At 72.2% G+C, this 56,483-nt stretch carries 51 protein-coding genes and 1 tRNA gene (1 of these 52 only partly in view); 22 read left to right on the forward strand and 30 right to left on the reverse strand.

What is annotated here, in order from left to right; genetic code table 11:
* A protein-coding gene (locus tag AB0L89_RS17000; RefSeq protein ID WP_365141227.1) for a serine hydrolase domain-containing protein crosses the window boundary here: on the reverse strand, window positions 1-284 show its 5' portion. 1,120 nt of this gene lie to the left of the window's left edge; 284 of the gene's 1,404 nt are visible here — the first part of the coding sequence; its start codon is at window positions 282-284; its stop codon lies beyond the left edge, outside the window.
* Between the two features lie 141 nt (window positions 285-425).
* On the opposite strand from AB0L89_RS17000, the gene AB0L89_RS17005 reads away from it, so the two are divergent.
* Both AB0L89_RS17005 and AB0L89_RS17010 read left to right on the forward strand, forming a co-directional pair.
* Entirely contained in the window at window positions 426-1,115 is a 690-nt protein-coding gene (locus tag AB0L89_RS17005; protein WP_365141230.1) for a TetR/AcrR family transcriptional regulator, read from the forward strand.
* A 207-nt stretch (window positions 1,116-1,322) separates the two neighbouring features.
* Complete coding sequence (locus AB0L89_RS17010) at window positions 1,323-1,502, forward strand: hypothetical protein (RefSeq protein ID WP_365141233.1); 180 nt, start codon at window positions 1,323-1,325, stop codon at window positions 1,500-1,502.
* A 178-nt stretch (window positions 1,503-1,680) separates the two neighbouring features.
* On the opposite strand, the gene aspS is transcribed toward AB0L89_RS17010, so the two are convergent.
* Window positions 1,681-3,459: an aspartate--tRNA ligase gene (aspS, locus tag AB0L89_RS17015; protein ID WP_365141236.1), complete on the reverse strand. Its 1,779-nt coding sequence runs from the start codon at window positions 3,457-3,459 to the stop codon at window positions 1,681-1,683.
* Window positions 3,460-3,623: 164 nt separating this feature from the next.
* On the opposite strand from aspS, the gene AB0L89_RS17020 reads away from it, so the two are divergent.
* The gene (locus AB0L89_RS17020; protein WP_365141239.1) at window positions 3,624-5,825 is read left to right on the forward strand and encodes a SpoIIE family protein phosphatase; all 2,202 of its coding nucleotides are present in this window, start codon (window positions 3,624-3,626) and stop codon (window positions 5,823-5,825) included.
* Window positions 5,826-5,926: 101 nt separating this feature from the next.
* Here the strand turns inward: AB0L89_RS17020 and AB0L89_RS17025 are convergent, their stop codons facing one another.
* From AB0L89_RS17025 to AB0L89_RS17035, 3 genes are all read right to left on the reverse strand, one after another.
* Window positions 5,927-6,964, reverse strand: coding sequence for an AI-2E family transporter (locus tag AB0L89_RS17025; protein ID WP_365141242.1), 1,038 nt, complete (start codon window positions 6,962-6,964; stop codon window positions 5,927-5,929).
* Window positions 6,965-7,020: 56 nt separating this feature from the next.
* Window positions 7,021-7,977 carry a pirin family protein gene (locus tag AB0L89_RS17030; RefSeq protein WP_365141245.1) on the reverse strand — a complete coding sequence of 319 codons (957 nt, stop codon included), beginning with the start codon at window positions 7,975-7,977 and terminating at the stop codon, window positions 7,021-7,023.
* A gap of 239 nt (window positions 7,978-8,216) precedes the next feature.
* Window positions 8,217-8,711 carry an SseB family protein gene (locus AB0L89_RS17035; RefSeq protein ID WP_365141248.1) on the reverse strand — a complete coding sequence of 165 codons (495 nt, stop codon included), beginning with the start codon at window positions 8,709-8,711 and terminating at the stop codon, window positions 8,217-8,219.
* Window positions 8,712-8,830: 119 nt separating this feature from the next.
* Here AB0L89_RS17035 and AB0L89_RS17040 point away from each other — a divergent pair, with 119 nt between their 5' ends.
* From AB0L89_RS17040 to AB0L89_RS17065, 6 genes are all read left to right on the forward strand, one after another.
* Window positions 8,831-10,657 carry an acyl-CoA dehydrogenase gene (locus AB0L89_RS17040; RefSeq protein WP_365141251.1) on the forward strand — a complete coding sequence of 609 codons (1,827 nt, stop codon included), beginning with the start codon at window positions 8,831-8,833 and terminating at the stop codon, window positions 10,655-10,657.
* A gap of 233 nt (window positions 10,658-10,890) precedes the next feature.
* Window positions 10,891-12,189, forward strand: coding sequence for a M18 family aminopeptidase (locus AB0L89_RS17045; protein WP_365141254.1), 1,299 nt, complete (start codon window positions 10,891-10,893; stop codon window positions 12,187-12,189).
* An 85-nt stretch (window positions 12,190-12,274) separates the two neighbouring features.
* The gene (locus AB0L89_RS17050; protein ID WP_365141257.1) at window positions 12,275-12,499 is read left to right on the forward strand and encodes a DUF6458 family protein; all 225 of its coding nucleotides are present in this window, start codon (window positions 12,275-12,277) and stop codon (window positions 12,497-12,499) included.
* Between the two features lie 205 nt (window positions 12,500-12,704).
* Window positions 12,705-14,651 (forward strand): BTAD domain-containing putative transcriptional regulator, encoded by a 1,947-nt coding sequence (locus AB0L89_RS17055; RefSeq protein ID WP_365141260.1) that lies wholly within the window; start codon window positions 12,705-12,707, stop codon window positions 14,649-14,651.
* Window positions 14,652-14,739: 88 nt separating this feature from the next.
* On the forward strand, window positions 14,740-15,330 hold the full coding sequence (locus AB0L89_RS17060; protein ID WP_365141263.1) for a DUF4232 domain-containing protein: 591 nt from the start codon (window positions 14,740-14,742) through the stop codon (window positions 15,328-15,330).
* Between the two features lie 122 nt (window positions 15,331-15,452).
* Window positions 15,453-15,947, forward strand: coding sequence for an LURP-one-related family protein (locus AB0L89_RS17065; protein WP_365141266.1), 495 nt, complete (start codon window positions 15,453-15,455; stop codon window positions 15,945-15,947).
* 15 nt (window positions 15,948-15,962) lie between these two features.
* Here the strand turns inward: AB0L89_RS17065 and AB0L89_RS17070 are convergent, their stop codons facing one another.
* Window positions 15,963-16,766 (reverse strand): carbon-nitrogen family hydrolase, encoded by an 804-nt coding sequence (locus AB0L89_RS17070; protein WP_365141269.1) that lies wholly within the window; start codon window positions 16,764-16,766, stop codon window positions 15,963-15,965.
* Between the two features lie 136 nt (window positions 16,767-16,902).
* Here AB0L89_RS17070 and AB0L89_RS17075 point away from each other — a divergent pair, with 136 nt between their 5' ends.
* A complete protein-coding gene (locus AB0L89_RS17075) occupies window positions 16,903-17,727 on the forward strand; it encodes a maleylpyruvate isomerase family mycothiol-dependent enzyme (protein ID WP_365141272.1) in 825 nt (274 codons plus the stop codon).
* Between the two features lie 2 nt (window positions 17,728-17,729).
* Here AB0L89_RS17075 and AB0L89_RS17080 read toward each other — a convergent pair whose 3' ends face one another.
* On the reverse strand, window positions 17,730-19,037 hold the full coding sequence (locus AB0L89_RS17080) for an MFS transporter (protein WP_365141275.1): 1,308 nt from the start codon (window positions 19,035-19,037) through the stop codon (window positions 17,730-17,732).
* Window positions 19,034-19,696 carry a GntR family transcriptional regulator gene (locus AB0L89_RS17085; RefSeq protein WP_365141278.1) on the reverse strand — a complete coding sequence of 221 codons (663 nt, stop codon included), beginning with the start codon at window positions 19,694-19,696 and terminating at the stop codon, window positions 19,034-19,036. Before AB0L89_RS17085 ends, AB0L89_RS17080 begins: the two co-directional genes overlap by 4 nt.
* 158 nt (window positions 19,697-19,854) lie before the next feature.
* Between AB0L89_RS17085 and AB0L89_RS17090 the strand changes: the two genes are divergently transcribed.
* On the forward strand, window positions 19,855-20,748 hold the full coding sequence (locus AB0L89_RS17090; RefSeq protein ID WP_365141281.1) for a D-alanyl-D-alanine carboxypeptidase: 894 nt from the start codon (window positions 19,855-19,857) through the stop codon (window positions 20,746-20,748).
* Between the two features lie 71 nt (window positions 20,749-20,819).
* Here AB0L89_RS17090 and AB0L89_RS17095 read toward each other — a convergent pair whose 3' ends face one another.
* The 3 genes from AB0L89_RS17095 to pdhA (AB0L89_RS17105) are packed head-to-tail and all read right to left on the reverse strand — an operon-like array spanning window position 20,820 to window position 24,456.
* A complete protein-coding gene (locus tag AB0L89_RS17095) occupies window positions 20,820-22,283 on the reverse strand; it encodes a dihydrolipoamide acetyltransferase family protein (RefSeq protein ID WP_365141284.1) in 1,464 nt (487 codons plus the stop codon).
* A gap of 11 nt (window positions 22,284-22,294) precedes the next feature.
* Window positions 22,295-23,275: an alpha-ketoacid dehydrogenase subunit beta gene (locus AB0L89_RS17100; RefSeq protein ID WP_365141287.1), complete on the reverse strand. Its 981-nt coding sequence runs from the start codon at window positions 23,273-23,275 to the stop codon at window positions 22,295-22,297.
* A gap of 2 nt (window positions 23,276-23,277) precedes the next feature.
* Window positions 23,278-24,456 carry a pyruvate dehydrogenase (acetyl-transferring) E1 component subunit alpha gene (pdhA, locus tag AB0L89_RS17105; RefSeq protein WP_365141290.1) on the reverse strand — a complete coding sequence of 393 codons (1,179 nt, stop codon included), beginning with the start codon at window positions 24,454-24,456 and terminating at the stop codon, window positions 23,278-23,280.
* 382 nt (window positions 24,457-24,838) lie between these two features.
* On the opposite strand from pdhA (AB0L89_RS17105), the gene AB0L89_RS17110 reads away from it, so the two are divergent.
* On the forward strand, window positions 24,839-25,501 hold the full coding sequence (locus AB0L89_RS17110) for a response regulator transcription factor (protein ID WP_365141292.1): 663 nt from the start codon (window positions 24,839-24,841) through the stop codon (window positions 25,499-25,501).
* 159 nt (window positions 25,502-25,660) lie between these two features.
* Window positions 25,661-26,083 carry a pyridoxamine 5'-phosphate oxidase family protein gene (locus AB0L89_RS17115; RefSeq protein ID WP_365141295.1) on the forward strand — a complete coding sequence of 141 codons (423 nt, stop codon included), beginning with the start codon at window positions 25,661-25,663 and terminating at the stop codon, window positions 26,081-26,083.
* 94 nt (window positions 26,084-26,177) lie between these two features.
* Here the strand turns inward: AB0L89_RS17115 and AB0L89_RS17120 are convergent, their stop codons facing one another.
* Window positions 26,178-27,743, reverse strand: coding sequence for a protein kinase (locus AB0L89_RS17120; RefSeq protein ID WP_365141298.1), 1,566 nt, complete (start codon window positions 27,741-27,743; stop codon window positions 26,178-26,180).
* A gap of 311 nt (window positions 27,744-28,054) precedes the next feature.
* Here AB0L89_RS17120 and AB0L89_RS17125 point away from each other — a divergent pair, with 311 nt between their 5' ends.
* Window positions 28,055-29,692, forward strand: a complete 1,638-nt coding sequence (locus AB0L89_RS17125; RefSeq protein ID WP_365141301.1) for a protein kinase — start codon at window positions 28,055-28,057, stop codon at window positions 29,690-29,692.
* Window positions 29,693-29,833: 141 nt separating this feature from the next.
* On the opposite strand, the gene AB0L89_RS17130 is transcribed toward AB0L89_RS17125, so the two are convergent.
* The 9 genes from AB0L89_RS17130 to pdhA (AB0L89_RS17170) all read right to left on the reverse strand — a co-directional run bounded on the left by AB0L89_RS17130 (window position 29,834) and on the right by pdhA (AB0L89_RS17170) (window position 39,868).
* A complete protein-coding gene (locus tag AB0L89_RS17130; RefSeq protein ID WP_365141304.1) occupies window positions 29,834-30,373 on the reverse strand; it encodes a bacterial proteasome activator family protein in 540 nt (179 codons plus the stop codon).
* Window positions 30,374-30,438: 65 nt separating this feature from the next.
* The gene (locus AB0L89_RS17135; protein WP_365141307.1) at window positions 30,439-30,870 is read right to left on the reverse strand and encodes a hypothetical protein; all 432 of its coding nucleotides are present in this window, start codon (window positions 30,868-30,870) and stop codon (window positions 30,439-30,441) included.
* A 341-nt stretch (window positions 30,871-31,211) separates the two neighbouring features.
* Window positions 31,212-32,189 (reverse strand): NAD(P)H-quinone oxidoreductase, encoded by a 978-nt coding sequence (locus AB0L89_RS17140; RefSeq protein ID WP_365141310.1) that lies wholly within the window; start codon window positions 32,187-32,189, stop codon window positions 31,212-31,214.
* Window positions 32,190-32,286: 97 nt separating this feature from the next.
* Entirely contained in the window at window positions 32,287-33,393 is a 1,107-nt protein-coding gene (locus tag AB0L89_RS17145; RefSeq protein ID WP_365141313.1) for a potassium channel family protein, read from the reverse strand.
* Complete coding sequence (locus AB0L89_RS17150; RefSeq protein WP_365141316.1) at window positions 33,381-34,931, reverse strand: molybdopterin molybdotransferase MoeA; 1,551 nt, start codon at window positions 34,929-34,931, stop codon at window positions 33,381-33,383. The genes AB0L89_RS17145 and AB0L89_RS17150 overlap by 13 nt, the downstream gene beginning before the upstream one ends.
* A complete protein-coding gene (locus tag AB0L89_RS17155) occupies window positions 34,928-35,965 on the reverse strand; it encodes an NTP transferase domain-containing protein (RefSeq protein WP_365141319.1) in 1,038 nt (345 codons plus the stop codon). Before AB0L89_RS17155 ends, AB0L89_RS17150 begins: the two co-directional genes overlap by 4 nt.
* A gap of 137 nt (window positions 35,966-36,102) precedes the next feature.
* Window positions 36,103-37,713 (reverse strand): dihydrolipoamide acetyltransferase family protein, encoded by a 1,611-nt coding sequence (locus tag AB0L89_RS17160; RefSeq protein ID WP_365141322.1) that lies wholly within the window; start codon window positions 37,711-37,713, stop codon window positions 36,103-36,105.
* Window positions 37,713-38,729: an alpha-ketoacid dehydrogenase subunit beta gene (locus AB0L89_RS17165; protein ID WP_365141325.1), complete on the reverse strand. Its 1,017-nt coding sequence runs from the start codon at window positions 38,727-38,729 to the stop codon at window positions 37,713-37,715. The genes AB0L89_RS17160 and AB0L89_RS17165 overlap by 1 nt, the downstream gene beginning before the upstream one ends.
* Window positions 38,726-39,868: a pyruvate dehydrogenase (acetyl-transferring) E1 component subunit alpha gene (gene pdhA / locus AB0L89_RS17170; protein WP_365141328.1), complete on the reverse strand. Its 1,143-nt coding sequence runs from the start codon at window positions 39,866-39,868 to the stop codon at window positions 38,726-38,728. Before pdhA (AB0L89_RS17170) ends, AB0L89_RS17165 begins: the two co-directional genes overlap by 4 nt.
* Before the next feature lie 190 nt (window positions 39,869-40,058).
* Between pdhA (AB0L89_RS17170) and AB0L89_RS17175 the strand changes: the two genes are divergently transcribed.
* Window positions 40,059-40,637, forward strand: coding sequence for an Lrp/AsnC family transcriptional regulator (locus tag AB0L89_RS17175; protein WP_365141331.1), 579 nt, complete (start codon window positions 40,059-40,061; stop codon window positions 40,635-40,637).
* A gap of 40 nt (window positions 40,638-40,677) precedes the next feature.
* Here AB0L89_RS17175 and AB0L89_RS17180 read toward each other — a convergent pair whose 3' ends face one another.
* Together AB0L89_RS17180 and AB0L89_RS17185 are read right to left on the reverse strand one after the other, a co-directional pair.
* Complete coding sequence (locus AB0L89_RS17180; protein ID WP_365141334.1) at window positions 40,678-41,271, reverse strand: TetR/AcrR family transcriptional regulator; 594 nt, start codon at window positions 41,269-41,271, stop codon at window positions 40,678-40,680.
* Window positions 41,268-42,779, reverse strand: a complete 1,512-nt coding sequence (locus AB0L89_RS17185) for a 3-hydroxyacyl-CoA dehydrogenase (protein ID WP_365141337.1) — start codon at window positions 42,777-42,779, stop codon at window positions 41,268-41,270. Before AB0L89_RS17185 ends, AB0L89_RS17180 begins: the two co-directional genes overlap by 4 nt.
* 195 nt (window positions 42,780-42,974) lie before the next feature.
* Between AB0L89_RS17185 and paaN the strand changes: the two genes are divergently transcribed.
* On the forward strand, window positions 42,975-44,666 hold the full coding sequence (gene paaN, locus AB0L89_RS17190; RefSeq protein WP_365141340.1) for a phenylacetic acid degradation protein PaaN: 1,692 nt from the start codon (window positions 42,975-42,977) through the stop codon (window positions 44,664-44,666).
* Window positions 44,667-44,680: 14 nt separating this feature from the next.
* Here paaN and AB0L89_RS17195 read toward each other — a convergent pair whose 3' ends face one another.
* From AB0L89_RS17195 to AB0L89_RS17205, 3 genes are read right to left on the reverse strand one after another with little or no spacing between them, the layout of a single operon-like run.
* A complete protein-coding gene (locus tag AB0L89_RS17195; RefSeq protein WP_365141343.1) occupies window positions 44,681-45,469 on the reverse strand; it encodes a TrmH family RNA methyltransferase in 789 nt (262 codons plus the stop codon).
* Window positions 45,466-46,821 (reverse strand): HTTM domain-containing protein, encoded by a 1,356-nt coding sequence (locus AB0L89_RS17200; RefSeq protein WP_365141348.1) that lies wholly within the window; start codon window positions 46,819-46,821, stop codon window positions 45,466-45,468. Before AB0L89_RS17200 ends, AB0L89_RS17195 begins: the two co-directional genes overlap by 4 nt.
* On the reverse strand, window positions 46,818-47,732 hold the full coding sequence (locus tag AB0L89_RS17205; protein ID WP_365141351.1) for a DUF5819 family protein: 915 nt from the start codon (window positions 47,730-47,732) through the stop codon (window positions 46,818-46,820). Before AB0L89_RS17205 ends, AB0L89_RS17200 begins: the two co-directional genes overlap by 4 nt.
* Before the next feature lie 196 nt (window positions 47,733-47,928).
* Here AB0L89_RS17205 and paaA point away from each other — a divergent pair, with 196 nt between their 5' ends.
* The 6 genes from paaA (at window position 47,929) to AB0L89_RS17235 (ending at window position 52,828) form a co-directional block, all read left to right on the forward strand.
* On the forward strand, window positions 47,929-48,939 hold the full coding sequence (paaA, locus tag AB0L89_RS17210) for a 1,2-phenylacetyl-CoA epoxidase subunit PaaA (RefSeq protein WP_365141354.1): 1,011 nt from the start codon (window positions 47,929-47,931) through the stop codon (window positions 48,937-48,939).
* Window positions 48,936-49,226: a 1,2-phenylacetyl-CoA epoxidase subunit PaaB gene (paaB, locus tag AB0L89_RS17215; protein ID WP_365141357.1), complete on the forward strand. Its 291-nt coding sequence runs from the start codon at window positions 48,936-48,938 to the stop codon at window positions 49,224-49,226. Before paaA ends, paaB begins: the two co-directional genes overlap by 4 nt.
* Window positions 49,223-49,954 carry a 1,2-phenylacetyl-CoA epoxidase subunit PaaC gene (gene paaC / locus AB0L89_RS17220; protein ID WP_365141360.1) on the forward strand — a complete coding sequence of 244 codons (732 nt, stop codon included), beginning with the start codon at window positions 49,223-49,225 and terminating at the stop codon, window positions 49,952-49,954. Before paaB ends, paaC begins: the two co-directional genes overlap by 4 nt.
* Window positions 49,948-50,448 (forward strand): 1,2-phenylacetyl-CoA epoxidase subunit PaaD, encoded by a 501-nt coding sequence (gene paaD / locus AB0L89_RS17225; RefSeq protein WP_365141363.1) that lies wholly within the window; start codon window positions 49,948-49,950, stop codon window positions 50,446-50,448. Before paaC ends, paaD begins: the two co-directional genes overlap by 7 nt.
* The gene (locus AB0L89_RS17230) at window positions 50,448-51,524 is read left to right on the forward strand and encodes a 2Fe-2S iron-sulfur cluster-binding protein (protein WP_365141366.1); all 1,077 of its coding nucleotides are present in this window, start codon (window positions 50,448-50,450) and stop codon (window positions 51,522-51,524) included. Before paaD ends, AB0L89_RS17230 begins: the two co-directional genes overlap by 1 nt.
* 170 nt (window positions 51,525-51,694) lie before the next feature.
* Complete coding sequence (locus AB0L89_RS17235; RefSeq protein WP_365141369.1) at window positions 51,695-52,828, forward strand: acyl-CoA dehydrogenase family protein; 1,134 nt, start codon at window positions 51,695-51,697, stop codon at window positions 52,826-52,828.
* Window positions 52,829-52,885: 57 nt separating this feature from the next.
* Here the strand turns inward: AB0L89_RS17235 and AB0L89_RS17240 are convergent, their stop codons facing one another.
* The 4 genes from AB0L89_RS17240 to AB0L89_RS17255 form a co-directional block, all read right to left on the reverse strand.
* Entirely contained in the window at window positions 52,886-53,215 is a 330-nt protein-coding gene (locus tag AB0L89_RS17240) for a rhodanese-like domain-containing protein (RefSeq protein ID WP_365142009.1), read from the reverse strand.
* Between the two features lie 40 nt (window positions 53,216-53,255).
* A complete protein-coding gene (locus tag AB0L89_RS17245) occupies window positions 53,256-54,164 on the reverse strand; it encodes a hypothetical protein (RefSeq protein WP_365141372.1) in 909 nt (302 codons plus the stop codon).
* A 48-nt stretch (window positions 54,165-54,212) separates the two neighbouring features.
* Window positions 54,213-55,592 carry a DUF2252 domain-containing protein gene (locus AB0L89_RS17250; RefSeq protein WP_365141375.1) on the reverse strand — a complete coding sequence of 460 codons (1,380 nt, stop codon included), beginning with the start codon at window positions 55,590-55,592 and terminating at the stop codon, window positions 54,213-54,215.
* A gap of 410 nt (window positions 55,593-56,002) precedes the next feature.
* Window positions 56,003-56,089, reverse strand: a tRNA-Leu gene (locus tag AB0L89_RS17255).
* Window positions 56,090-56,483 lie beyond the last annotated feature (394 nt).

The raw sequence follows: 56,483 nt of genomic DNA on the forward strand, positions 1-56,483 counted from the left end.
TTGACCGGGGCGTCCAGGTCCAGGCGGCCCTCGTCGGCCAGGCGCATGACCAGCGTCGACGTGTACACCTTGGCGATCGAACCGGACTGGAACACCGAGTCCGTGGTCACCTCCACGCCGGTCCCGCGGTGCAGCACGCCGCTCGCCAGCTCGTGGATCTCCCCGTCGGCCAGGACCGCGAGCGTGGCGCCGGGGACGTGGTGGGCGGCGCGCAGCGCGTCGAGGCGGGTCTGCCAGTGCGCGAGGTCGAACGCGGGGCGCGGCGCGGTGCTCTTCTGCGACATGGGGATCTCCTTCGAGGCGAGCTGGCGGGTACGTCGTTCTCTCGATGCGCACACTGTACGCACGAGAATCACGCGTACGCAATATGCGTACGTCGTGCGCTACGGTGGAGGGGTCAGCCCGTCCCGTACGAGGAGGCCCGCATGCCCGCCGACCAGAAGCCCGAGATCGCCTCGGTGTGGACCCGCCCCCGCCACCGGCGCGAGCAGCTCAGCCGCGAGCAGATCGTGGCCGAGGCCGTGCGGCTCCTGGACGAGGACGGCATCGAGGCGCTCAGCATGCGCAAGCTCGGCACCCGCCTGGACGCCGGCGCCACCTCGCTCTACCGGCACGTCGCCAACAAGGACGAGCTGATCGAGCTGGTCGTCGACGAGGTCTACGGCGAGCTGGCCGTGCCCGCCGCCACCGGCCCCGCCGACTGGCGCGAGGCCGCCGCGGGCAGCGCCCAGAGCCTGCGGGCGATGATTTTGCGCCACCCCTGGGTCGCCTCCGTGCTCGGCCAGGTCGGCCTGATCCACCTCGGTCCGAACGTGGCGAGCATGTCGGAGCGGATGGCCGCCGTGTACCGGGCGGCCGACTTCCCCCCCGAGGAGGTCGAACTCGCCCTGAACACCGTGATCTCGTACGTCATCGGCATGGCCACGAGCGAGGCCGCGTATCTGTCGCTGATCGCCCGCAGCGGCAGGACCGAGCAGGAGTTCGCGGTGAGCCTCCAGGAGGAGGGGCTGCGGGAGGCGGGGGCGGCGGATCCCGCGCAGACCCGCGAGAAGAGCTTCGACTACGGCCTCCAGCGCATGCTGGACGGACTCGCGGCGCGGCTCGGGGCGGCCTGAACACGACGGTCGCGGGGTCCGCGGCGGAGCGACCGCGGCCGGGCCGTGGAATGATCTTGCATTCGCCGTACGCCCCGGTCACCCGCGTCGTACGCCCCGGTCACCCCCGTCGCGCGCCGTCGCGTCCGGTTCACGGTGAGCTAAGTCATGCGCTGAGGCGGCGTAAATTGACGGCGCCTTCACACGCTCGTACGTAAGCTTCACGACATGGCCACGACTCCCTCTCCCGACCGGCGGCGCACCGCCGACGAGGTCAACGAGGAGATCCGTGCGCTGTGGCTGCGCGCGGGCGGACGTCTCCGCCCCGACGAGCGCCTGGTGTACGAGCGCCTGGTCACGGAGTGGGCGGAGGCCGAGGCCAACTCCTCGGCGACGCCCGCCGCCTGAGCCCCGGCGCCCCTCCCGACCGCCCCGCACCGCTCATCCCCTCAGCGCCCGGCGCCCGCTCATCCGACGTCCGGCAACAGAAGAAGGGCCCGGGATCATGCGATCCCGGGCCCTTCTTCGACGTACGAAGGACGTGCCCCCGCGGACTACTTGTCCACGAAGGACACGTCCTCGCGGACTACTTGTCCTTGTCCTTGTCCGCCACCGGCTTGCGGAGCGCGATGTTCAGCTCGCGCAGACGGGTCTCGTCCAGCTCGGTCGGCGCGCCCATCATCAGGTCCTGCGCGTTGCCGTTCAGCGGGAAGGCGATCGTCTCGCGGATGTTCGGCTCGTCGGCCAGGAGCATCACGATGCGGTCGACGCCCGGGGCGATGCCACCGTGCGGCGGGGCGCCGAGGCGGAACGCGCGCAGCATGCCCGCGAACTCGTGCTCCACGGTCTCCGCGTCGTAGCCCGCGATCTCGAAGGCCTTCAGCATGACGTCCGGCTCGTGGTTCCGGATGGCGCCGGAGGACAGCTCGATGCCGTTGCAGACGATGTCGTACTGCCAGGCGAGGATGTCGAGCGGGTCCTTCTCCTCCAGGTCCTTCATGCCGCCCTGCGGCATCGAGAAGGGGTTGTGGGAGAAGTCGATCTTGCCGGTCTCCTCGTCCTTCTCGTACATCGGGAAGTCGACGATCCAGCAGAAGCGGAAGACGCCCTCCTCGAAGTGGCCCGCGCGCTTGGCGGCCTCGACGCGCACCGCGCCCATGATCTTCGAGACCTCGTCGAAGTCGCCCGCGCCGAAGAACACGGCGTGACCGGCCTCCAGGCCGAGACGCTTGGTCAGCTCCTCGACGTTCGCCTCGGTCAGGAACTTGGCGATCGGGCCGGTGAGCGAACCGTCCTCGGCGACGCGCACCCAGGCGAGGCCCTTGGCGCCCTGCTCGACCGCGTAGTCACCGAGGCCGTCGAAGAACTTGCGGGACTGCGACGCCGTGTCCGGCACGGGCAGCGCGCGCACGTGCTTGCCGGCGAAGGCCTTGAACTCCGAGCCCTCGAAGATGTCGGTGATGTCGACCAGTTCGAGCTGGGCGCGCAGGTCCGGCTTGTCGTTGCCGTACTTCAGCATCGACTCGCGGAACGGGATGCGCGGGAAGGGCGAGGTGACCTCGCGGCCGCCGCCGAACTCCGTGAAGAGCTCGGTCATCAGCTTCTCGATCGGCTGGAAGACGTCCTCCTGCTCGACGAAGCTCATCTCGACGTCGAGCTGGTAGAACTCGCCCGGCGAGCGGTCCGCGCGCGCGTCCTCGTCGCGGAAGCACGGCGCGATCTGGAAGTAGCGGTCGAAGCCCGAGATCATCAGCAGCTGCTTGAACTGCTGCGGGGCCTGCGGCAGCGCGTAGAACTTGCCGGGGTTCAGGCGGGAGGGGACGACGAAGTCGCGGGCGCCCTCGGGGGAGGTCGCGGTGAGGATCGGCGTCGCCATCTCGTTGAAGCCGAGGGCCACCATCTTCGAGCGGATCGCGGCGATCACGGCGCTGCGCAGCATGATGTTGCGGTGCATGCGCTCGCGGCGCAGGTCCAGGAAGCGGTACTCCAGGCGGCGCTCCTCGTTCACGCCGTCCTCGGCGTTGATCGTGAAGGGCAGCGGGGCGGCCGCGCCGAGCACCTCGACGTCGGAGGCCTCGATCTCGACCTCGCCGGTGGGCAGCTCCGGGTTGACGTTCTCCGCGCCGCGCGAGACGACCTTGCCGTCGACGCGGACGACGGTCTCCTTGGACAGCTTGTCCAGGACCTCGGCGGCCTTGGTGCCCGGGCGGGCCACCAGCTGGGTGATGCCGTAGTGATCGCGCAGATCGATGAAGAGAATGCCGCCCAGGTCTCGGCGATTGTGCAGCCAGCCGCTCAGCCGGACGTCGGTGCCGACGTCAGAGGCGCGGAGCTCGCCGCAGGTGTGGGACCTGTACCGATGCATCGTCGTTCATCCAGTCTTCGCGAATAGGGGAGAGAGCAGACCATCCCAAGGCTACCGTCCGGGCGAAGATCGCTTTCCGGATATTCCCCGGGGCCGCCCTCCCGTGCCCCCGCGACCAGGGGGCTCGGTGGCGACTTGGCCGTGGATATTCCTAAAGTGGGTCAATGCGCACTGATGATCCCTTCCGGCAGGTGGGGGACGATCCCCTGCCCCCCGTGGGGGACGTCCTGGCCGCCATCGCGACCGGCCTGTGGCGCTGGGACAACGCCTCCGGGACCGTCACCCTCGACGCCGAGGCCGCCCGGCTGCTCGGCCTGCCCGCCCGCGCCCAGACGCTCACGGAGGCGGGCGTGCGCTCCCGTTTCCACCCCGTCGACTGGAACGAGATCTACGGAACGGTCCAGCTCGCGGTCGCCGAGGGCACTCTCGCCGAGGCCCGGCTGCGGATCATGGACGAGACGGGCCGCCGCGTCCTGCGGACCGTGCGCAGCCGTTCCAAGCCCGTGCTGCACGGCGCCACGGAGGCGTACGAACTGGTCGGCACCCTCCAGGAGGTCTCCGAGCCCGCGCCCGGCACCGCGGCCCGCACGCCCGTCACCGGCGACTGGCGCCGCTCCCGCGAGGCGTTCCTGCTGGACGCGGGGCGCGCGCTGGCGGAGGCCCGGTCCACGGAGGAGGTCCTCAGGGTCGCCGCGGGCCTGTCCATGCCGGGGTTCTCGCCGGACGGGCTCGCCGTCTTCGGGGTGGCGGGCGACCGCCTGACGATCATCGGGCACCACGGCCACCAGCCCGGCGACGACGGGCCCTTCTCCGCGATGCCGGTGGACACCGACTACCCGGCCGCCGAGGTGGTCCGCACCGGCCGTGCCGTGTACCTCTCCACGCCGGAGGACTACCGCAGGCGCTACCCCGCCGCGTGGCCGCTGGCCAGCCGTTTCGAGCGGCAGTCCTGGGCGTTCCTGCCGCTGACCGTCGCGGGCCGCACGATGGGCGCGTGGATGGCGGCCTTCGCCTACCCCGTCTCCTTCACGCCGGACGAGCGCTCGGTCCTGACGACGGTGGCCCGGATGCTGGCGCAGGCCCTGTCGCGGGCCGGGGTCGCGGAGTCCGAGCGGGAGCTGACGGAGGGCCTGCAGCGCTCGATGCTGCCGATGCTCGGCCCGCAGATCCCGGGGATGAGCGTGGCCGCCCGCTATGTGCCGACCGGCGGGGGCCTCCAGGTCGGCGGCGACTGGTACGACATGATCCCGCTGCCCAGCGGCCGTTTCGCCTTCGCCATCGGCGACGTCCAGGGGCACGACGTGCGCGCGGCGGGCCTGATGGGCCAGCTGCGGATCGCGCTGCGCGCGTACGCCTCCGAGGGGCACCGCCCGGACGCGGTGCTCTCGCGCGCCACCCGCTTCCTGTCGGGGATCACGGAGTCCATCACCTACGGGTCGAGCGGCAGCGGCACGGGGGAGGCCACGGACTACGACCCGCGCTTCGCGACCTGTCTGTACGTCGAGGCCGACCCGGCCACCGGCGTCCTGGAGATAGCCCGCGCGGGCCACCCGGAGCCCGCGATCCGCATGAGTGACGGAACGGTTCTCCTGCGCCCCGTCGCGGGCGGACTGCCCCTCGGCGTCGACCCGGACGCCGACTACCCCACCACCCGCCTCGTCCTCGAACCCGGCGAGACGATGCTGACCTGCACCGACGGCCTGATAGAGACCGGCGGGCACGACCTGGACAGCGGCTGGTCCCGGATCAGGGCGATCCTGGAGGAGTTCCCCGGGGAGGGCGACACCGACGGTCTGGAGCGGCTCGCCGACGCGCTCGTGCAGGCCGTGCACGGGCCCTCCTCGCACCACACCACGGGCCCGCTCGCCGACCGCCGCGAGGACGACATCGCGGTGCTGCTGCTGAGCCGGACGGGCCGCCCCGAGCAGCACACGGACGCCCGCCGCACCGTCCTGACCGTCGCCCAGGCCGAACCGGAGCGCATCGCGGGGGCCCGCCGCCACCTGCGGGAGCTGCTGCACGACTGGGCCGACGACGACCAGGTCGACTCGGCGGTCCTGATGGTCTCGGAGATGCTCACGAACGTCCTCGTGCACACCGACGGCGACGCCCTGATGGTCGCCGAGGTCACCGGCGAGCCGGGCGCGCGCCGGCTGCGGGCCGAGGTCGCGGACGGCAGCGACGACCTGCCGCACAAGCGCCACCCCGGCGAACTGGCCTCGTCCGGGCGGGGCCTGGTCCTGATGGAGCTGCTCGCCGGTGCGTGGGGCGTGGACCCGCGCGGCGACGGCAAGAGCATCTGGTTCGAGCTCTACGAGGACGCGGGTGCCTCCGGCGGCAGGACGGAAGACCTCGTACCGGAGTAGGGCAACGGAAGACCTCGTACCGGAGTAGGGCAGGGGACGCGCGGACGGAGCGTGCGGGTCGCCGGTGGCCGGTCGCGCGGTTCCCCGCGCCCCTTCGGGCGCTACGACGCGCCGGAGTACCGGGATCTCAGCTCCGAGACGATGCCGAACGCCGCCGCCGTCAGCGGGACCGCCAGCAGCATGCCGAGGATGCCGGCCACCGACGCGCCCGCCGTGATCGCCAGCATCACCACCGCCGGGTGCATCTGGACGGTGCGGCTCTGGATCATCGGCTGGAGGATGTGGCCCTCCAGGACCTGGACGGCGACGACGACGCCGAGGGCCCACAGCGCGATGACGAAGCCCCGGTCGGCGAGGGCGACCAGGATGGCGACGGCGCCGGACAGGAAAGCCCCCAGATAGGGGATGTAGGCGCCGACGAAGACGAGCGCGCCGAGGCCCCAGGCGCCGGGGACGCCGAGGATCAGCAGCCCGACGGTGATGCAGAGGGCGTCGATGAACGCGATGATCGTCGTCCCGCGCATGAAGCCCTCGATGGCCTCGAAGGCGCGGCGCGCCATGGCCTCGGTGCTGTCGGCGCTGTCGCCGGGGGCGAGCGAGCGCAGCGTGTGCATCGCGCGGTGGGAGTCCCGCAGGAAGAAGAAGACGAGCAGCAGCGCGAGGACGGCCATGGCGATCATCTCGCCGACGGTGCTCAGGCCGCTGATCACGCCGGACGCGGCGGTCCCGCCGAACTTGCCGAGCAGTTCCTTGGCGTTGGACGCCATGTCGTCGAGCGAGGTGCCGGCCGCGCCGAAGTACTTGGCGAGGTCGGTGGCGGCCCGCTTGAGCGAGGAGACGATCTGGTCGCCGCTGTCGATGAGCGCCTTGACCACGATGTACGTGGCGCCGCCGACGACGGCGACGACGGCCGCGCAGGTCAGCCCCGCGGCCAGCGAGCGCTGCACCTTCATCTTCACCAGGCGCCGGTACAGCGGACCGAGGAGCGCGGTCCCGAGCAGCGCCAGCAGGACCGGCGTGACGGCCGTCTTGAAGGTGACGCAGAGCCAGATCCCCACGGCGGCCACGCCGGTGACGAGGAGGAGGACGACGCACCAGGCGGCGGTGCGGCGCGCGGGCTCGGGCAGAAGGGTGCTCACCCTCCTACCCGAGCACGGGCTCAGGCGGTCCGCACGTCAGGTACGGCCGGACGTACTCACATGCCGTGCACGGCCGGGACCGTGCCGAGCAGGCCCTTCTGGAAGTCCTCGAAGGCCTGCTCCAGTTCGGCCCGGGTGTTCATCACGAACGGGCCGTAGTGCGCCATGGGCTCCCGGATCGGCTGCCCGCCGAGCAGCACGACCTCCAGGTCGGGGGCGTGCGCGTCCTGCCGCTCGTCCGCGCGGACGGTCAGCGCGGACCCGGCGCCGAAGACCGCGGTCTGCCCCATGTGCACGGGGCGCCGCTCGGCGCCGACGGTGCCGCGTCCGGCCAGGACGTACGCGAGACCGTTGAAGTCCGCGCGCCAGGGCAGCGTCACCTCGGCGCCCGGCCGCACGGTCGCGTGGATCATCGTGATCGGCGTGTGCGTGATGCCGGGGCCCTCGTGGCCGTCCAGCTCACCGGCGATGACGCGCAGCAGCGCGCCGCCGTCGGGGGTGGTGAGCAGCTGGACCTGACCGCCGCGGATGTCCTGGTAGCGGGGGTCCATCATCTTGTCCTTGGCGGGCAGGTTCACCCACAGCTGGAGGCCGTGGAAGAGCCCGCCGGACTGGACGAGGGACTCCGGCGGCGCCTCGATGTGCAGCAGGCCGGAGCCCGCCGTCATCCACTGGGTGTCGCCGTTCTGGATGGTGCCGCCGCCACCGTTGGAGTCCTGGTGGATGAAGGTGCCGTCGATCAGGTACGTAACGGTCTCGAACCCGCGGTGGGGGTGCCAGGGGGTGCCCTTGGGCTCGCCCGCCTCGTACTCCACCTCGCCCATCTGGTCCATCATGATGAACGGGTCGAGGTGCTTGTAGTTGATCCCCGCGAAGGCCCGGCGGACCGGGAAGCCCTCACCCTCGAAGCCGCTCGGCGCGGTGGTCACGGCGAGCACGGGGCGCGCCACGGCGTCGGCCGGCGCCACCACTCGGGGCAGGGTCAGCGGGTTCTCGACGGTCACTGCAGGCATGGTCGGTACCTCCTTGTGCGCTCACTTTAGTTGAACGTAGAACTTTCTGCCACCTGGAACGACCGAAGCCCGGAGGGAATTCCCTCCGGGCTTCAGGGGTGGCTAGAAGTGATCCACGGACTACGAGACGGGCCCCGTAAGGGGCGCGGGGAACTGCGCGACCGGCCACGACGGCCCCGCGGCGAAAATCAAAGCCAGGGGGCAAGGCCGAAGGCCGAGCACCAGGAACCCGTCAGGCCTCAGCCATACATGCGGCGCATGGCGAAGTCGACCATCTGCTCCACGGCCTTCGCGTCGAAGACCATGCGGTGCTCGCCCTCCATGTCCAGGACGAAGCCGTACCCCGTCGGCAGCAGGTCGATGACCTCCGCGCCGGTGATCACGAAGTACTTGGAGTCCTTGCCCGCGTACCGGCGCAGCTCCTTGAGGGAGGTGAACATCGGGATCACGGGCTGCTGGGTGTTGTGCAGCGCGAGGAAGCCGGGGTTGTCGCCCCGGGGGCAGTAGACCTTGGAGGTCGCGAACGCCTGCTGGAAGTCCTCCGCCGACATCGAGCCGGTGGTGAAGGCGCGCACCGCGTCCGCCAGGGACGGGGGCGAGGGCTCGGGGTAGAGCGGGGGCTGCTGGCCGTACCCGCCGGGCATGCCCTGGGACTGCTGCTGTTGCGGCGGCGGCTGCGCCCCCGGCGGTGCGTACTGCTGCTGGGCGCCGGGGTTCTGGCCGTATCCGTACATGCCCGCAAGAGTACTGAGTCACAGATGACCCATTAGGGGTTGCTTCTTATTACCGACGGGTAGCATCATCGTAGGCGCTTGCTGATACTCATCCCTTTCCTGCTTACGGAGCCTTCGCCATGGGCCACTACAAGTCGAATCTCCGCGACATCGAGTTCAACCTCTTCGAGGTGCTCGGCCGCGACAAGCTGTACGGCACCGGCCCGTTCGCGGAGATGGACGTCGACACCGCCAAGAGCATCCTCGACGAGCTGCGCCGCCTCGCGGAGAACGAGCTGGCCGAGTCCTACGAGGACGCCGACCGCAACCCGCCGGTCTTCGACCCGGCGACCAACACCGCCCCGGTCCCCGCGACGTTCAAGAAGAGCTACCAGGCCTTCATGGACTCCGAGTACTGGCGCCTCGGCCTGCCCGAGGAGATCGGCGGCACCACCTCGCCGCGCTCCCTGATCTGGGGCTACGCGGAGCTGCTGCTCGGCGCCAACCCGGCCGTGTGGATGTACTCCTCCGGCCCGGCCTTCGCCGGCATCCTCTTCGAGGAGGGCAACGAGGCGCAGAAGAAGGTCGCCGCCATCGCCGTCGAGAAGCAGTGGGGCTCGACGATGGTCCTCACCGAGCCCGACGCGGGCTCGGACGTCGGCGCGGGCCGCACCAAGGCCGTGCAGCAGGAGGACGGCTCCTGGCACATCGAGGGCGTGAAGCGCTTCATCACGTCCGGCGAGCACGACATGTCGGAGAACATCCTCCACTATGTCCTCGCCCGCCCCGAGGGCCACGGCCCCGGCACCAAGGGCCTCTCCCTCTTCCTCGTACCGAAGTACGAGTTCGACTGGGAGACCGGCGAGCTGGGCGAGCGCAACGGCGCGTACGCGACGAACGTCGAGCACAAGATGGGCCTCAAGGCCTCCAACACGTGCGAGATGACCTTCGGCGACCAGCACCCCGCCAAGGGCTGGCTGATCGGCGACAAGCACGACGGCATCCGCCAGATGTTCCGCATCATCGAGTTCGCCCGCATGATGGTCGGCACGAAGGCGATCGCGGCGCTCTCCACGGGCTACCTGAACGCCCTGGAGTACGCCAAGGAGCGCGTGCAGGGCCCCGACCTCGCGCAGTTCATGGACAAGACCGCGCCGAAGGTGACGATCACCCACCACCCGGACGTGCGCCGCTCGCTGATGACGCAGAAGGCGTACGCGGAGGGCATGCGCGCGCTCGTGCTGCACACCGCGGCGGTCCAGGACGACATCCAGGTCAAGGAGGCCGCCGGCGAGGACGCGTCCGCGCTGCACGCCCTCAACGACCTGCTCCTGCCCATCGTGAAGGGCTACGGCTCGGAGAAGTCGTACGAGCAGCTGGCGCAGTCGCTCCAGACGTTCGGCGGCTCGGGGTACCTCCAGGAGTACCCGATCGAGCAGTACATCCGGGACGCCAAGATCGACACCCTCTACGAGGGCACCACCGCGATCCAGGGCCAGGACTACTTCTTCCGGAAGATCGTCCGCAACCAGGGCGCCGCGCTCAACGGCCTCGCCGAGGAGATCAAGAAGTTCCTCGCGGTCGGCACGGGCGGCGAGGCCCTCGCCGGCGCCCGCGAGGAGCTGGCCAAGGCCGCGGTCGAGCTGGAGGCCATCGTCGGCGTCATGCTGACCGACCTCGCGGCGACCGAGAAGGACGTGAAGTCCATCTACAAGGTGGGCCTGAACACCACGCGTCTGCTGATGGCCTCGGGCGACGTCGTCGTCGGCTACCTGCTGCTGCGCGGTGCCGCCGTCGCCGCCGAGAAGCTGGAGACCGCCTCCGCCAAGGACAAGGCGTTCTACGAGGGCAAGATCGCCGCGGCCAAGTTCTTCGCCGTGAACGTCCTCCCGGGCGTCGCGAACGAGCGCAGGCTCGCCGAGGCCGTGGACCTGGACCTGATGGAGCTGGACGAGGCCGCGTTCTAGTCCGACGACGGGGCCCACGAGGGCCCCTCCCGCACCACACCACGATGCCGCCACCCGGTCCTGCCGGGTGGCGGCATCGTGGTACTCACGGGGGCCGGTCCTGCGGGGGCCGCCCCACAACACCGCCGTGCTCCCGGCCGTTCCGTGCTGCCCCCGGGCAGGCGTGCGCTGGGGGCGCGCGGAGCGGTGGGAACGCTGGGATGGCCGGACGGCGGCGCCATTAGGCTGACGGCATGCGCACATCCTCCGGCCCCTTCGACCGCGGCCACACCGAAGACCTCATGTCCTTCCTGGCGGCGAGCCCCTCGCCGTACCACGCCGTGGCGAGCGCCGCCGAGCGGCTGGAGAAGGCCGGGTTCCGGCAGGTCGAGGAGACCGACGCCTGGGACGGCACGGCCGGCGGGAAGTACGTCCTGCGGGGCGGCGCCATCGTCGCCTGGTACGTCCCCGAGGGCGCCGCCGCGCACACCCCCTTCCGCATCGTCGGCGCGCACACCGACTCCCCGAACCTGCGCGTGAAGCCGCGGCCCGACGCCGGCGCCCACGGCTGGCGCCAGGTAGCCGTCGAGATCTACGGCGGCCCGCTGCTCAACTCCTGGCTCGACCGGGACCTCGGCCTCGCCGGCCGCCTCACCCTGCGCGACGGCACCTCGCGGCTCGTGAACGTCGACCGGCCGCTGCTGCGCGTCCCCCAGCTCGCCATCCACATGGACCGCTCGGTCCACACCGACGGGCTCAAGCTGGACAAGCAGAAGCACATGCAGCCCATCTGGGGCCTGGGCGACGACGTCCACGAGGGCGACCTCATCCGCTTCCTGGAGGAGGAGAGCGGCCTCGACGAGGGCGACGTCACCGGCTGGGACCTGATGACGTACGCCATCGAGCCGCCCGCCTTCCTCGGCCGCGACCGCGAGCTGGTCGCGGGCCCCCGCATGGACAACCTCCTGTCCGTGCACTCCGCGACCGCCGCCCTCGCCGCCGTCGCCGGCCGGGACGACCTCCCCTACATCCCCGTGCTCGCCGCCTTCGACCACGAGGAGAACGGCTCGCAGTCCGACACCGGCGCCGACGGCCCGCTGCTGGGCGGCGTCCTGGAGCGGTCCGTGTTCGCGCGCGGCGGCTCCTACGAGGACCGGGCCCGCGCCTTCGCCGGGACCGTCTGCCTCTCCTCCGACACCGGCCACGCCGTCCACCCCAACTACGCCGAGCGCCACGACCCGACGCACCACCCGCGCGCCAACGGCGGCCCGATCCTCAAGGTGAACGTCAACAACCGCTACGCCACGGACGGTTCGGGGCGCGCGGTGTTCGCCGCGGCCTGCGAGAAGGCGGGCGTGCCCTTCCAGTCGTTCGTCTCCAACAACGCGATGCCGTGCGGCACGACGATCGGCCCGATCACGGCGGCGCGGCACGGCATCAAGACCGTCGACATCGGCGTCGCGATCCTGTCCATGCACAGCGTCCGCGAGCTGTGCGGCGCGGACGACCCGCACATGCTGGCCAACGCGCTGGTGGCGTTCCTGGAGGGCTGAGGCCCTCCTCATTCCGCCCTGTGTGGCTGCGAGGTGCCCGGGTACTCGGGCACCTCGCAGCCACTACCTCAAGGAGGCGGTCTCCATGGGCCTGGGCGGATGCATCATCCTCATCGCCGTCGGCGCCATCCTGGCCTTCGCCACCGACTGGAAGACGGAAGGCCTCAACGTCACCGTCGCCGGGCTCGTCATGATGGCGGTCGGCATCATCGGGGTCGCCGCATTCACCAGCATCGCGCGGCGCAGGCGGGCGGTCCCGCCGGTCCAGACGACGGTGGTCGAGCCCGACCGCGACCGCCACGACTACTGACCCGCCGGGGCACCACCGGCCCGCCGGCGCACTGCCGACCCCCCGGGGCAGCGGGTCTGCCCCGGGGTCTGCCCTGCCGACGGGTGCCGCGCGAGGGCCGCGGCCCTATCCTCGATCCCTGTCGCATACACGTAGTACGCGCGGACACGTGGTCCGACCCGGGCACGTGGCACGCGCCGACAGGTGACGAAGGGGATGAAGCCGGGTGGAGTTCCGCCTGCTCGGGCCGGTGTCGGTCGCCGGGGGCAGCGGAACGGTTCCCCTGGGCCCCGCCAAACGCCGCAGCCTGCTCGCCGCGCTGCTGCTGCGCGCGGGCACGCCCGTCCCGGTGGACGCGCTCACCGAGGCGCTCTGGGACACCGAACCGCCGCTGCACGCCCGCACCGTCATCCAGGGCCACATATCCCGGCTCCGCGCGCTCCTGGCCGACGCGGGGCTCGACGCGTACGGGGTCGAACTCGCCACGCAGGGCCGGGCGTACGCGCTCCAGATGCCGGAGACGCTCCTCGACGCGCACCGCTTCGAGGACCTCGTCAGACTCGCCGGCCGCCAGCGGGACCCCGCCGACGCGGCACTCATGCTCCGCGAGGCGCTGGCGCTGTGGCACGGGCCCGCGCTGACCGGGACGGTGCCGACGGCGCCGCTGCAGGCCGCCGCGGCGGCGCTGGAGGAGACGCGGCTCGTCTCCGTGGAACAGCTGGCCGAGGCGTACGGGCGCCTCGACGAGCACGGACGTGCCGTGCGGCTGCTGCGGGCGCAGGTCGTCGAACACCCCCTGCGGGAGACGCTGGTGGCCGCGCTGGTCTCCGCCCTCTTCCGCGCGGGCCGCCAGTCCGAGGCGCTCGGCCTCTACCACCGGACCCGCCGCCGCCTCGCCGATGACCTCGGCGTCGACCCCGGCAGCGCGCTGCGCGCGGCGTACGAGTCCGTCCTCGCGAGCAGCGGCACCGACCACCCCGCCGTGCCGCCGGGCGGGCGCGGGCGCGTCCCCGCCGCCGCGGCCGTCCCCGCCGTCCCCGCCGTCCCCGCCGCCCCTGCCGTCAGCGGGCGTTCCGCACGGCGCGTGGGGCAGTCCCCGGTGCCGGGCGGCGAGGGCCGGGGCACCCGGCAGGACGGCCTGCCGAGGATGCCGCGGCTCCTGCCACGCGCCCCGAAGGGATTCCTCGGCCGCGCCGCCGAACTGGCCGACCTCGACCGGGCCACGGCCGACGCGAACGCCCCCCTCGCGGTCCTCACCGGCCCCGCCGGCGTGGGGAAGACCGCGCTCGCCGTCCACTGGGCCCACCACCGCGCCCGCCTCCACCCGGACGGACACCTCTTCGCCGACCTCAGGGGCCACGGCGGAGCCGAGCCCGCCGAACCCCACGCCGTCCTGCGGGAGTTCCTGCTCGTCCTCGGCGTCCCCGCGGCCCACGTCCCCACCTCCCCCGACACCGCCGCCGCCCTCTTCCGCACCCTCGTCGCCGACCGCCGCCTCCTCGTCGTCCTCGACAACGCCCGCGACTCCGCCCAGGTCAGGCCCCTGCTCCCGGGCGGCGTCCACTGCACCACCCTGGTCACGAGCCGCTTCCGCCCGGACGGCCTCGTCGCGTCGGACTGGGCCGTGCCCGTCCCGCTCGACGTGCTGGACGAGCGGGACGCGGTCCGGCTCCTCGTCCAGGGCCTCGGCCCCGGGACCGCGGACCCCGCCGCGGCCCGCCGGGTGGCCCGCCTCTGCGACGGACTGCCGCTCGCCCTGCGCATCGCCGCCGCCCGGCTCAGCGACCGGCGGCACTGGACCATGGCCGGCCTCGCCGCCGAACTCGCCGACGAGCAGCAGCGGCTGGCCCTGCTGTCCGCCGAGGACACCGGCGTCGCCGCCGCGCTGCACGGCTCCGTGGCACGGCTGCGCGAGGACGACGTCCGCCTGCTCGCCGCGCTCGGCCGGGGGCTCGCGCGGGAGACCGACGCGTACGCCGCCGGGGCGCTCGCGGGCATCCCCGTGGCCGCCGCCCGCGCGGGCCTCGACCGGCTCTCGGCCGCCCACCTGGTGCAGGAGGAGTCGCCGGGGCGCTACGCCCTGCACGATCTCGTCCGCCTCTTCGCCCGCGGCCTCGACGGACGCGACGTTAGTCAGGTGTTAGCGGAACGGCAGCGGCGGGCGGCACCCTGAATCCCGCAAGCCGATGACCACACCCGGCCGTGCCCGACCCCGCACGGCCACCGCACGACGGCGCCCGACCGCGCCGGGGGGACCCACGATGCGCACCGCTCTCCGCAGGACCACCGCTCCGGCGCTCGTCGCCGTCGCGGCGCTCTGCCTGTCGCTGGCCGCCTGTGACGGCGACGACGGCGCGGCGGACGGGGACCGGACGAGGGCCGCGTCCGGCGGTCCGGCCGCGCCGACCGCGTCGCAGGGCCCCACCGGCACCCCGGGCGAGGGCGACTGCCGGCTGGGCCGGATGACGGTCACCCTGGAAGAGACCGGCGGCGCGCTGCCCGCCGTGCTGCTCAAGGCCACCAACAGGAGCGGCGAGGCCTGCACCGTGCACGGCGCCCCGTTCGTCGCCGACACCACCGCGGGCACCGACCTGCGGACCATCGGGAGCCCGCCGCGCTCGGTCGTCCGCGTGGCGCCCGGCCGGTCCGCGTACGCGGCGATCGCCCTGGCCACCGGCGAGGGCGCCGAGGACCACCGCACGAAAACCGTCAACATCACGCTCGCCACCGAGGACGGCGAGGGCACCCGCGGCCACGCCGCGGTGCGCTCCCCCGGCCCCGTCGGCCTCGCGCTGAACACCGACTCGTCGGTCACGTACTGGCACACCACCGCGGCACGGGCCCAGCGGTAGGCCCGGCGGTTCCCAGGCCGCGGCCGGCCCGTGTCGACCACCCCCCAACGTGGCACGGGCCGGCCGCACTCTTGTCCGATGTGTGACGGTACGGGGTGGTCGTGGCGGGTAGTCATGGCGCCATGAGACTTCTCGTACGCGACCGCGTGCTCGGCATCGGCGACGACTACTGGATCGAGGACGACCAGGGCCGCAAGGTCTTCCTCGTCGACGGCAAGGCGATGCGCCTGCGCGACACCTTCGAGCTGAAGGACATGCAGGGGCGCGTCCTCATCGACATCCACGCCAAGATGCTCGCCCTGCGCGACACGATGGTGATCGAGCGCGAGGGCGAACCACTGGCCAGGGTGAAGCGCAAACGGCTCTCCCTGCTGCGCAACCACTACCGCGTGGAGCTGGTCGACGGCACCGAACTGGACGTCAGCGGCAAGATCCTCGACCGCGAGTTCGCCATCGAGTACGACGGGGAACTGCTCGCCGACATCTCGCGCCGCTGGTTCCGCGTGCGCGAGACGTACGGCCTGCACGTCGTGCGCGAGGACGCCGACCCCGCGCTGCTGCTCGCCGTCGCGGTCTGCGTGATCCGGCTCGCGGAGAAGGAGCGCGGCGAGGACTGAACGGCCCGGGGCCCTTCAGCGGCGCGGCGCGGGCGACCCCAGCAGGCGGTCCTTGAGCGCGGGGAACTGCTCCCGGGTGGCCGCGACCTTCGCCGGGTCGAGGTCGACGGTGAGGACCTCGTCGCCGTCGCCCGCCTCCGCGAGCACCTCGCCCCAGGGGTCGACGACGACGCTGTGCCCGGCCTGCGGGACGCCCGCGTGCGTGCCGCCGGTGCCGCACGCCAGGACGTACACCTGGTCCTCGACCGCACGGGCGCGGGCGAGGAGCAGCCAGTGCTCGCGCCGCCGCGCGGGCCAGCCGGCCGGCACCACGAACATCTCGGCGCCCGCGTCGACGAGCCCCCGGAACAGCTCGGGGAAACGCAGGTCGTAGCAGGTCGCGAGGCCCAGGACGGTGTCCGGCGTGCGCACGGTCGCCAGCTCGGAACCGGCCGCCATCAGGACGGCCTCGCCCTTGTCGAAGCCGAAGCGGTGGATCTTGCGGTAGGCGGCGGCGAGTTCACCGTCGGGGGAGAAGACGAGCGAGGTGTTGTAGAGGGGCCCTTCGGGGTCGCGCTCGGGGATCGAGCCCGCGTGCAGCCAGACGCCGGCGTCGCTCGCGGCCTTCGCCATCGCCTCGTACGTCGGGCCCTCCAGCGGCTCGGCCTCGGTCGCGAAGGACTCGTAGCCGAAGGCTCCGGTGGTCCACAGTTCGGGCAGGACGATCAGGCCGGATCCCTCCCGTTCGGCGACTTCGCGCACCAGCGAAGAGACGCGCGACCGACGGGAATTGACCGATTCGCCCTCGTCTACGGCGATCTGGATCAGAGAGGCGCGCACACTACCACCGTCCTGGCATTCGAGCCGTCAACACAGGCCTACGATCGTCACACGAAAGCACTGCCGGGGTGCCTGCGGGCAGCGTAACTTAGCCATTCAGACACCCACCGCCCGCGTACGACCGCCGAGGGGTCCCGTGAGTCTCCATCCCAGCCTGCAAACCTACGCCGACGCCTGGACCCACTCAGTGGAAGCGATATCCGAGCTGGTGTCACCACTGGCCGAGGGAGAGTGGAACTGGGCCACGCCCTGCCCCGGCTGGTCGGTGCGGGACATCGTCTCGCACGTCATCGGCCTGGACTGCGAGATGCTGGGCGACCCCCGCCCGATCCACACGCTGCCCCGCGACCTCTACCACGTGCAGACCGAGGGCCAGCGGTACATGGAGATGCAGGTCGACGTGCGGCGCCACCACACCGCGCCGGAGATGACCTCGGAGCTGGAGTACACGATCATCCGCCGCTCGCGGCAGCTGCGGAACGAGTCACGGGACCCCGACACCAAGCTCCGCGGCCCCCTCGGCACCGAGCAGACCCTCGAACTGGCCATGCGGCTGAGGGCGTTCGACGTCTGGGCCCATGAGCAGGACCTGCGCACCACGCTGCGCAAGCCGGGCAACCTCGACTCCCCCGGCGCGTACGTCGCCCGCGACCTGCTGCTGCTCGGGCTCCCGAAGGTGGTCGCCAAGAAGGCGGGCGCGCCCGCGAACTCGGCGGTCGTCTTCGACGTGAGCGGGCCCGTCGAGTTCCTGCGCACGGTCCGCGTGGACGCCGAGGGCAAGGGCACCGTCGACAACGCGCCCTCGCTGGGCCCGCTCGCCACCATCGCGCTGGACTGGGAGGCGTACTTCCGGCTCGCGTGCGGCCGGATCACGTACGCCTCCGTCGCCGACCGGATCAAGGTCGAGGGCGACCAGGAGCTGGCGGAGGCGATCCTGCGGGAGTTCGCGGTCACGCCGTAGCGTCACGCCGGCACGTGCACCGCCTCGACGCGGCTGGCGACCAGCCGCTCCTGCTCGCGCCGGACCGCGCGGGTCCGCAGCCGCAGGATCTGGCTGAGTCCGAGCAGTTCGAGCACGAAGACCGCGGAGAAGGCGATCCGGTAGTTGTCGCCGGTCGCGTCGAGCAGCACGCCGATCGCGAACAGCGTCGTCATGGAGGCGACGAAGCCGCCCATGTTGGTGATGCCCGACGCCGTGCCCTGGCGCTCCGGCGGGTTGGCGGGCCGCGCGAAGTCGAAGCCGATCATGGACGCGGGGCCGCAGGCGCCGAGCACGGCGCACAGGACGATCAGCAGCCACATCGGGGCGTGGTCGCCGGGGTAGGCGAGGGTGGCGCCCCAGACCGCGGCCGTCGCCCCGATCGTGCCGAGCGCCAGCGGGAGGCGCGCGGCGTGGTGCCGGGCCACGATCTGGCCGTAGACCAGGCCGATCACCATGTTGGACAGCACGACCAGGGTGAGCAGTTCACCGGCCGTCGCGCGCGAGAGTCCCTGCGCCTCGACGAGGAACGGCAGCCCCCACAGCAGCAGGAACACCATCGCGGGGAACTGCGTGGTGAAGTGCACCCACAGCCCGAGCCGGGTGCCGGGCTCCCGCCAGGACAGGGCGATCTGCTTGCGCACGAAGGCCCCTCCGGTGTGCGCCGCCGGCTCCGGCTCATGGCCCTCGGGGTGGTCCTTCAGGAACAGCGCGAGCAGGACGAGGACGACGACACCGCACAGCGCGCTGCCCGCGAACGCCGCGGTCCAGCCGACGGAGTGCAGCAGCCGGGCCAGGACCAGGGTCGAGACGAGGTTGCCCGCCATACCGACGAGCCCCGCGAGCTGGGCGACCAGCGGGCCGCGCCGGGCCGGGAACCAGCGGGTGCCGAGCCGCAGCACGCTGATGAACGTCAGCGCGTCGCCGCAGCCGAGCAGCGCGCGCGAGGCGAGCGCCATCGCGTACGTCGGGGAGAAGGCGAAGCCCAGCTGTCCGACCGTGAAGAGCACCACGCCGATGGTCAGCACCTTCTTGGTGCCGAGGCGGTCGACCATCAGGCCGACGGGTATCTGCATGCCCGCGTACACGAGCAGCTGGAGTATGGAGAAGGTCGACAGCGCGGAGGCGTTGACGTGGAACCGGTCGGCGGCGTCGAGCCCGGCGACGCCGAGGGACGTGCGGAAGATGACGGCCACGAAGTAGACGGCGACGCCGATCGACCAGACGAGGACGGCCTTCCTGCCGCCGGGCGGATCGCCGGGCAGGGAGACGGCGGGGGAGGCGGAGCTCACCGCACCTCACCCCGCGCCAGGTTCTGGAACCAGCCGACGTGCCGGGTGACCACGGCGACCGCCGCGTCCGCGTCGCCCGCGCGGAGCGCGGCGAGGATCTCCTCGTGCTCGGCGAGCGTCTTGGCGATCCGGTCGGGGTGCGAGTGCATCACGGCGACGCCCATCCGCAGCTGCCGGTCGCGCAGCTGGTCGTAGAGGCGCGAGAGGATCTCGTTGCCGCCGCTGCGCACGATCGCCGCGTGGAAGCAGCGGTCGGTGACGGCGGCCGCCGCGAAGTCGCCCGCGGCGGCCTGCGTCCGCTGCTGTTCGAGGAGTTCCGCCAGTCGCTCGATCAGCCCGGCCGGCGCGGGCACCGCCTTGCGCACCGAGTGCGTCTCGACGAGCAGCCGGGTCTCGACGACGTCGGCGATCTCCTGCGCGGAGACGGGCAGCACCAGGGCGCCCTTCTTCGGGTAGAGCCGCAGCAGCCCCTCCACCTCCAGCTTGAGCAGCGCCTCGCGCACCGGTGTGCGGGACACCCCGACGGCCTCGGCGAGCTCGCCCTCGGTGAGCAGCGTGCCGCCCTCGTAGCGGCGCTCCAGGACGGCTTGCTTGACGTGCGCGTAGACCCGCTCGGCGGCGGGCGGCCGCTTGACGGCGGTGAGGGCTGTGGCTGGCATGCGCACAGCATAGATACAACACGTATACGCCGGAGCCCCCGTCCACATTGCGGGCACTTTTCGCGTACTCCGGCACATCCATTCACCCCCCTCACTCGTCTTATGTGTGAGCGGCACCCTCATGTCGCCGCAGCCCAGGGGCATTTGGAGCATTAATCTTGAAAACCGGCATCAAGGGCGTACGTCGCGCATCGGCCGTCATCGTCACCGCGAGCGCGATACTGGCCGGCGGCGTCCTCACCACCCCGGCCCACGCGGCCGCACCGCCGAAGCCGTCGATCACCGCCAAGGGCGGGTTCGTCATGAACAACGGCAGCGGCAAGACCCTCTTCACCAAGTCCGCGGACACCCGCCGGTCCACCGGCTCCACGACGAAGATAATGACGGCGCGCGTGGTGCTCGGCCAGCGGAACCTGAACCTGGACTCCAAGGTCACGGTCCAGAAGGCCTACAGCGACTACATCGTCAGGAACACCGCGTCGTCGGCGCGCCTGATCGTCGGCGACAAGGTCACCGTCCGTCAGCTCCTGTACGGGCTGATGCTTCCCTCGGGCTGCGACGCGGCGTACGCGCTCGCGGACAAGTTCGGCAAGGGGTCCACCCGCGCCGCCCGCGTGAAGAACTTCATCGGCCAGATGAACACGACGGCCAAGAACCTCAACCTGAAGAACACGCACTTCGACTCGTTCGACGGCATCGGCAACGGCAAGAACTACTCGACGCCGCGCGACCTGACGAAGCTCGCGAGCAACACGATGAAGTACTCCACGTTCCGCACGGTCGTGAAGACGAAGTCGACGAAGCAGAAGGTCACGACGAAGAGCGGCGGCTACCGCTACATGTCGTGGTCGAACACGAACGGCCTGCTCGGCACCTACCGCGGCGCCATCGGCGTGAAGACCGGCTCCGGCCCCGAGGCCAAGTACTGCCTCGTCTTCGCGGCGACCCGCAACGGCAAGACCGTCATCGGCACCGTCCTGACCTCCTCCTCCGCGGCCAACCGCACCACGGACGCGAAGAAGCTGATGGACTACGGCTTCAAGGTCGCCTGACCCGACGCCCACGACAGGAGGGGCCCACCGCACAGCGCGGTGGGCCCCTCCTTCCGTCGTACGGAGTGCGACTACGCCCAGGTCATGAGCCGCTTCGGCTGCTCAAGAACGGCCGCCACGTCGGCGAGCACCTTGGAGCCGAGCTCCCCGTCCACCAGGCGGTGGTCGAAGGAGAGCGCGAGCGTCGTCACCTGGCGCGGCTTGACCTTGCCCTTGTGGACCCACGGCTGGAGCTTGATCGCGCCGACCGCGAGGATCGCGGACTCGCCGGGATTGAGGATCGGCGTGCCCGTGTCGACGCCGAAGACGCCGACGTTCGTGATCGTGACCGTGCCGCCCTGCATGGCGGCGGGCGAGGTCTTGCCCGCGCGGGCCGTGGAGACCAGCTCACCGAGCGACTCGGCCAGTTCGGGCAGGGTCTTGTCGTGCGCGTCCTTGATGTTCGGCACGATCAGACCGCGCGGGGTGGCCGCGGCGATGCCCAGGTTCACGTAGTGCTTCTGGACGATCTCCTGGTTCGGCTCGTCCCAGGCGGCGTTGACGTCGGGGTTCCGCTTGATCGCCACGAGCAGGGCCTTGGAGATGAGCAGCAGCGGATTGACCCGCAGCCCCTCGAAGGCCTTGTCCTGCTTGAGCTCCTCGACCAGCTTCATCGTCCGCGTCACGTCGACCGTCACGAACTCCGTGACGTGCGGCGCCGTGAACGCCGAGCCGATCATCGCCTGCGCGGTGGCCTTGCGGACGCCCTTGACCGGGATGCGGGTCTCGCGGCCGTCCGTGCTCACCACGGGGGCGGGCGCGGAGACCGGGGCGGCGGCCGGCGCGGGCGCCTCGGTCACCACCGGCTCCGGCTGCGGGGCCGGGGCCACCGCCGCGTGCACGTCCTCGCGCGTGATGATCCCGTCGGGCCCGGACGGGGTGACCGTCGCGAGGTCCACGCCGAGGTCCTTGGCGAGCTTGCGCACCGGCGGCTTGGCGAGCGGGCGGGTGCCGTTGCCCGCGGGCTGGACCGCAGAGGGCTGGACCGCGGGGGCGCTCGTGCCGTTCAGCTCGGCCTGGACCGCTGCCGCGTAGTACGTCCCGGCGGGCGGCTGGTCGGCCTGCTCCGGCACGGACGTCTTGCGCGCGCGCCGCTTCGTCGAGGACTCGGCGACCCCGTACCCCACGAGGACGGGCTGGCGGCCCTCCCGGGCGGGCTCCTCCGCGGGCGCGGCGGGCTCGGCGGCGGGGGCCGCGGCCTCCTCGGCGGGGGCCGCGTCCGCGGGGGCGGCCCCACCGGACACGTCGACCGCGATGATCACCTGGCCGACGTCGACCGTGGTGCCCTCCGGGAACCGGAGCTCACGGACGACGCCGTTGAACGGAATGGGCAGTTCGACGGCCGCCTTGGCCGTCTCGACCTCGCACACGACCTGGCCGTCGGTGACCGTGTCACCGGGCTGGACGTACCACTTGAGGATCTCCGCCTCGGTGAGCCCTTCGCCCACGTCCGGCATCTTGAACTCGGCAAGAGCGGTGTCAGTCATCGTCGTCACGACCCTCTCCCTCAGTACGCCAGCGAGCGGTCGACGGCGTCGAGCACCCGGTCCAGACCCGGGAGGTACTCCTCCTCCAGGCGCGCCGGCGGATACGGCGCGTGATAGCCGCCGACCCGCAGCACGGGGGCCTCCAGGTGGTAGAAGCAGCGCTCGGTGATACGCGCCGCGATCTCCGCGCCCGTGCCCAGGAAGACCGGGGCCTCGTGGACCACGACCAGGCGGCGGGTCTTCTCCACCGAGGACTGCACCGCGTCGAAGTCGATCGGCGACATCGAGCGCAGGTCCAGGACCTCCAGGGACTTGCCCTCCTCCTCGGCGGCCGCGGCGGCCTCCAGGCAGACCTTCACCATCGGGCCGTACGCCGCGAGGGTCAGGTCGCTGCCCTCGCGGGCGACGACGGCCTTGTGCAGGGGGCCGGGGATGGCGTCCTTGTCGACCTCGCCCTTGTCCCAGTAGCGCCGCTTCGGCTCGAAGAAGATCACCGGGTCGTCGCTCTGGATGGCCTGCTGCATCATCCAGTAGGCGTCGGCCGAGTTCGAGGGAGAGACCACCTTGAGGCCCGCGACGTGCGCGAACAGCGTCTCGGGCGACTCGCTGTGGTGCTCGACGGCGCCGATGCCGCCGCCGTAGGGAATGCGGATGACGACCGGCATCTTGATCTTGCCGAGCGCGCGGGCGTGCATCTTCGCGAGCTGCGTGACGATCTGGTCGTACGCCGGGAAGACGAAGCCGTCGAACTGGATCTCCACCACCGGGCGGTAGCCCCGCAGGGCCAGGCCGATGGCGGTGCCGACGATGCCCGACTCGGCGAGCGGGGTGTCGATGACCCGGTCCTCGCCGAAGTCCTTCTGGAGCCCGTCCGTCACCCGGAAGACGCCGCCGAGCTTGCCGACGTCCTCACCCATGATCAGGACCTTGGGGTCGGTCTCCAGCGCGGTGCGCAGCGATTCGTTGATCGCCTTGGCGATGGGAAGCTTCTGGACAGCCATGGTTACTTGACCTCCCCGTCGGCGAACGAGGCCTGGTAGGCGGCGAACTGGGCCCGCTCCTCGTCGACGAGCGCGTGCCCGTCCGCGTAGACATTCTCGAAGATCGCCATCAGATCCGGATCCGGCATCGCCCGCACCACCTCTCGCACTCGCTTGCCCAACGCTTCGCTCTCGTCCTCGAGTTCCGCGAAGAATCCCTCATCCGCGTGACCTTCGGACTCCAGGTACGCCCGGAGCCGCAGGATCGGGTCCTTGGCCTCCCAGGCCTCCCGCTCCTCGTCCCTGCGGTACTTGGTGGGGTCGTCGGAGGTGGTGTGCGCGCCCATGCGGTAGGTGAACGCCTCGATGAGCGCGGGGCCCTCGCCCGAACGCGCCCGCTCCAGCGCCCACTTGGTGACGGCGAGCACGGCGAGCACGTCGTTGCCGTCGACCCGCACGCCCGGGAAGCCGTAGCCCTGCGCGCGCTGGAAGAGCGGCACCCGGGTCTGGCGCTCGGTGGGCTCGGAGATCGCCCACTGGTTGTTCTGGCAGAAGAACACGACCGGCGCGTTGTAGACCGCGGAGAAGGTGAACGACTCGGCCACGTCGCCCTGGCTGGAGGCACCGTCCCCGAAGTACGCGATCACGGCCGAGTCCGCGCCGTCCTTGGCCACGCCCATCGCGTAGCCGGTGGCGTGCAGGGTCTGCGAGCCGATGACGATCGTGTACAGGTGGAAGTTGTTGCTGTTCGGGTCCCAGCCGCCGTTGTTCACGCCGCGGAACATGCCGAGCAGGTTCGTCGGGTCCACCCCGCGGCACCAGGCGACGCCGTGCTCGCGGTAGGTGGGGAAGACGTAGTCGTCGTCGCGGGTGGCCCGGCCGGAGCCGATCTGGGCGGCCTCCTGGCCGAGCAGCGAGGCCCACAGGCCCAGCTCGCCCTGGCGCTGGAGGGCGGTGGCCTCGGCGTCGAAGCGGCGGGTGAGGACCATGTCGCGGTAGAGCCCGCGCAGTTCCTCGGCGGTGATGTCGGCGACGTACGCGTCGTACTCCGCGTTCTTGACCCGCTTGCCCTCGGGGGTCAGCAGCTGTACGAGTGCGGGCTCCGTGCTCTTCTGCGGCGCGGCCTTCTTGGCGCTTGCGCGCTTGCCGCCGCTCGTACTGCTACGGCGCGGTTTGCGCGCGGCGGTGCTCTCCACGGTCACGTGTGCTCCTCCGTCGGTCCGGCCCCCGGGGGTTACCGGGTAAGCCAGTGCGGCTCGCCTGGTCCGTGCCCGCGCACGGGGTGGGTGCGTTTCGGCCGGGAACAGGCGTGACAGGTGTCCCGGCGAACGCCCTGCACAAAGCACGTTACCCAGTGCTTCCCATTTCTGTGAAACCCCATCTGACCTGCGAATTTGCTTGGAAATCCAAGTACCTGACTGCTTGGATTTCCGAGTAAATCGAGAAAGTCGGGAACAGTTCCTGGTCACAGCACTGATCACAGCCTGGCAGGGGGCCGGAACACCGGCACGTTATCCCGGCCACCCCGGGCACGGGAAGGGTTCCGCTCAGGCACTCAAAGAGATCGTGTGTGAGACTGGCTCTGTGCGCGATGACGGAAAAATTACGGTTTTTCTCCTCGACGACCACGAGGTGGTCCGGCGTGGAGTCCATGAGCTGCTGTCCGTGGAGGCCGACATCGAGGTCGTCGGCGAGGCCGGCACCGCGGCGGACGCCCTGGTCAGGATCCCCGCGACCCGGCCGGACGTGGCCGTGCTCGACGTGCGGCTGCCGGACGGCAGCGGTGTCGAGGTGTGCCGCGAGATCCGCTCGCAGAACGAGGACATCAAGTGCCTGATGCTCACCTCGTTCGCCGACGACGAGGCGCTCTTCGACGCGATCATGGCCGGGGCCTCCGGCTATGTCCTCAAGGCCATCCGCGGCAATGAACTCCTCACGGCCGTGCGGGACGTGGCCGCCGGCAAGTCCCTGCTCGACCCCGTCGCCACGGCCCGGGTCCTGGAGCGGCTGCGCGACGGCAACAACGCCAAGGGCGACGACCGCCTGGCCAACCTCACCGACCAGGAGCGGAAGATCCTCGACCTGATCGGCGAGGGCCTGACCAACCGCGTGATCGGCGAGCGGCTGCACCTGGCGGAGAAGACGATCAAGAACTACGTCTCCAGCCTGCTCTCCAAGCTGGGCATGGAGCGCCGCTCGCAGGCCGCCGCGTACGTGGCGCGCATGCAGGCGGAGCGGCAGCACTGAGTCCGGAGGCGGGAGCGCGGCGCTGAGCCGCGAAGCGGGGCACCGGGGACGGGGCGGGTTCATGTCAGGAGTGGTCTAGGCCTGTGGGACTTACGTCCCCGTCTTCTGGGGGCGGGATCCCCTTTCCCGACGCCCCGTCGATGAACCAAGGTGGGTGCCATGCCCTCCGACGAACAGCTCGCCTTCGAACTGCTCAGCCGCACCGACTACGGCAGAGTGGCGACCAGCATGCGGGCGCTGCCCTTCCTCGCGGCGGCCCGTCACATCGTCGTCGACGGGAAGATCCTGCTGCGCATGCACAAGGGATACGGCTACCACCAGGCCTGCGTCGGCAGCGTCGTCGCGTACGGCGCGGACAACCTCAACGTGGCGAGCGCCCGCGACGGCCAGTGGACCGTCCAGCTCGTCGGCGTCTGCGAGGCGGTCGAGCCGACCACCGCGGAGCTGGAGCTCTTCGGTCCGGGCCCGCACTTCGTGGACGGCGAGCTCTTCGACCCGGTCTACCTGCGGATAGAGCCGCAGTTCGCCACGGTCCACACGCTGCGGGCGGGCCACGACCGCGCGTTGCAGCACATCCTGTAGCGCCCGTGACCGCGCGCCGCGGCACATTCTGTAGCGCCCGGCGTACGGGCGTACGCACGCGCTGACGCACGCCTCCGCGCGCCCACGGGGGGCGCTACGCCCCGTCGCCGCCCCCGGCGCCCGCCGCGTCCCCGCCCTCGCCGCCGTCCGTCGGCTCGGTCGGGTCCGTGGGCTCCCCCGTGGCGGGGTCCGTCGGGTCGTCCGTCGGCTCCTGCGTGGTCGGGTCCGTCGTGGGCGTCGTCGGGTCCCCGGTCGGCGTCGTCGGCCCCGTGGTCGGGTTCGTCGGGCCCTGGGTGCGGCTCGGCGGCGGGTTGTAGTCCGTCTCGCCGCCGGTGCCCTCCTCGGGCTCCGTCGTGTCGTCCGAGGTCTCCTCGTCCGCGCTCTCGCTCGGCTCCTTGGACTGCGACTGCTTGGTCGCCGGGGTCTTCGGGGTGTCCTTGTCGTTCTTCTTGTCGCTCGCCGTCAGCGCGAACGTGACGCCCACCGCGATCGCGATCACCGCGAGCACGGCGAAGATCCACATCTTGCCGCGGCCGCTCCGGCCGCCGCCGTGGCCGCCCTCGAAGCCGCCGTCGTCGCCGCCCCGCGTGGGCAGCATCGGGCTCGGGATCTGCGCGGTCCCGGAGTCCGGGTGCCCCATCGCCGCGGTGCCGGCGACGCCCATCGCCGGGGTGCTGCCGCCCTCGTGCATCTCGACGGGGCCGGTGTTCCAGGTGCCCGTGTGGCTGCCCTGGTCGTGCAGCATCTGCAGCCCGTACTGGACGAGTCCGCGCATCTCCTCGGCCGTCTGGAACCGGTCGTCCGGGTCCTTGGCGAGGGAGCGCATGACGAGCCCGTCCAGCTCCGGCGGCGCCGCGTCGGAGACCTCGGAGGGCGGCACTGCCTGGTCCTGGACGTGCTGGTAGACCACGGAGAGCGGCGTCTCACCGGTGAACGGGGGCCGCAGCGCGAGCAGTTCGTAGAGCAGACAGCCGGTCGCGTAGAGGTCGGAGCGGTGGTCGACGGCCTTGCCGAGCGCCTGCTCCGGCGACAGGTACTGGGGCGTACCCATGACCATGCCGGTCTGCGTCATCGTCGACTGCGCGCCGTGCAGGGCGCGCGCGATGCCGAAGTCCATCACCTTCACCGCGCCGGTGTTGGTGATGATCACGTTCGCGGGCTTGATGTCGCGGTGCACGATGCCGTGCTGGTGCGAATAGGCCAGGGCCTCCAGGACGCCCGACACGATGATGAGCGCCTGCTCCGGACCCGGCGCCTCCGCGTTGATCAGCAGATCGCGGATCGTCCGGCCCTCGACGATCTCCATGACGATGTACGGCACGACGTTCGGTCCGACGACGTCTTCACCGGAGTCGTACACCGCCACCACAGCGTGATGGTTGAGACCCGCGACGGACTGTGCCTCACGCGTGAAACGGGCCTTGGAGACGGGGTCCTCGGCGAGGTCGGAACGGAGGAGCTTGACCGCCACCGTGCGCCCGAGGCGCACGTCCTCGGCCGCGAAGACCTCGGCCATGCCGCCCCGGCCGAGTCTGTGGGTCAGCCGGTATCGGCCGTCTCCGACAAGCCCGCCATTGCCCCACAACTCAGGCGCGTCTGACATACCGCCGCCAGTCGCCTCGGGGTCGGACGGGCCCTGAGCGCGCTGCGTCTGTGCCATCAGTCCTCGCCGTCGTTTCTGGTCGTGGTACTTGGTACTGAGTACGTCGCGGTAATACGGGGTACTCCGTCGGGCCACGCTACAGCCTTCACACCACCCCCCGGTTCGAGGTGGACCGCACATCAAAGCCTTCGTGGGGTCCCGCGCGCAAACTTGTAACGCTTCCGAGACGCTTCTTGCGCGTACGGTCACGGAACGGGCACCGAGCTTGACGCGTCATCGTCCTCGGGCAGACTTGGCCTGGAATAGCGGGTAATTCGATCACCAGCCGCGGAGCCGTCCGGCCACCGCGCCGATGGGGGACGCACGAGATGAGCAGCCAGGACGGCGCACAGGGGCGGTACGCGGGGCGTTCGCTGGCCGGTGGCCGCTACCAACTGCGCGATCTGCTCGGCGAGGGCGGCATGGCGTCGGTGCACCTCGCCTACGACAGCGTGCTCGACCGCCAGGTCGCCATCAAGACCTTGCACTCCGAACTCGGCCGCGAGCAGTCCTTCCGCGAACGCTTCCGCCGCGAGGCCCAGTCGGTGGCGAAGCTCACGCACACCAACATCGTGTCGGTCTTCGACACCGGCGAGGACGCCCTCGACGGCACGACGATGCCGTACATCGTCATGGAGTACGTCGAGGGCAAGCCGCTCGGCTCGGTGCTCGACGCCGCCGTCTCGCAGCACGGCGCGATGCCCACCGACCAGGCGCTGAAGATCACCGCCGATGTGCTCGCGGCCCTGGAGATCAGCCACGAGATGGGCCTGGTCCACCGCGACATCAAGCCCGGCAACGTGATGATGACCAAGCGCAACGTCGTGAAGGTCATGGACTTCGGCATCGCCCGCGCCATGCAGTCCGGCGTCACCTCCATGACGCAGACCGGCATGGTCGTCGGCACCCCGCAGTACCTCTCGCCGGAGCAGGCCCTGGGCCGCGGCGTCGACGCGCGCTCCGACCTCTACTCGGTCGGCATCATGCTCTTCCAGCTGGTCACCGGCCGGCTGCCCTTCGAGGCTGACTCGCCGCTGGCGATCGCGTACGCCCACGTCCAGGAGGAGCCCGTCGCGCCCTCCTCGATCAACCGGTCGCTGCCGCCCGCGATCGACGCGCTCGTCGCCCGCGCGCTCAAGAAGAACCCGAACGAGCGCTTCCCGACCGCCGAGTCCATGCGCGACGAGTGCCTGCGCGTCGCCCAGTCCTTCCAGGCCGCGGCCCCCAGCATCGTGCCGGGCGCCCAGACGGCGAGCGGCGCGGGCGTCGGCTCCGCGGTCTTCCCGCCGGTCGACACCTCGATGCCGCAGAGCGGCAGCGTGCAGACCCCGTACCAGCCGGGTCCCTACGGCCCGCCGACCCCGGCCCCGACGCCGGGCTACGGCTACCCGCCCCAGCAGAGCGGCTACCAGACCCCGCCGCCCACCAACGCGTACGCCCCGCAGCAGGCGCAGACCCCGCCGCCGTACAACCTCTCGCCGCAGCCCGCCACGGTCTCGGCGTCGTCGGGCGGCTCGGGCGGCTCGGGCGGCGGCAAGCGGAACATGCCGGTCATCGTCGGCTCGATCGTCGTCGCGCTGCTCGCCATCGGCGGCCTGATCACCGCGATCTCGATGAACGGCAACGACGACGGCGGCAAGGAAGGCTCCGACGACAAGTCGAAGCAGCCGGTCGCGGGGCACAAGGGGCCCGAGCGCGGCAACGTCATCGAGACGGAGAAGTGCACCGACCCGGAGCCGGGCTACAACGACGAGAACAAGATCAAGGCTCCCGACTTCACCTTCAAGGACTGGAAGTCGGTGCTGTCCTGCCTCCAGGCGGCCGGCTGGAGCTACGACAAGCGGCAGATCGACGAGAACGCCTACGGCGAGGACACCGTCATGCGGCAGACGCCGAAGGAGGGCACGGAGATCGACCCGAAGAACGTGGACATCCAGTTCGACGTCTCCACGGGCGACCCGGCCTGATTCTCCGAGAACCCTGAGTCCCTGAGTCCCTGAGTCCCTGAGGACACGGCGAGGGGCCCGGTACGCAGTACGCGTACCGGGCCCCTCGCCGTGCTTCTCGCCCTGGAGGGCCAGAGGTCTCCGTGTCCTCGCCCTGGAGGGCTAGAGGTAGGGACCTCCCGAGCGGCCCGCGATGCCGCCCTCCTCGGCCTCCTCGCCGCCCACACCGGGCGGCAGCGCCCGGCGCATCTGCTCCAGCTGTGCCCGCGCCGCCATCTGCTGCGCGAACAGCGTCGTCTGGATCCCGTGGAAGAGGCCTTCCAGCCAGCCGACCAACTGGGCCTGCGCGATGCGCAGTTCCGCGTCGCTCGGCGTGGTGTCGTCCGTGAAGGGAAGGGAGAGCCGCTCCAGCTCCTCGACCAGCTCGGGGGCCAGGCCGTCCTCCAGCTCCTTGACCGAGCTGGCGTGGATCTCCTTGAGGCGGACCCGGCTCGCCTCGTCGAGAGGAGCCGCGCGCACCTCCTCGAGCAGCTGCTTGATCATGCTGCCGATACGCATGACCTTGGCCGGCTGTTCGACCATCTCCGTCACCGGGACCTCGCGGGATTCATCGTCTCCGCCGCCACCGAGCGCCATTCCGTCCTGGCCCACGACCAGGACCTGCGGGCTCTCCGGCGACCGTTCGTTCCTCGGCATCTCCATGCCGCCATTCTCTCGTACCCGTACGTCACACATCGGTGGTGCCCCCATCCGGCACTGATCCACCCTCAGCCGCGGCGCAGTCTGAGCCCGAGGAAGCCGAGGCCGAGGCCGATGAGGACCAGTCCGCCGCCGAGCGGCAGGACGCGGGGGACGGGGAGCACGGGCCCGCCGGGCGGCGGATCCATCGCCTCGGACGCGACGTCGTGCCGCGCGGCGGGGGTCGGCTCCGGCCGCCGCGGGGGCGGGGTGACCTGGGGCGTCGGGGCGGGGGTGTGCGCCGACGGGAGCGGGAGCGCGGGCAGGCTCTCGGCGCGGCCCGGCCGGTGGCGCCCCTCACCCGGGCGGCTGCCGGCCCGGGACGTCTCGTCGACGGTGGTCACGGGCTTCTTGGGGGGCGACACGGCGGCGTACGAGACGAGATCGGGGACGACCGCCGCCAGCACCGCGAGCAGCGCCGCGAGGGCGAGGACCAGCCGCCTCGACCGGGAAAGAGTCACCGCACAGGCCCCCTCCCGCTATCGGGTCACCAAGATCAAGACGAATGTGCCGCACCGGTGACAAGCGTCACACAATGCGGCAAATCCGGCATCTCGGTAGGGGGCTGACGGGGCCCTGCCGGTGTGGAGAAGGGAGGCGCCCCAAAGGGGCGCGGGGAACTGCGCGACCAGCCACGGACGGCCCGCAGGCACAAGCCAGGCGCCGTCGGGCACAGCCAGGCACAAGCCAGGCGCCGTCGGGCACAGCCAGGCACAAGTCAGGCGCCGTCGGGCACAGCCAGGCACAAGTCAGGCACAAGGCTCCCCGCACCGGCGCCCCGCGCCACCCGCATCGCCACCCGCTACCGCGTGAGCAACACCTTGCCCATGTGCCCGCTCTCCTCCAGCACCTGATGCGCGGCCCCCGCGTCGGCCATCGGCAGCGTCCGGTCGACGACGGGCCGCACATGGCCCGCACCGATCAGCGGCCACACATGCTCCCGCACCGCCGCGACGATCGCCGCCTTCTCGGCGGCCGGGCGGCCCCGCAACGAGGTGGCGGTGACGGCGGCCCGCTTGTTGAGGAGCGTGGCGATGTTCAGCTCGCCCTTGACCCCGCCCTGCATGCCGATGATCGCGAGCCGTCCGTTGACGGCGAGCGTCCGCACGTTCCGGTCCAGGTACTTGGCGCCCATGTTGTCGAGGATGACGTCCGCGCCCGCCCCCTCCGTGGCCCGCTCGATCTCCTCGACGAAGTCCTGCTCGCGGTAGTTGATGAGGACGTCCGCCCCCAGCTCCCGGCAGAACTCCAGCTTCTCCTTGCTGCCCGCCGTGACGGCGACCTTCGCGCCGACGGCCTTGGCGAGCTGGATCGCCATGGTGCCGATGCCGCTCGATCCGCCGTGCGCGAGCAGGGTCTCGCCGGGGCGGAGGTGGGCGATCATGAAGACGTTGGACCAGACCGTCGACGTCACCTCGGGCAGCGCGGCCGCCGTGACCAGGTCGACGCCCTCGGGGACGGGAAGCAGCTGGCCGACGGGGACGGCGACGCGCTCCGCGTAGCCGCCGCCCGCGAGCAGCGCGCACACCTCGTCGCCGACCGCCCAGCCGGAGACACCGGGGCCGAGCGCGGTGATCCGGCCCGAGCACTCCAGGCCGGGGTAGGGGGAGGCGCCGGGCGGCGGGTTGTAGAAGCCCTGCCGTTGCAGCAGATCGGCGCGGTTCACGGCGCTCGCCGCCACCTCGACGAGCACCTCGCCCTCGCCGGGCACGGGATCGGGGACCTCGGCCCACACGAGCGCTTCGGGGCCGCCGGGTTCGGGGATCGTGATCGCATACATGCGGCCGAGGCTACTCGCGCCGGTCCACCGCCGACGGGTCCCGCCCCGACGCCGACGGGTCCCGCCCTGTCGACGTCAGGTCACGCGCCACCCGCCCTCAGTTCGGCGGCAGCGGCTTCATGTCCGGGGTGACCGGCGTACGCGGTGTGGCCCGGACGATCGTGATCAGGCGGTCCGTCAACTCCAGCTTCCCGACGGCCGGATCGTCGTATCCGAGCACCCGGTGCCCGCGTACGACGCTCACGACGAGGTCGTCCGTCTCCCGGACGCCCAGCCCCACCTCGGCCTTTATCACCGGCCGTTCGACGAGGTCGAGACCGCTGCCCTGCTGGATCAGGTCCTCCATGACCATGCCCGCGCTCGGGCTGAGCACGGAGAGGCCGAGCAGCCGGCCCGCCGCACTGGCGCTGGTGATCACGGCGTCGGCGCCGGACTGCCGCAGCAGCGGCGCGTTCTCCTCCTCGCGCACCGCGGCCACGATCTTCGCCCCGCGGTTCAGCTGCCGCGCGGTGAGCGCGACCAGGACGGCGGTGTCGTCGCGCTGCGTCGCGATGATGATCTGGCGAGCCCGCTGCACCTCGGCGCGGAGCAGCACATCGCTGCGCGTCGCATCGCCGATGACGCCCGCGAACCCCTCCGCGGTGGCCGCGTCGACGACCTTCGCGCTGGGGTCGACGACCACGATCTGCTCCGGCTTCAGACCGGTCGCGCAGACGGTCTGGATCGCCGAGCGGCCCTTGGTGCCGAAGCCGACGACGACAGTGTGTTCACGCAAGTTGGACCTCCAGCGGGACAGACGCCATTCCTCGCGCGTCCGTTCCGTGAGCACTTCAAGGGTGGTGCCGACCAGAATGATCAGGAAGAGCACGCGCAGGGGCGTGATCAGCAGGATGTTGGTGAGCCGGGCGCTGTCGCTATAGGGAACGATGTCGCCGTATCCGGTGGTGGAGAGCGTCACCGTCGCGTAGTAGGCGGCGTCGAGGAAGTCGACGTGCTTGTCGGAGTTGTCGTTGTAGCCCTCGCGGTCGAGCCACACGATGAAGGTCGTCAGGGCGAGCACCAGCAGGGCCATCAGCAGGCGGCGGGTGACCTGTCGCAGCGGACGGACGACCTCGCGCTGGGGCAGCTTGATCCGGTGCGTCGTGTGGTGCTCGTCCGGATGGCGGGCGATGGCGTCGTGGCCGGGAAGTTTCACGTGAAACACTCTCCGCCCTCGGCGGCCAGGGCCCACGGGAGATCGAGGATCTCCAGCTCCTGCCCAGGCTTCGCGCCGCCCGGCGGCACCACCGCGAGACCGTCTGCCGCCGCGATGCCCCGCAGCATCGCGGGACCGTTGAAGTGCAGCGGCACCGCGTCGTCGCCGCGCAGCGCGACGGGCACCAGCCGGGTGTCGTACGGATGACCGTGCACGTCGTCCCTTATGGCCGCGGTGTATGCCGGTGCCGCACGGCGCCCGGAGAGCGCGCGCAGCAGGGGCTCGGCGAGCGTCAGCAGCCCGGAGACGGCGGCGAGCGGATTGCCGGGCAGCCCGACGAGGTGCTGTCCGGGCCGGATGCGGGCCAGCAGCATGGGGTGGCCGGGGCGCACCGCGACACCGTCCACGAGCAGCTCCGCGCCGACGCGGCCCAGGACCGGGTGGACGTGGTCGACCGGCCCGGACGCGGTGCCGCCCGTCGTGACGATCAGGTCGGCGGTGGACTCCGTGACCGCCTTGTGGAGCGCCTCGGCGTCGTCGCCGAGGCGCCGGACGCCGGTGACCTCGGCGCCCAGCGCGCGCAGCCAGGGCGGCAGCATCGGGCCGAGCGCGTCCCTGATGAGGCCCTCGCGGGGGAGTCCCTCGGTCAGCAACTCGTCGCCCAGGACGAGCACTTCGGCGCGCGGCCTGCGGACGGCCGACAGCGCGTCGTACCCGGCGGCCGCGGCCAGGCCGAGGACGGCGGGCGTCACCTGGGCACCGGGCGGCAGGAGGCGGTCGCCGGAGCGGCACTCCTGGCCGCGCGGGCGGATGTCCTGGCCGGTCACCACCTCGCGCAGGGCGTGCAGCCTGCCCTTGTCGTCGAGCCTGCCGTGTTCGCTGCGCAGCACGGCGGTGGCGTCGTGCGGGATGCGGGCGCCCGTCGCGATGCGCACGGCCTCCCCGTCGACGAGCGCGTCCGGCCGCGCGTGTCCGGCGAGGATCCCGTCGGCGCGTACGTCCCAGGGGCCCGGGCCCGCGACGACCCAGCCGTCCATCGCCGAGGTGTCGAACGACGGCAGGTCGGTCAGGGCGGTGAGCGGCGCGGCCAGGACCAGGCCGAGGGTCCGCTCCAGGGGGACGGGGGCGGGCTCGTCCGCCGGTCCGGGCGCGGCCTGCGCGGCGCGGGCGCGGGCGGCCGGCCAGGCGGTGATGTCGCGGTGCCTGTCCCCGCCGGACTCGCCGCCCCTGCCGTCCTTGCGGTCCTTGCCGTCCTTGCTCTCCTCGCCGGGGGCGGTGGCCTGCTCCTGGCCGGGGCCCGGGGTGGAGAGGGGAGCGGAGAGGGAGGCGGCGGGTCCGGCTGCGGGGTCGGGCGACTGCGGGGCCGATGTCCCCGGTGCCGGTGCCGGTGCCGGTGCGCCTGGGGCGGTCGGTGCCGCTGTCCCTGAGGCCGGTGCCGACGGTGTCGGGCGCGGGCCGGTCCCACGGTCGTCACGCCCGGCACGGGGTTCGTTCACCAGGGCGAGCGCCTCGTCGAACTCGGCCTCCGAAGCGGGCTGCCCGGTCATCCGGCGTCCGGTCCGGTGCGCGGGGAGGCGTCCGACGCGGGGCCGGGGGTGACGTCCGACGCGGTCCCCGGCGTGGCGCCCGGCTCCGCTGCCGCCTTCGTGTCCGGCTGCTCCTCGGCCGCCCAGCGGAGCGCCAGCGCCGCCGCCTTGCGGGCGGCCTCGCCCACCGCCGCGGGCCCGTCGGCCGCCTCGCCCCGCGCGGCGGCCTGCGCCGCCGCGTAGCCGACGAGGAACGTGGTCAGCGGCGCCGCGGGCCTGGCCACGCCGTGCGCGGCGTCACGGGCGAGGTCGAGGAGGGTGGCCGTATCGACGTCGAGTTCGATGCCCAGCTCGTCCTTGACTGCGGAAATCCATTCATCCAACACGTGCCCATGCTCCCTGATGCGCGCCCGAGCGGCGGCGATGTCGTCCCAGGTGTCGCAGTCGAAGGCCGCGACGGGGTCGGCGACCCGGACGAGGTCGAGCCGCGCGGTGAGCCGCCGCAGCGGGAGCCCGGCGAGCCCGCCGCCTCCGTCCTCGCGTCCCTCCGCGTCTCCGTCCGCGCCGGCCTCCCCGTTCGCGCCGGCACCGGCCGCGCCGCCCGCGAGCACCGCCGTCTCCCGGCGCAGCGAGGCACTCCGGTAGGCGGCGACGAGCGGCTGGTCACGGCCGTCGGGGTCGGTGAGGACCGCCCCGTCCGCGCCGCTGTCGCGCACCGCGGCGAGCAGGCGGGACACGGTCTCCGCGCCCAGGAACGGCAGATCGGCGGAGAGGACCACCACCAGCTCCGCGTCCGTGCGCCGCAGCCCGGCGTCGAGCGCGGCGAGCGGGCCGCCGCCCGCCGGCTCCTCGCGGGCCCACACCACGGGCCGCGCGGTCGGCCGCGGATCGGCCACGACGACCGTGGTCCCGGCGCCCGAACAGGCCGCGAGGACACGGTCGATCAGCGCCCGGCCGCCCACGCGCACCCCGGGTTTGTCGGCGCCGCCGAGCCGTGCGGCGCCGCCCCCGGCGAGCACGACGGCGTCGTACGGGCCGGTCTCGTTCGCGGTCATCCCCCGAGTATGGGCGCACCGGGGATCATTGCCACCCCCGCGAAAGGCCCTTCGGGCAAGGGTCTTACGTCACGTGGGGAGCCCGGGACCGCCGTCAGGGCCCCGAAAGGACCCGACCGCGCCCCGAAGGACCCCGCTCACATCGACCGCAGGAGCACCGCCGGCTGTTCCACGCAGTCCGCCACGTACCGCAGGAAGCCGCCCGCCGTACCGCCGTCGCACACCCGGTGGTCGAAGGTGAGCGACAGCTGGACCACGTGCCGCACCGCCAACTCCCCCTCGTGGACCCACGGCTTGGGGACGATCCGGCCCACGCCCAGCATCGCCGCCTCGGGGTGGTTGATGATCGGCGTGGAGCCGTCGACCCCGAACACGCCGTAGTTGTTCAGCGTGAAGGTCCCTCCGGTGAGCTCCCCCGGGGTGAGCCTCCCGGCCCGCGCCTGCTCGGTGAGCCGGATCAGCTCGGCGTTGATCGACTCGGTCGTACGCGACTGGGAGTGCCGCACCACCGGGACGACCAGGCCGCGGTCGGTCTGCGCGGCGAAGCCCAGGTGGACGTCGGCGAACCGGCGCACCTCGCGCGCCTCCATGTCCACGCTGGAGTTGAGCATCGGATAGCGCTCCAGCGCGGCCACGGTGATGCGGGCGAACAGGGCGAGCAGCGACACCTTGTGGCCGTCGCGCTCGGTCGTCGCCGCGTTCATCGCCCTGCGGGCCGCGAGCAGTTCGGTCGCGTCGGCGTCGACCCAGCAGGTGGCCTCCGGTATCTCGCGCCGGCTGCGGGACATCTTGTCCGCGACGAGCCCGCGGATGCCGGTCAGCGGGAAGCGGGCCTGCGTGCCCGCGTGCGCGGGCTCCTGCCCGGCCGCCACCTGACGGCGGGCCTCGTCGCGCCCCGCGCGGAACAGCTCGTCGTCCTCCAGGGCGGCGGCCTTGACCGCGCGCATGCGCTCCTCGGCCCGGCGGGCCTCGTCGTCCGTCCCGGCCGGGGCCGTGGCCCTGACCCGGGCCGCCGCGACGGCCACCTCGACGTCGGCCCGCGTGATCAGCCCGTCCGGACCGGAGCCCGCGAGGCCGCGCAGATCGACGCCGTTCTCCCGCGCCAGCTTGCGGACGAGAGGGGAGATCACCGGCACGGGACCGTCCCCGCGCGCGGGCGGCGCGACGGGAGCCACCGGCGCAGCGGCCGCCGGGCTCTGGGCAGCGGTCTCCGGAGCAGCCGGGCGGACGGCCCCCGCGGCAGCCGGGCCCGCGGTTTCCGGAGCGGCCGGGCGCGCGGGCCGTACGCGTCGGCGGCGCGCGGGAGCCGCGGCCGTGCCGTAGCCGACCAGGACGTTCCCCGAGGACTCCTCCTCGGCCGCCTGCAGGGCCCGCTCGGCGGGCTCCTCCGGCGCCCTGGCCCCGGCGGAAGACCCGGTGCTCCCGGAGGACGCGGCGAGCCCGGAGGCGGACGCGGCGGTCCCTGACGAGGGCACGGCGGTCCCGGAAGAGGCCTCGCCCGACGCGCCCACCGCCACCGTCAACAGCGGCGAGCCCACGGGCAGTTCCGTGCCCTCGTCGCCGAAGCGGGCCGTCACCACGCCTCCGTAGGGACACGGCACCTCGACCATCGCCTTGGCCGTCTCGACCTCGACGACCGGCTGGTCCACGGCGACCACGTCGCCGACCTCGACGAGCCAGCGGACGATCTCGGCCTCCGTCAGGCCCTCCCCGAGGTCGGGCAGCTTGAATTCGAGCACCTGGGCCATCAGCTCTCCGCCTCCCACTGCAACCGCGCGACCGCGTCCAGGATCCGGTCGACGCCCGGCAGGTGGTGCTTCTCCAGCATCGGCGGCGGATACGGGATGTCGAAGCCCGCGACCCGCAGCACCGGCGCCTCCAGGTGGTGGAAGCACCGCTCGGTGACCCGCGCGGCGATCTCGCCGCCGGGGCCGCCGAAGCCTCCCGACTCGTGCACGACGACCGCGCGCCCCGTCCGCCGCACGGACGCGGCGACCGTCTCGTCGTCGAAGGGCACCAGCGAGCGCAGGTCGACCACTTCGAGGTCCCAGCCCTCCGCCCGCGCGGCCTCGGCGGCCTCCAGGCAGACGGGCACGGACGGGCCGTACGTGATGAGCGTGGCGCTGCGCCCGGCACGCCGCACCACCGCGCGGCCTATCGGTTCAACGGTCTCGGGCGCGTCCGGGTTCCAGGCGGCCTTGGACCAGTACAGGCGCTTGGGCTCCAGGAAGACGACCGGGTCGTCGGAGGCGATGGACGCCCGCAGCAGGCCGTAGGCGTCGGCGACCGTGGCGGGCGTGACGACATGGAGGCCCGGGGTCGCCATGTAGTACGCCTCGGAGGAGTCGCTGTGGTGCTCGACGCCGCCGATGCCGCCGCCGTAGGGCACACGGACGGTGAGGGGCAGCGGCAGCTTGCCGCGCGTGCGGTTGCGCATCTTCGCCACGTGCGAGATCAGCTGCTCGAACGCGGGATAGGCGAACGCGTCGAACTGCATCTCGACGACGGGCCGCAGGCCGTACATCGCCATGCCGACGGCCGTCCCGAGGATGCCCGCCTCGGCCAGCGGCGTGTCCGTGCAGCGGGTCTCGCCGAACTCCTCGGCGAGCCCGTCGGTGACCCGGAAGACCCCGCCGAGCGTGCCGACGTCCTCGCCGAGGACGTGCACGGACGGGTCCGCGGCCATCTCGTCGCGCAGCGCGCGCCCGAGGGCCTGCGCCATGGTGGCCGGTTTGGTGGCCGGCTTCGCCGCGACCGTGGTCATCGCGCTTCCTCCTCCGCCTCCTGCGAGGCCTCCAGCTCGGCCTGCAACTGCGCCGCCTGCTCCCGCAGTTGGGAGGTCTGCTCGGCGTACACGTGGGTGAAGAGGTCCATGGGGTCGAGCACGGGGTCCTGGTTCATCGCCTCGCGCAGGTCGGCCGCCATGGCCTCCGCGTCGTCGCCCACCTGCCGCTTCATGTCGTCGTCCAGGAGTCCGCGCTCCGTCAGCTCCCGCTCCATGAGGAGGATCGGGTCGTGGTCGCGCCAGGCCGTGACCTCGGCGTCGTGGCGGTAGCGCGTGGCGTCGTCGGCGTTCGTGTGGGCTTCCATGCGGTACGTGACGGCCTCGACGAGGGTCGGGCCACCGCCCTCCCGCGCGCGGGAGACCGCGTCGGCGAGGACCTCGTGCATCGCGACCGCGTCGTTGCCGTCCACCAGGCGTCCCGGCATGCCGTACCCGACGGCCTTGTGGGCCAGGGACGGGGCGGCGGTCTGCTTGGCGAGCGGCACGGAGATCGCGAAGCCGTTGTTCTGCACGAGGAAGACGACGGGCGCCTGCCACACGGCGGCGAAGTTGAGCGCCTCGTGGAAGTCGCCCTCGCTGGTGCCGCCGTCGCCGACCATGGCGAGCGCGACCACGTCGTCGCCCTTGAGGCGGGCGGCGTGCGCGAGGCCCACGGCGTGCGGGAGCTGGGTCGCGAGGGGCGTGGACAGCGGCGCGATGCGGTGCTCACGGGGGTCGTACCCGGTGTGCCAGTCGCCGCGCAGCAGTGTCAGGGCGCCCACGGGGTCGAGGCCGCGGGCGAGCACGGCGAGGGTGTCCCGGTAACTGGGGAAGAGCCAGTCCTGCTCCCGCAGGGCGAGCGCCGCGGCGACCTCGCACGCCTCCTGCCCGGTGCTGGAGGGGTAGACCGCGAGCCTGCCCTGCTTCGTGAGGGCCGTCGCCTGCGTGTTGTACCGACGGCCGCGGACCAGCTCCGCGTACAGCCGGCGCAGCAGCTCCGGATCGGCCTTCTCCGCCGCCTCGGTGCCGAGGACGCGGTACGGCTCCGCGTCCGGCAGGAGCGGCGCGGGGTCGGTCCTGGGCTGCCAAGCGGGAGGCGGGGTCGGCCGGTAGGCGCCCCGCTGCTCCATGACCGTCATGACGGCACCTCCTGGGGGAAGCGGTCTCCTCGTGGGAGCGGCAGAAGAGGCGCGGAGATGTGATGCGCCTCACCAACCGATTGTTCGGTCGTCGGCACATTTTGGCTACAGGCACCTCCAGGCTGTGGACAAACGGTTCTGCACAGCTTGGGATGGATGCAGTACGTCCATGGTAGGGAGGCGGGGGGACATGGCATCTGAACGAATGGCCGACCGACGCGACAGCGACCGTCCGGAACCCCGTCCGGAGCCCCGCCCCGAACACCGCCCGGTCCCCCGTCCCGAGCCCCGCCCCGAGCTGCGCTCCGAGTCCCGGCCCGAACCGAGGCCGCTGGACGCCATCGACCGCGACATCCTGCAGATCCTGCACACGGACGGTCGCGCGTCGATACGCTCCGTGGCCGAACGCGTCCATGTGTCACGGGCCAACGCGTACGCGCGCATCAACCGCCTCATCGACGACGGCGTCATCCGGGGGTTCGGGGCGCGGATCAACCACGAGCGCGCCGGTCAGGGCGCGTCCGCGTACATCACGCTCAAGATCGTGCAGAACACCTGGCGCACGGTGCGCGAGCATCTGCGCACGCTCCCCGGCGCCTCCCACATCGCCCTGGTCAGCGGCGACTTCGACGTACTTCTCCTGGTGCATACGCCGGACAACCGCGCCCTGCGCGAACTGGTCCTCACCCGGCTGCAGTCCATCCCCGAAGTACTCAGCACGCGGACGTTGCTGGTCTTCGAGGAGGACGACCTGGAGCCGGAGAACTGACGCCCCGGCCCGGCGGACGGCACGGGGCCGGGGACACGGCTCAGTGGTCGGTGCGCAGCCCCGCGAAGGCCAACTGCACCACGGCGTCGGCGATCTGCTGGCCGTTGGCGGCGCCCCGGCTCTCCGGCCGGTACCACTCGACGATGGAGTTGATCATTCCGAAGAGCAGCCGGGTGGCCAGGCGCAGCTCGACGTCGGAGCGCAGGTCGCCGTCCGCGGCGGCCTCCTTGAGCAGCTGGGCGACCTGCTGGTCGAAGTCCCTGCGCCGCTCCATGGCCCAGCGCTCGGTGTCCGTGTTTCCGCGCACCCGCAGCAGCAGCGTCACATAGGGCAGTTCGGCGACCAGCACCTCAACGGTGCGGCGCGTGACGTACTCCAGGCGTTCCATCGCGCTCCCCACGCGCGCGTGCTCCTCGGCGAGGATCCCGAAGAGCCCGTCGAGCGCCCGGCTCACGGCCCGGCGCAGCAGCTCCTCCTTGCCCGCCACGTGGTGGTAGATCGAGGACTTGGAGATGCCGGCCGCCTTGGAGAGGTGCTCCATGGAGGTGCCGTCGTAGCCACGCTCGTTGAAGACCCGGACGGCGACGCTCAGCAGCGTCTCCGGGGTGTACGTGTCCCGCCGGGCGGTGGTCATGCGTACTCCTCTCGCACGGCCTGGCGCCGCAGGGCCTGGGAGGGCGCGTAGCGCCCTGTGGGGTACTCGTCGTCGAGCAGGTCCAGTGCCTCGGCCACCCGGTACGCGGTGAGGCGGCGGCCCCAGGCGACGGGGCCGAGCGGGTAGTTGACGCCGAGCCGCATGGCGGTGTCGACGTCCTCGGCGGCCGCCACCTCGCGTCCCACGGCGTCGAGGGCGAAGTCGACGAGCATCCACACCGTACGGGCCACGATCATCCCCGGTGCGTGCCCGATGACGCTGACCTTCTTGCCGAGCGCCTGGAAGAGACCGATCGCCTCCGTAAGGCCCTGCTCGCCCACCCTGCTCGACGGCGAGAGGGCGATCCGGGTGGCCGTCCCGTAGTCCAGCGCGAGGTCGAAGTGGACCGTGGGTTCGGCGGCGGCGTCGGGGGCGGTGCCGTCGGCGAGGGCGAGCCGGGTGCCGCTGGGCAGTTCGATGGAGCCGGGGCAGCTCGGCACGCCCTCCCCGCGCGTGACGCGGATGCCCGCCCGCCCGATCAGCTCCGGCAGCGCGTCCGCCGGGAAGAGGTCTCCGTGGACGGCGACGGACTCCGGGGCCTTCGCGGGCTCCGCGGTGTGCGGCTCCGCGCGCGGGGCGTCGTCCCCGTACGCGTACCAGCCCTGTCCGGACTTGCGGCCGAGGCGGCGCGACTCGACCAGGCGCCGCTGGGCGAGCGAGGGCGTGAACTTGGGGTCCTGGAAGAAGGAGTCCCACACGGAGCGCGTGACGGCTTCGTTGACGTCCTGGCCGATGAGGTCGGTGAGCTCGAAGGGGCCCATCCTGAAGCCGCCGCACTCGCGCAGGACGGCGTCGATCGTGGCGGGGTCGGCGACGCGCTCCTCGTACAGGCGCAGCGCCTCCGCGTAGAAGGGCCGCGCGACGCGGTTGACGACGAAGCCGGGGGTGTCCGCGCAGCGCACCGGGGTCTTGCCCCAGGCCTTGGCGGTCTCGTACGCGCGCGTGGCCGTCGCCTCGTCCGTCGCGAAGCCGCTGACGACCTCGACGAGGGGCAGCAGCGGCGCGGGGTTGAAGAAGTGCAGCCCGACGAACCGACCCGGTGCGCGCAGGCCGCCCGCGACGGCGGTCACGGACAGGGACGAGGTGTTGGTGGCCAGCAGACAGCTCTCGTCGACGATCTCCTCCAGCTCCTGGAACAGGCGCTGTTTGACGTCCAGTTGCTCCAGGACCGCCTCGACGACCAGGCCGCAGCCGGCGAGCTCCGTGAGGCTCTCGGCCGCCGTGAGCCGGCCGGCCGCGGCGGCGCGGTCCTCGGGGGTGAGCCTGCCCTTCTCGACGAGCCGGTCCAGGCGGGCGCCGATCGCGTCGGCCGCCGCACGCGCGCGCTCGGGCGCGGCGTCGTAGAGCCGCACGGGGTGGCCCGCGACCAGGGCGACCTGGGCGATGCCCTGCCCCATGGTCCCGGTGCCGACCACGGCAACGGCGCTGGTGAGCTCGAGTGCTGTCATGCTCGCGATCCTCCCGCACGGCCCGGCGGCCGGGGGTTCGGGGGTGGCCGTGGAGAAGTTGTCCACAGGTTTGGCGGACCCCCTTGTCCCGACCGATCGTTCGGTTACTCTAGCTCTGTCTGTACGTCCCTGCCCACCGTCCCCGCCCAGTTCGCCAGCTCGACGAAGAGCTGACCGACGAGGAGTTGGTCCCTCATGGCCGCCGAACTCACCGCTCACGACCTGATCGCCAAGCACCGGCCCACCCTGGACCAGGCTCTGGAGACCATCCGCACGCGCGCGTACTGGTCCCCGCACCCCGAGCACCCCAAGGCGTACGGCGAGGGCGGCAGTCTGAGCCTGCCCGAGGGCAAGGCCGCCTTCGACGCCCTCCAGGGCACCCGCTTCGACCTCGACCAGCCCGGCACGGACGACTGGGTGGGCGGCGAAGTCTCGCCGTTCGGACCCGAGTCGGGGATCACGTATCCCCACGCGGACATCGACACCCTGCTGCCGGCGATGCGCGCCGGCATGCGCGCCTGGCGCGACGCGGGCGCCGAGGTGCGCGCGATGGTCTGTCTGGAGATCCTGTCCCGCATCAGCGCCCGCACCCACGAGTTCGCGCACGCGGTCATGCACACCAGCGGCCAGGCCTTCATGATGGCCTTCCAGGCGGGCGGCCCGCACGCCCAGGACCGCGGCCTGGAAGCCGTCGCGTACGCGTACGTGGAGCAGGTCCGCACCCCCGACCACGCCGAGTGGACCAAGCCCCAGGGCAAGCGCGACCCGCTCGCGATGAACAAGCGGTTCACGCCGGTGGCGCGCGGCATCTCGCTCCTGATCGGCTGCAACACCTTCCCGACGTGGAACGGCTACCCCGGACTGTTCGCCTCGCTCGCGACCGGCAACCCGGTCCTGGTCAAGCCCCACCCGCGCGCGGTGCTGCCCCTCGCGCTCACGGTCCGCATCGCCCGCGAGGTCCTCGCCGAGGCGGGCTTCGACCCGAACCTCGTGTGCCTGGCGGCCGAGAGGCCCGGTGAGGGCATCGCCAAGACCCTCGCCGTGCGCCCCGAGATCAAGCTGATCGACTACACAGGATCGACGGCGTTCGGCGACTGGCTGGAGGCCAACGCCCGCCAGGCGCAGGTCTACACGGAGAAGGCCGGGGTCAACACCGTCGTCGTGGAGTCGACGGACAACTACAAGGGAATGCTGGCCAACCTCGCCTTCTCCCTGTCTCTCTACAGCGGCCAGATGTGCACCACCCCGCAGAACCTGCTGATCCCGCGCGACGGCATCCGCACGGACGCGGGCCCCAAGTCGTACGACGACGTGGTGTCCGACCTCGCGGCCTCCGTGAGCGGCCTGCTCGGCGACGACGCACGGGCGAACGGCATCCTCGGCGCCCTGGTCAACCCCGACGTGAAGGCTCGCCTGGAGGCCGCCGCCGGACTCGGCGAAGTCGCCCTCGCCTCACGGGAGATCACCAACCCCGAGTTCCCGGACGCCGTGGTCCACACCCCGGTGATCGTCAAGCTGGACGGCGCGAAGCCGGACGCCGAGGCGGCCTACCTGAGCGAGTGCTTCGGCCCGGTCTCCTTCGCCGTCGCCGTCGACTCGGCGGCCGACGCGGTGGAGCTGCTGCGCCGCACGGTGCGCGACAAGGGAGCGATGACCGTCGGGGCGTACACGACGTCACAGGAGATCTCCGAAGCCGTGGAGGAGACCTGCCTGGAGGAGTGCGCCCAGCTGTCCCTGAACCTCACGGGCGGCGTCTATGTGAACCAGACGGCGGCGTTCTCGGACTTCCACGGCTCCGGCGGCAACCCGGCGGCGAACGCCGCGCTGTGCGACGGCGCGTTCGTGGCCAACCGCTTCCGTGTGGTGGAGATCCGCCGGGACGCCTGAGCACGCGCGCGGGTTCAGGCCTCCGGCCCCGGAGGCCTGCCCGCAGACCAGTGGAACAGCGTCATGCCGACGCTCGTCGCCAGGTTGTAGCTGGAGACCTGCGGACGCATCGGCAGGGACACCAGATGGTCGGCGCGCTCCCGCAGCGCCGCCGACAGGCCGCTGCGCTCGGACCCGAAGGCGAGCACCGCGTCGTCCGGGAGCTTCAGCCCCCGGATGTCCTCGCCCTCCGCGTCGAGCGCGAAGACCGGGCCGGGCGGCAGCTCGGCGACGTCCATGCGCTCCACGGCCGTCGCGAAGTGCAGGCCCGCCCCGCCACGTACGACCGTGGGATGCCAGGGATCGAGCGTGCCGGTCGTGACGACCCCGGTCGCCCCGAAGCCGGCGGCGAGCCGGATCACCGCCCCGGCGTTGCCGAGATTGCGCGGGTCGTCGAGCACGACGACGGGCGCGGTCCTCGGCAGACGCCCCAGCTCCTCCAGGTTGGCAGCGCGCGAGGGGCGCACCGCAAGGGCGGCCACCGCCGTGGGGTGCAGCCGTGGCACCAGGGCGCGCAGCCACTCGTCCGGGACCTGCGCCACGAGACCGTCGAGCGCGTCCCGCACATCCGGCGCGAGGTCGTCGGCGAGCGCCAGCACACCGGCCCGGTCGCTGGTCAGCGCCACCGGCACCCGCGCCCCGAACCGCAGGGCGTGCTTGATCGCGTGGAAGCCGTCGAGCAGCACGGAGGCATCGGCGAGCCCGCGCCAGACGCGCAGGGCGCCCTCGGGATCCGCCTGGTCCGCCCCGTCCGTCCTGTTCATGGAGTGAAGCCTACGCGCGCCTGCTCAGTGGGCTCCGGGCCCGGATTCCCGCCACCGCTCCGGCCCGCGTCGGAGTCCTCTCCGGCGCCCTGACCGGAGCCTTCACCGAAGTCCTCGTCGGCGCGCTCATGCGCACCCGCGGCGCCCTCGTCCACGCCCTCCGCGCGCTGATCCGGTACGGCGTCCGCACCGGTGGGACGGCCGGCGCGGGGGAGCGGCACCCCGAAGTGCGGCAGACGCGAAACCACCCCTCCACGCGCGCGTGCCGCCCAACCGCCCAGCCGCCGCAGGAACGACGTCGGCAGGAACACCGCGTCGGCCGCGATCATCGCGAGCGAGAAGAACGGCAGCCCCAGGATCACCGCGATCACGGCGTGCTCGACCATCATCGCGGCCAGCAGGACGTTCTTGACCCGGCGGTTGAAGAGCGTGAAGGGGAAGGCCACCTGCACGACGACCGTCCCGTAGGTCACCAGCATCACCATGATGCCGTGGGACGAGAGCAGGTCGGAGAGGGCGGGCCACGGGGAGAAGTAGTCGAGGTTGAGCGGGTAGTAGACGGCCGTGCCGTCCTGCCACCGGCTGCCCTGGATCTTGTACCAGCCGGCCGTCGCGTAGATCAGACAGGCCTCGGCCATGACCACGAGCAGTCCCGCGTTGTGGGCGAGGTTGGCCACGACGTCGAGGAGCTTGCGCAGCTCGCCCCGCGGCGCGCGCCGCCCGGCGATCCACCACAGGCCGTGCACCAGCCACAGCCCCCAGAAGAACAGCAGCCAGCCGCCGCTGAGCTCCCCCATGAACGTCACGACGGACAGTCCGAGCCCGAGCACCCACCACAGGACGGGCCCCGCCCGGTCCGGCGGATCCTGCACGCGCGCGCGTGCCGCCCGCCGCGCGTCCAGCGACCAGACCTGGCCGCACCGGATGAAGACCAGGTAGGTCGACATCAGGTGGATGACGTTGTCGCCGCCGTCGCCGATGAAGATGCTGCGGTTCTGCAGCGACAGCACGCCGATCATGAACAGCACGGACATCGCGCGCGTGTGCCAGCCGAGCAGCAGCAGCGCGCTGCTCAGCATCGCCAGCGCGTAGACGACCTCGAACCAGATCCGCCCGTCGGACCACATCAGGGCGGTGAAGGCCTCGTTGCTCGAGATGAGCTGCTGCGCCATGTCCCAGTTCCAGGGGCCGTCGGGCCCGTACAGCTCATGGCGGTGCGGGAACTCGCGCAGCAGGAAGAAGAGCCAGGTGGCGGCGAAGCCGATGCGGATCACCGCGGTCTGGTACGGGCCGAGGGCGTATCCGGTGACCTTGCGCAGCCCCTGCGCCAGCGGACGTTCGAACCGGCTCACCGGTCACTCCCCTTCGCGTCCGCGAGCGGCAGGTCGTCGGGCGTCACCGACCACCAGGGGAGCAGCCGGTAGACCGGCTTGGCGGAGACCTTCTCCTCGCTCCACTTCGGCGGCCGCACGTTCGTGGTCTTCGAACGCAGCTGCACGCGCGCGATCCCGTCGCCCTTCCCGCCCGGCGCCTCCCGCTCCAGCCGCATGTACGCGATGCGCCGCATGTACTCCTCGGAGAGCTGGCCCCGCAGTCCGACGGGACGATTCTGCGCGTCGTGCGACCCGACGTAGAAGTCCCAGGCCCTGCGCAGTTCGTTCTGCTGCGTGTGGCTGGGCAGGAGGTTGCCGTCGATCCCCGCGCCGTCCTGCGCGGAGAAGTCGTACCAGTCCGTGGTCCGTACGCCCCCTGCGGCCGTGCGGAGTTCCGCGCGCGCCTGCACCGCGACGTTCTGCTGGAGCGGGTTGGGCGCGAAGAGCTTCCAGTTCTGCTCGAACTCGGGGTAGATCCACTCGTCGACCACGTCGCCGTGCTGCTTGGTCAGGGTGTTCGAGGGCGCGACGTGGAGGAAGAGCATCGCCAGGTGGATGCAGGCGGCCGCGGCGACGACCGCGAGGGCGCACGCCGCCACGATCTGCGGCCCGAGCTTCAGCCCGGCGATCCCCAGGCGGGCTTCCGGCTCGGTGGCGGGGGCGGAGGCGGGAGCCGGCTCGGTGGCGGAAGCGGGCTCGGAGGCGGGAGCGGGAGCCGGTTCGGTGGCGGTGGCGGGGGTGAGGGCAGGGGCGGAAGCGGGGGCCGGTTCGACGGACGCCTCCGGCTCTTCGCTCGGGCCGGGCCCGACCGCCGCACCGGGCTCGGCCGCCGGGCCGGGCTCGTCAGGTCCGGCGGGTCCGCCGCCGGAGTCCTTCTCGTACCCGCCCATTCCGCCCCGTTCACCGTTCCCGCGCCGAACCCTGCCGCCGGAACGGTACTCAGGCCCGCCCGCCGCGCACAGCGTCCGTGAAGTTATCCACAGGGTTGACACCTTATGGCGACGCGCCGCACCATTGAATTCCACGAACCGAACGATCGGTCGGTCGGCAGGTTCGGTGTCGAGCCCAGGGTCGAGGGGGACCGAGATGGCGACAGCAGCCGCACACCAGGCGGCGGTGACGGAGCCGGACGAGGCCGCGTCCATGGCCGCGCGCACGGCGGAGCACCAGGCCGCCTTCGACGCGGCGGTCGCCGCCGACGAGCGCATCGAACCGCGCGACTGGATGCCGGACGCCTATCGCGCGTCCCTGGTCCGCCAGATCGCCCAGCACGCGCACTCCGAGATCATCGGCATGCAGCCGGAGGCCAACTGGATCACGCGCGCGCCCTCCCTGCGGCGCAAGGCGATCCTCATGGCGAAGGTGCAGGACGAGGCGGGCCACGGCCTGTATCTCTACAGCGCGGCCGAGACCCTCGGCGCCAGCCGCGACGAGCTGCTCGACAAGCTGCACTCCGGCCGCCAGAAGTACTCCTCGATCTTCAACTACCCCACGCTGACCTGGGCGGACGTCGGCGCGATCGGCTGGCTGGTGGACGGCGCCGCGATCACCAATCAGGTCCCCCTGTGCCGCTGTTCGTACGGTCCGTACGCCCGCGCGATGATCCGCGTCTGCAAGGAGGAGTCCTTCCACCAGCGCCAGGGGTACGAGTCACTGCTCGCCCTCAGCCGCGGCACCCAGGCCCAGCACGACATGGCGCAGGACGCGGTGAACCGCTGGTGGTGGCCCTCCCTGATGATGTTCGGCCCGCCCGACGCCGAGTCCGCGCACTCCGAGCAGTCCATGACGTGGAAGATCAAGCGCCATTCGAACGACGAGCTGCGCCAGCGCTTCGTCGACATCTGCGTCCCCCAGGCGGAGTCGCTCGGCCTGACGCTCCCCGACCCGGACCTCGTGTGGAACGAGTCCCGGGGGCACCACGACTTCGGCCCGATCGACTGGACCGAGTTCCGGGACGTCCTCAAGGGCAACGGCCCCTGCAACGACCAGCGCATCACCCAGCGCCGCCGCGCCCACGAGGAAGGCGCCTGGGTCAGAGACGCCGCGGCGGCGTACGCGACGAAGCACGGCGAGAAGCACGGAGAGGCGACAGCATGAGCAGCTCGACCGAATGGCCGCTGTGGGAGGTGTTCGTCCGCTCCCGTCGCGGGCTCTCCCACACCCACGCGGGCAGCCTGCACGCCCCGGACGCGGAGATGGCCCTGCGCAACGCCCGCGATCTGTACACCCGCAGGAGCGAGGGCGTCTCCCTCTGGGTCGTGCCGTCCGCCGCGATCACCGCCTCCTCGCCGGACGAGAAGGACTCCTTCTTCGAACCGGCCGGCGACAAGCCCTACCGCCACCCGACGTTCTACGACATCCCGGAGGGAGTGAAGCACCTGTGACCGCCTCCACCGCGCCCGACGCCCCCGCCCTGCCCGCCCTGGCCCTCGGCGACGACGCCCTGGTGCTCTCCCACCGCCTGGGCGAGTGGGCGGGACACGCCCCGGTCCTCGAAGAGGAGGTCGCCCTGGCGAACATCGCCCTCGACCTCCTCGGCCAGGCCCGCGTCCTGCTCTCCATGGCGGGCGACGAGGACGAGCTGGCGTACCTCCGCGAGGAGCGCGCCTTTCGCAACCTCCAGCTGGCCGAGCAGCCGAACGGCGACTTCGCCCACACCATCGCCCGCCAGCTCTACTTCTCCACCTACCAGTCCCTGTTGTACGCGCGGCTGGCGGCCGGCGACGGCACCTTCGCCCCCTTGGCGGCGAAGGCCGTCAAGGAGGTCGCCTACCACCAGGACCACGCCGAGCAGTGGACCCTGCGCCTCGGCGACGGCACCGCCGAGAGCCACGAGCGGATACAGCGCGGTCTGGACGCGCTGTGGCGCTTCACCGGCGAGATGTTCCAGCCGGTGACCGGTCTCGACGTGGACTGGCAGGAGCTGCGGGAGAGCTGGACGGCCTCCGTCACCCAGGTCGTCGAGCGCGCCACGCTGACCGTCCCCACCGGGCCGCAGACCGGCGCCTGGACGGCGGGTGCGGGCCGACAGGGCCTGCACACCGAGTCGTTCGGCCGGATGCTCGCCGAGATGCAGCACCTGCACCGCAGCCACCCGGGGGCGTCATGGTGACGACCGCGCCCACCACCCTGGAGGCGGAGCTCCTGGCCCTCGCGGGCTCGGTGCCCGACCCCGAGCTGCCCGTGCTGACCCTGGCCGACCTCGGCGTGGTGCGCGGCGTGCGGGTCCTCGCCCCCGGCAGGGTCGACGTCGAGCTGACCCCCACGTACACCGGCTGTCCCGCGATCGAGGCCATGACGGCCGACATCGAGCAGGTGCTGCACGACCGCGGCATGGCCGAGGTCTCGGTGCGCACGGTCCTCTCCCCCGCCTGGTCGACGGACGACATCAGCGCCGAAGGCCGCCGCAAACTGGCCGAGTTCGGCATCGCGCCCCCGCGCTCCCACCCGGCGGAAGGGCCCGTCCCGCTCAGCCTGTCGATCCGCTGCCCGCACTGCGGCTCGACCGACACCGAACTGCTCAGCCGCTTCTCGTCCACGGCCTGCAAGGCGCTGCGCCGCTGCGCCTCCTGCCGTGAACCCTTCGACCACTTCAAGGAGTTGTGATGGCCCGCTTCCACCCGCTCCGGGTAGCGGCGGTCGACCGGCTCACCGACGACTCCGTGACGCTGACCTTCGACGTGCCGCCCCCGCTGCGCGAGGAGTTCCGGTTCACCCCGGGCCAGCACCTCGCCGTCCGCCGCTTCGCCGACGGCACCGAGATCCGGCGCACCTACTCGATCTGCTCCCCGGCACCCCGCCCGGACGCCCCGGGAGAACCCGGGACGCTCCGGGTCGGCGTGCGCCTCGTCGAGGGCGGCGCCTTCTCGACGTACGCCTTCAAGGAAGTCGCCGTCGGCGACGAGCTGGAGGTGATGACACCGGCCGGCCGCTTCACGCTGGACCCGGCCCCCGGGCGTTACGCCGCGATCGTCGGCGGCAGCGGCATCACCCCGGTGCTCTCCATCGTCACGACCCTCCTGGAGCGCGAGCCCCAGGCGGACTTCTGCCTCATACGCAGCGACCGCACCGCCGCCTCCACGATGTTCCTGGAGGAGGTGGCCGACCTCAAGGACCGCTGGCCGGACCGGTTCCAGCTGGTGACCGTGCTCTCCCGGGAGGAGCAGCAGGCGGGCCTCGACTCCGGGCGGCTCGACGAGGAGCGGCTCGCGCGGCTCCTGCCGGCGCTGCTGCCGGTGGACGAGATCGCGGGCTGGTTCCTGTGCGGGCCGTTCGGCCTGGTGCAGGGCGCGGAGCGCACGCTGCGCGGGCTCGGCGTGGACCGCCGCCGCGTGCACGAGGAGATCTTCCACGTGGACGAGGCCACCACGGCCCCCGCGGCCCCGTCGTCGGCTCCCGCGCCCGCGCACAGCACGGTGACGGTGACCCTCGACGGCCGCTCGGGCACCTGGCCCGTCCAGGACGGCGAGACGCTTCTGGAGACGGTGCTGCGCAACCGCGCCGACGCGCCCTACGCCTGCAAGGGCGGGGTGTGCGGCACCTGCCGGGCCTTCCGGGTCTCGGGCGAGGTGCGGATGGACCGCAACTTCGCGCTGGAGCCGGAGGAGACGGAGGCCGGTTATGTGCTGGCGTGCCAGTCCCATCCGGCCACGGACACCGTGGAGTTGGACTTCGACCGCTGACTGTTCGCCCCTGTACCCCTGCGCCCCGCCGGTGGCCCCCCTCCCGAGGACCGGCCGCGCCTTCCTGTTCCCTTCCCGTAGAACCTGTTCTATCTTGACGGACCGTCAGATGCGAAGAGGCGGAAGAGACGGCGGAGACGTCGGTCGGCCGGTGCGCGGGAGGACAGGCAGTGGACTTCACCTTCACCGAGGAACAGCAGGCCGTGGTCGAGGCGGCGAAGGCACTCTTCGCCGGTGTCGCGCCGGACGGAGTGCCGAGCCCCGCCCTCACCCCCAAGGCCGTCGCCGAGGACTTCGACCGCGCCCTGTGGTCCCGGCTCGCCGGCTCCGACCTGCTGGGCGTGCTCGTCGACCCCGAACACGGCGGCGTGGGCCTCGACGCCATCGCCCTGTGCCTGGTGCTGCGCGAATCCGCGAAGGTGCTCGCCCGGGTGCCGCTCCTGGAGAGCAGCGCCGCCTCCTGGGCCGTACAGGCCCATGGCGGCGCGGAGTTGAAGCGGCGGGTCCTGCCCCGGGCCGCCCGCGGCGAGCTCGTCCTCACCGTCGCGGCGAACGGCCGCACCGGCCACGACCCGGCCGAACTGGCGGTCACCGCCCAGCGCGACGGCGACAGCTGGGTCCTGGACGGCCTCCAGTCGGCCGTGCCCTGGGCGCAGAACGCCGACCTGACCGTCGTCCCCGCCCACACCCCCGAGGGCCACGCGGTCCTCGCACTCGTCCCCCGCGGCCACGAGGGCCTCACGATCGCCGAGCAGTTCTCCACCAGCGGTGAGCGGCTCGGTGAACTCCGTCTGTCATCCGTCCGCGTCGCCGCGTCCGACGTGATCGAGGCCGACGGCGCCTGGGACCGGCTGCGCGATCTGCTCGCCACCGGCACCTGCGCGCTCGCCCTCGGCCTCGGCGAGGCCGTCCTCGGCATGACCGGCGAATACACCGGCAAGCGCGAGCAGTTCGGATTCCCCGTCGCCACGTTCCAGGCCGTGGCGGTGCAGGCCGCCGACCGCTACATCGACCTGCGCGCGATGGAGGTCACCCTCTGGCAGGCCGCCTGGCGCATCAGCACCGCCGCGGACGGCGCCCTGCCCACCGCGGGAGACGTGGCCGTCGCCAAGATCTGGGCGTCCGACGGCGTACGCAGGGTGGTGCAGACCGCACAGCACCTGCACGGCGGCTTCGGCGCCGACACCGACTACCCCCTGCACCGCTATCACGCCTGGGCCAAGCAGCTGGAGCTCTCCCTCGGCCCCGCAGCGGCGCACGAGGAGACCCTCGGCGACCTGCTGGCCGCCCACGCCCTCGGCTGAGGCCCGCGCCCGATGCCCTGAGCCCCGGCTCCGGCTCCGGCCGGCCGAGCCCGTTCCCTAGACGACGGCGCCCGGCTGACCCTTGTCGTCCACGACGGGACGCCCGGCGGCCGCCCAGGCCTCCATCCCGCCCGCGACGTTCACCGCGTCGATGCCCTGCTGACCGAGGTACATGGTGACCTGGGCGGAACGGCCGCCGGACCGGCAGATCACATTGACCCTGCCGTCCTGCGGCGCCGCCTCGGTCAGCTCGCCGAACCGCGCGACGAACTCACTCATCGGAATGTGCAGAGCCTCCGCGGCATGACCCGCCTGCCACTCGTCGTCCTCCCGGACGTCCAGCAGAAAGTCGCCGCTCGCGAGGTCGTCGACGCCGACCGTGGGCACATGAGAACCGAAAACCATGCCCCCGACGCTACCGGACGGGCTACGCGGTCAATCGCTCCAGCTCCGCCTCGCGCTCGGAGACCTGCGCGAGCAGTTGCTCGGCGATCTCGTCGAGCAGCGCGTCCGGGTCGTCCGGCGCCAGCCGCAGCATCCCGCCGATCGCGCTCTCCTCCAGCTCCTTGGCGAGCACCGAGAGCAGCTCCTTGCGCTGGGAGAGCCATTCGAGCCTGGCGTACAGCTCCTCGCTGCGCGTGAGCCGGTGCTCCGCGGGCACGGGGCCCGCGGCCCACTCCTCGGACAGCTCCCGCAGGAGCGCCTCGTCGCCACGGGCGTACGCGGCGTTCACCCGCGTGATGAACTCCTCGCGCCGCTGCCGCTCGCTCTCCTCCTGCGCCAGGTCCGGATGCGCCTTGCGGACCAGCTCGCGGTAGAGCTTGCGGGCCTCCTCGCCGGGGCGCACCCGCTGCGGCGGACGCACCGACTGCTCGGTCAGCATTGCGGCGGCCTCGGGGTAGAGGCCGTCGCCGTCCATCCAGCCGTGGAACAGCTCCTCGATGCCCGGCATCGGCATGACCCGCGCCCGCGCCTCCTCGGCCTTGCGCCGGTCCTCGGGGTCGCCCGTACGGGCCGCGGTGGCCTCGGCGATCTGCGCGTCCAGCTCGTCGAGCCTGGCGTACATCGGACCGAGCTTCTGGTGGTGCAGCCGGGAGAAGTTCTCCACTTCGACGCGGAAGGTCTCCAGCGCGATCTCGTACTCGATCAACGCCTGTTCGGCGGCGCGCACGGCCCGCTCAAGGCGCTCCTCGGGCCGCTCCCCGGCCCCCTCGGCCCCGTTCCCCCGACCGGAAGCCCCGGCGGTCTCAGCAGTCCCGGAGGCCGCCTGGGCCCCCCTGGACTCGGTGCTCGCGGGCGTCTCGGGCTGCGTCGGCTCGGCTTCCGGGGTCGTCACCCGCCCAGCGTAGGCCACCCTCCCGTGTCACCCGTCAGGAGCGCCCGGTCACACGCCCGCCTCAGCCGCCACCCGTCCCTCCTTGACCGCACGCACCAGCAGCGCGTGATCCGCCTCCGTACGGTCCGCGTACGCCGTCGCGAACCGTGCCATCGCCTCGTCCAGCTCGTCGTTCTTGCCGCAGTACCCCGCGATCAGGCGCGGGTCGGCGCTGTGTGCGTGGGCGCGCGCCAGCAGCGCCCCGGTCATGCGGCCGTAGTCGTCGATCTGGTCGGCGGCCAGCGCCGCCGGGTCCACGCTGCCCTTGCGGTTCCTGAACTGCCGTACCTGGAAGGGCCGTCCGTCGACCGTCGTCCACCCGAGCAGGATGTCGCTCACGACCTGCATCCGCTTCTGCCCGAGCACCACCCGGTGGCCTTCGTGCGCCGTCCTCGGCACCTCGAACCCGGCCGCTGGCAGATGCGGCAGCAGCACGGAGGGCCGCGCCTCCTTGACCTGGAGCACCAGCGGCTCGCCCCGGTGGTCGAGCAGCAGCACCACGTACGACCGCAGTCCGACGCTGCCCGTGCCGACGACGCGGAACGCCACGTCCTGGATCGCGTACCGCGCGAGCAGCGGCAGGCGGTCCTCGGACAGCGTGCCCAAGTAGTCCCCGAGGGCGGCGGCCACCGGGACCGCCTCCGCGTCCGGCACGCGCCGCAGCACGGGCGGCGCGTCCACGAAGCGCCGCCCCTCGGCACCGTCGGGCCCCTCGACGCGCTCGGTCGCCTTCGCCGCGAACCGGGCGCTCGTGTTGTGCCGCGCCTTCTCGGAGACCCGCTCCAGGGTGCCCAGGAGGTCGCGTGCGTCCGTGTACGAGACCAACTCCTCGTCCGCGATGGCGTTCCACGCGTCGAGCGCGGGGAGCTTCGCCAGCAGCCGCATCGTGCGCCGGTAGGCCCCGACGGCGTCCCTCGCCGCCTCCGCGCAGACCGCCTCGCCCGCGCCCGCCTCGCGCCCCGCGAGCACCAGGGACGCCGCCAGCCGCTTGAGGTCCCACTCCCAGGGGCCGTGCACCGTCTCGTCGAAGTCGTTCAGGTCGATGACGAGACCACCGCGCGCGTCCGCGTAGAGCCCGAAGTTCGCCGCGTGCGCGTCCCCGCAGATCTGCGCACCGATACCGGTCACCGGAGTGCGCGCGAGGTCGTACCCCATCAGTCCCGCGGAGCCCCGCAGGAACGCGAAGGGGGAGGCGGCCATCCTGCCGACCCGTATCGGCGTGAGCTCGGTGATCCGGCCGTGGTTGACCGCCTCGACCGCGGCCACGGGGTCGGGCCGGGCGTCGTCCACCGAGAACTCCGCGTGCGCGGCCCGGGGCACCCGCCCCCGCAGCGCCTTGCCCTCCCCTTTGGGCGACCCCTGCGCGGGCCACTCGGCGAACCCCGCCACCTGCGGAAGCCGCCCGTCGACCGGCCCTCGCCCGCCCGGCCGCTTCCCCGACCTCTTCGCCGGCCGCCCCCGCTGCCCGGGAACCGCCCCGCCAAGCTCCGCCATGCCCCTCGCCCCCGCAGACCGTCCGAACCCGGACCCGAACCGACGCCGGATCCGGCCTCGAAGGTACCGCCGCTCGCCGACCCCCGTCAGAGCCTGTGGATAACTTCGGTGACATACATCACTGCGCGCGGAATCCGGGGAGGACACGGCGGAAGCCGGCACAAGACGTCGGGAAACGGCAGGAGGCGACAGGAGACGGCAGGGGGCAGCAAGGGGCGGCAGGAGAGAGCAGGAGACGCCACGGGACAGCACAAAAAGAAGCGGCCCCCTTCCGGACTTTCATCCGGAGGAGGACCGCTTCCTCGTGGTGCGCGAGGGGGGAGTTGAACCCCCACGCCCTTGCGGGCACTGGAACCTGAATCCAGCGCGTCTGCCTATTCCGCCACCCGCGCATTGGGTGTGTCTTCGGGCTTCCCACCGTGTGGTGCGAGCGCCTGCCGACATCCAGAAGATTAGCACGCTGCGGAGGGTGGATTCACATCCGTATTGGCGGGCACCTGCTCTGGAGCCCGGACCCGGCCCGCCCTCACCCCGCAGTCACCCCGACCTCGTCCCCGACCCCTCCCTGAGCTCCAGCTGAGCTCCACCGGACCACCCGCCCGACACCGCCCCGGGCCCCCAGCCCCGGCCCCCGCCCTCGACCAAGCTCACCGAGCTCCACAGCCAGGTGCGGGACACTGGCTTGGAGCCCCCTCTACGATCCCTCGTAAAAGGAGGCTCGAGCAGGCGCCCCGAGCAGCTGCCCGTAAGGGGTTCCGGAGTCGAGGATCAGGGCTCCATCAGGGA

The organism is Streptomyces sp. NPDC052114 (assembly GCF_040680155.1).
In the GTDB taxonomy this organism is placed as follows: Bacteria; Actinomycetota; Actinomycetes; order Streptomycetales; family Streptomycetaceae; genus Streptomyces.

Bases quoted from the DNA above. Each gene is read 5' to 3' on its own strand.
- AB0L89_RS17005 (WP_365141230.1), top strand. From the start codon at position 426: ATGCCCGCCGACCAGAAGCCCGAGATCGCCTCGGTGTGGACCCGCCCC.
- AB0L89_RS17010 (WP_365141233.1), top strand. From the start codon at position 1,323: ATGGCCACGACTCCCTCTCCCGACCGGCGGCGCACCGCCGACGAGGTC.
- aspS (WP_365141236.1), bottom strand. From the start codon at position 3,459: ATGCATCGGTACAGGTCCCACACCTGCGGCGAGCTCCGCGCCTCTGAC.
- AB0L89_RS17020 (WP_365141239.1), top strand. From the start codon at position 3,624: ATGCGCACTGATGATCCCTTCCGGCAGGTGGGGGACGATCCCCTGCCC.
- AB0L89_RS17030 (WP_365141245.1), bottom strand. From the start codon at position 7,977: ATGCCTGCAGTGACCGTCGAGAACCCGCTGACCCTGCCCCGAGTGGTG.
- AB0L89_RS17035 (WP_365141248.1), bottom strand. From the start codon at position 8,711: ATGTACGGATACGGCCAGAACCCCGGCGCCCAGCAGCAGTACGCACCG.
- AB0L89_RS17040 (WP_365141251.1), top strand. From the start codon at position 8,831: ATGGGCCACTACAAGTCGAATCTCCGCGACATCGAGTTCAACCTCTTC.
- AB0L89_RS17045 (WP_365141254.1), top strand. From the start codon at position 10,891: ATGCGCACATCCTCCGGCCCCTTCGACCGCGGCCACACCGAAGACCTC.
- AB0L89_RS17050 (WP_365141257.1), top strand. From the start codon at position 12,275: ATGGGCCTGGGCGGATGCATCATCCTCATCGCCGTCGGCGCCATCCTG.
- AB0L89_RS17060 (WP_365141263.1), top strand. From the start codon at position 14,740: ATGCGCACCGCTCTCCGCAGGACCACCGCTCCGGCGCTCGTCGCCGTC.
- AB0L89_RS17065 (WP_365141266.1), top strand. From the start codon at position 15,453: ATGAGACTTCTCGTACGCGACCGCGTGCTCGGCATCGGCGACGACTAC.
- AB0L89_RS17085 (WP_365141278.1), bottom strand. From the start codon at position 19,696: ATGCCAGCCACAGCCCTCACCGCCGTCAAGCGGCCGCCCGCCGCCGAG.
- AB0L89_RS17100 (WP_365141287.1), bottom strand. From the start codon at position 23,275: ATGGCTGTCCAGAAGCTTCCCATCGCCAAGGCGATCAACGAATCGCTG.
- AB0L89_RS17115 (WP_365141295.1), top strand. From the start codon at position 25,661: ATGCCCTCCGACGAACAGCTCGCCTTCGAACTGCTCAGCCGCACCGAC.
- AB0L89_RS17120 (WP_365141298.1), bottom strand. From the start codon at position 27,743: ATGGCACAGACGCAGCGCGCTCAGGGCCCGTCCGACCCCGAGGCGACT.
- AB0L89_RS17125 (WP_365141301.1), top strand. From the start codon at position 28,055: ATGAGCAGCCAGGACGGCGCACAGGGGCGGTACGCGGGGCGTTCGCTG.
- AB0L89_RS17130 (WP_365141304.1), bottom strand. From the start codon at position 30,373: ATGGAGATGCCGAGGAACGAACGGTCGCCGGAGAGCCCGCAGGTCCTG.
- AB0L89_RS17140 (WP_365141310.1), bottom strand. From the start codon at position 32,189: ATGTATGCGATCACGATCCCCGAACCCGGCGGCCCCGAAGCGCTCGTG.
- AB0L89_RS17150 (WP_365141316.1), bottom strand. From the start codon at position 34,931: ATGACCGGGCAGCCCGCTTCGGAGGCCGAGTTCGACGAGGCGCTCGCC.
- AB0L89_RS17155 (WP_365141319.1), bottom strand. From the start codon at position 35,965: ATGACCGCGAACGAGACCGGCCCGTACGACGCCGTCGTGCTCGCCGGG.
- AB0L89_RS17160 (WP_365141322.1), bottom strand. From the start codon at position 37,713: ATGGCCCAGGTGCTCGAATTCAAGCTGCCCGACCTCGGGGAGGGCCTG.
- AB0L89_RS17165 (WP_365141325.1), bottom strand. From the start codon at position 38,729: ATGACCACGGTCGCGGCGAAGCCGGCCACCAAACCGGCCACCATGGCG.
- pdhA (WP_365141328.1), bottom strand. From the start codon at position 39,868: ATGACGGTCATGGAGCAGCGGGGCGCCTACCGGCCGACCCCGCCTCCC.
- AB0L89_RS17175 (WP_365141331.1), top strand. From the start codon at position 40,059: ATGGCATCTGAACGAATGGCCGACCGACGCGACAGCGACCGTCCGGAA.
- AB0L89_RS17180 (WP_365141334.1), bottom strand. From the start codon at position 41,271: ATGACCACCGCCCGGCGGGACACGTACACCCCGGAGACGCTGCTGAGC.
- AB0L89_RS17185 (WP_365141337.1), bottom strand. From the start codon at position 42,779: ATGACAGCACTCGAGCTCACCAGCGCCGTTGCCGTGGTCGGCACCGGG.
- paaN (WP_365141340.1), top strand. From the start codon at position 42,975: ATGGCCGCCGAACTCACCGCTCACGACCTGATCGCCAAGCACCGGCCC.
- AB0L89_RS17195 (WP_365141343.1), bottom strand. From the start codon at position 45,469: ATGAACAGGACGGACGGGGCGGACCAGGCGGATCCCGAGGGCGCCCTG.
- AB0L89_RS17205 (WP_365141351.1), bottom strand. From the start codon at position 47,732: ATGGGCGGGTACGAGAAGGACTCCGGCGGCGGACCCGCCGGACCTGAC.
- paaA (WP_365141354.1), top strand. From the start codon at position 47,929: ATGGCGACAGCAGCCGCACACCAGGCGGCGGTGACGGAGCCGGACGAG.
- paaB (WP_365141357.1), top strand. From the start codon at position 48,936: ATGAGCAGCTCGACCGAATGGCCGCTGTGGGAGGTGTTCGTCCGCTCC.
- paaD (WP_365141363.1), top strand. From the start codon at position 49,948: ATGGTGACGACCGCGCCCACCACCCTGGAGGCGGAGCTCCTGGCCCTC.
- AB0L89_RS17230 (WP_365141366.1), top strand. From the start codon at position 50,448: ATGGCCCGCTTCCACCCGCTCCGGGTAGCGGCGGTCGACCGGCTCACC.